Annotated in this window: 52 protein-coding genes and 1 tRNA gene (2 of these 53 running past the window's edge); 31 read left to right on the forward strand and 22 right to left on the reverse strand. The window is 61.3% G+C overall.

Features of this window, described 5'->3' with window-relative positions; translation table 11 throughout:
- Both hutH and QKD99_RS03805 read left to right on the forward strand, forming a co-directional pair.
- Positions 1–1,445: the 3' portion of a histidine ammonia-lyase gene (gene hutH / locus QKD99_RS03800; RefSeq protein ID WP_347950750.1), read on the forward strand. Its footprint begins 109 nt before the window's first position; only the last 1,445 of its 1,554 coding nucleotides appear in the window; its start codon lies beyond the left edge, outside the window; the stop codon is at positions 1,443–1,445.
- Between the two features lies 1 nt (position 1,446).
- Positions 1,447–2,109, forward strand: a complete 663-nt coding sequence (locus tag QKD99_RS03805) for a flavin reductase family protein (RefSeq protein WP_239277922.1) — start codon at positions 1,447–1,449, stop codon at positions 2,107–2,109.
- Here QKD99_RS03805 and QKD99_RS03810 read toward each other — a convergent pair.
- Positions 2,092–2,877: an SGNH/GDSL hydrolase family protein gene (locus QKD99_RS03810; RefSeq protein WP_347950751.1), complete on the reverse strand. Its 786-nt coding sequence runs from the start codon at positions 2,875–2,877 to the stop codon at positions 2,092–2,094. The genes QKD99_RS03805 and QKD99_RS03810 overlap by 18 nt on opposite strands.
- 189 nt (positions 2,878–3,066) lie before the next feature.
- On the opposite strand from QKD99_RS03810, the gene hutU reads away from it, so the two are divergent.
- Together hutU and hutI are read left to right on the forward strand one after the other, a co-directional pair.
- Positions 3,067–4,743 (forward strand): urocanate hydratase, encoded by a 1,677-nt coding sequence (gene hutU / locus QKD99_RS03815; protein ID WP_284596961.1) that lies wholly within the window; start codon positions 3,067–3,069, stop codon positions 4,741–4,743.
- Positions 4,744–5,913 carry an imidazolonepropionase gene (hutI, locus tag QKD99_RS03820; RefSeq protein WP_347950752.1) on the forward strand — a complete coding sequence of 390 codons (1,170 nt, stop codon included), beginning with the start codon at positions 4,744–4,746 and terminating at the stop codon, positions 5,911–5,913. It begins immediately after the preceding gene.
- Here the strand turns inward: hutI and QKD99_RS03825 are convergent.
- Positions 5,910–6,524 (reverse strand): hypothetical protein, encoded by a 615-nt coding sequence (locus QKD99_RS03825; protein WP_284844038.1) that lies wholly within the window; start codon positions 6,522–6,524, stop codon positions 5,910–5,912. The genes hutI and QKD99_RS03825 overlap by 4 nt on opposite strands.
- Before the next feature lie 373 nt (positions 6,525–6,897).
- Here QKD99_RS03825 and QKD99_RS03830 point away from each other — a divergent pair, with 373 nt between their 5' ends.
- Entirely contained in the window at positions 6,898–8,757 is a 1,860-nt protein-coding gene (locus QKD99_RS03830; RefSeq protein ID WP_347950753.1) for a DEAD/DEAH box helicase, read from the forward strand.
- A 148-nt stretch (positions 8,758–8,905) separates the two neighbouring features.
- Positions 8,906–10,132 carry an HNH endonuclease signature motif containing protein gene (locus QKD99_RS03835; protein WP_347950754.1) on the forward strand — a complete coding sequence of 409 codons (1,227 nt, stop codon included), beginning with the start codon at positions 8,906–8,908 and terminating at the stop codon, positions 10,130–10,132.
- A gap of 20 nt (positions 10,133–10,152) precedes the next feature.
- Here the strand turns inward: QKD99_RS03835 and QKD99_RS03840 are convergent, their stop codons facing one another.
- Genes QKD99_RS03840 through putP form a run of 3 tightly spaced genes read right to left on the reverse strand, consistent with a single transcriptional unit; the run spans position 10,153 to position 12,828 of the window.
- The gene (locus QKD99_RS03840) at positions 10,153–10,602 is read right to left on the reverse strand and encodes a DUF2269 domain-containing protein (protein WP_347950755.1); all 450 of its coding nucleotides are present in this window, start codon (positions 10,600–10,602) and stop codon (positions 10,153–10,155) included.
- A 44-nt stretch (positions 10,603–10,646) separates the two neighbouring features.
- Positions 10,647–11,225, reverse strand: a complete 579-nt coding sequence (locus QKD99_RS03845; protein ID WP_347950756.1) for an HNH endonuclease family protein — start codon at positions 11,223–11,225, stop codon at positions 10,647–10,649.
- A gap of 37 nt (positions 11,226–11,262) precedes the next feature.
- Complete coding sequence (gene putP / locus QKD99_RS03850; protein ID WP_347950757.1) at positions 11,263–12,828, reverse strand: sodium/proline symporter PutP; 1,566 nt, start codon at positions 12,826–12,828, stop codon at positions 11,263–11,265.
- A gap of 167 nt (positions 12,829–12,995) precedes the next feature.
- On the opposite strand from putP, the gene QKD99_RS03855 reads away from it, so the two are divergent.
- The 7 genes from QKD99_RS03855 to QKD99_RS03885 all read left to right on the forward strand — a co-directional run bounded on the left by QKD99_RS03855 (position 12,996) and on the right by QKD99_RS03885 (position 21,687).
- Entirely contained in the window at positions 12,996–16,031 is a 3,036-nt protein-coding gene (locus tag QKD99_RS03855) for a DEAD/DEAH box helicase (protein ID WP_347950758.1), read from the forward strand.
- Between the two features lie 3 nt (positions 16,032–16,034).
- Positions 16,035–16,856 (forward strand): SWIM zinc finger family protein, encoded by an 822-nt coding sequence (locus tag QKD99_RS03860; RefSeq protein WP_294165052.1) that lies wholly within the window; start codon positions 16,035–16,037, stop codon positions 16,854–16,856.
- The gene (locus QKD99_RS03865; protein WP_347950759.1) at positions 16,856–17,974 is read left to right on the forward strand and encodes an exonuclease SbcCD subunit D; all 1,119 of its coding nucleotides are present in this window, start codon (positions 16,856–16,858) and stop codon (positions 17,972–17,974) included. The genes QKD99_RS03860 and QKD99_RS03865 overlap by 1 nt, the downstream gene beginning before the upstream one ends.
- Positions 17,974–20,559: an AAA family ATPase gene (locus QKD99_RS03870; protein ID WP_347950760.1), complete on the forward strand. Its 2,586-nt coding sequence runs from the start codon at positions 17,974–17,976 to the stop codon at positions 20,557–20,559. The genes QKD99_RS03865 and QKD99_RS03870 overlap by 1 nt, the downstream gene beginning before the upstream one ends.
- Before the next feature lie 4 nt (positions 20,560–20,563).
- Positions 20,564–21,070 (forward strand): MarR family transcriptional regulator, encoded by a 507-nt coding sequence (locus tag QKD99_RS03875; protein WP_284766304.1) that lies wholly within the window; start codon positions 20,564–20,566, stop codon positions 21,068–21,070.
- Between the two features lie 5 nt (positions 21,071–21,075).
- Complete coding sequence (locus tag QKD99_RS03880; protein WP_179386355.1) at positions 21,076–21,375, forward strand: molecular chaperone GrpE; 300 nt, start codon at positions 21,076–21,078, stop codon at positions 21,373–21,375.
- Positions 21,376–21,483: 108 nt separating this feature from the next.
- On the forward strand, positions 21,484–21,687 hold the full coding sequence (locus tag QKD99_RS03885) for a hypothetical protein (protein ID WP_239272888.1): 204 nt from the start codon (positions 21,484–21,486) through the stop codon (positions 21,685–21,687).
- Positions 21,688–21,745: 58 nt separating this feature from the next.
- Here the strand turns inward: QKD99_RS03885 and QKD99_RS03890 are convergent, their stop codons facing one another.
- From QKD99_RS03890 to QKD99_RS03900, 3 genes are read right to left on the reverse strand one after another with little or no spacing between them, the layout of a single operon-like run.
- Positions 21,746–22,912 (reverse strand): ABC transporter permease, encoded by a 1,167-nt coding sequence (locus QKD99_RS03890; protein ID WP_347950761.1) that lies wholly within the window; start codon positions 22,910–22,912, stop codon positions 21,746–21,748.
- Positions 22,913–22,915: 3 nt separating this feature from the next.
- Positions 22,916–23,815 carry an ATP-binding cassette domain-containing protein gene (locus QKD99_RS03895; RefSeq protein ID WP_347950762.1) on the reverse strand — a complete coding sequence of 300 codons (900 nt, stop codon included), beginning with the start codon at positions 23,813–23,815 and terminating at the stop codon, positions 22,916–22,918.
- A gap of 2 nt (positions 23,816–23,817) precedes the next feature.
- Complete coding sequence (locus tag QKD99_RS03900; protein WP_347950763.1) at positions 23,818–24,324, reverse strand: hypothetical protein; 507 nt, start codon at positions 24,322–24,324, stop codon at positions 23,818–23,820.
- 98 nt (positions 24,325–24,422) lie between these two features.
- Here QKD99_RS03900 and QKD99_RS03905 point away from each other — a divergent pair, with 98 nt between their 5' ends.
- A complete protein-coding gene (locus QKD99_RS03905) occupies positions 24,423–25,220 on the forward strand; it encodes a MerR family transcriptional regulator (RefSeq protein WP_347950764.1) in 798 nt (265 codons plus the stop codon).
- A gap of 98 nt (positions 25,221–25,318) precedes the next feature.
- On the opposite strand, the gene QKD99_RS03910 is transcribed toward QKD99_RS03905, so the two are convergent.
- From QKD99_RS03910 to QKD99_RS03930, 5 genes are all read right to left on the reverse strand, one after another.
- Positions 25,319–25,392, reverse strand: a tRNA-Arg gene (locus QKD99_RS03910).
- A gap of 53 nt (positions 25,393–25,445) precedes the next feature.
- Entirely contained in the window at positions 25,446–27,017 is a 1,572-nt protein-coding gene (locus tag QKD99_RS03915) for an alpha/beta fold hydrolase (RefSeq protein WP_347950765.1), read from the reverse strand.
- A gap of 117 nt (positions 27,018–27,134) precedes the next feature.
- Positions 27,135–27,755 carry an LUD domain-containing protein gene (locus QKD99_RS03920; RefSeq protein WP_239272894.1) on the reverse strand — a complete coding sequence of 207 codons (621 nt, stop codon included), beginning with the start codon at positions 27,753–27,755 and terminating at the stop codon, positions 27,135–27,137.
- Positions 27,752–29,257 carry a lactate utilization protein B gene (locus QKD99_RS03925; protein ID WP_049378357.1) on the reverse strand — a complete coding sequence of 502 codons (1,506 nt, stop codon included), beginning with the start codon at positions 29,255–29,257 and terminating at the stop codon, positions 27,752–27,754. Before QKD99_RS03925 ends, QKD99_RS03920 begins: the two co-directional genes overlap by 4 nt.
- Positions 29,257–30,042, reverse strand: a complete 786-nt coding sequence (locus QKD99_RS03930; protein WP_198493254.1) for a (Fe-S)-binding protein — start codon at positions 30,040–30,042, stop codon at positions 29,257–29,259. Before QKD99_RS03930 ends, QKD99_RS03925 begins: the two co-directional genes overlap by 1 nt.
- A gap of 211 nt (positions 30,043–30,253) precedes the next feature.
- On the opposite strand from QKD99_RS03930, the gene argS reads away from it, so the two are divergent.
- From argS to thrB, 4 genes are all read left to right on the forward strand, one after another.
- Entirely contained in the window at positions 30,254–31,906 is a 1,653-nt protein-coding gene (gene argS / locus QKD99_RS03935; RefSeq protein WP_347950766.1) for an arginine--tRNA ligase, read from the forward strand.
- Positions 31,907–33,244 carry a diaminopimelate decarboxylase gene (lysA, locus tag QKD99_RS03940; RefSeq protein ID WP_284836457.1) on the forward strand — a complete coding sequence of 446 codons (1,338 nt, stop codon included), beginning with the start codon at positions 31,907–31,909 and terminating at the stop codon, positions 33,242–33,244.
- A gap of 174 nt (positions 33,245–33,418) precedes the next feature.
- Positions 33,419–34,762: a homoserine dehydrogenase gene (locus tag QKD99_RS03945; RefSeq protein ID WP_347950767.1), complete on the forward strand. Its 1,344-nt coding sequence runs from the start codon at positions 33,419–33,421 to the stop codon at positions 34,760–34,762.
- Positions 34,763–34,787: 25 nt separating this feature from the next.
- Positions 34,788–35,717, forward strand: coding sequence for a homoserine kinase (gene thrB, locus QKD99_RS03950; protein ID WP_347950768.1), 930 nt, complete (start codon positions 34,788–34,790; stop codon positions 35,715–35,717).
- On the opposite strand, the gene QKD99_RS03955 is transcribed toward thrB, so the two are convergent.
- The 4 genes from QKD99_RS03955 to QKD99_RS03970 form a co-directional block, all read right to left on the reverse strand.
- Positions 35,704–36,363 carry a helix-turn-helix domain-containing protein gene (locus QKD99_RS03955; protein WP_294165078.1) on the reverse strand — a complete coding sequence of 220 codons (660 nt, stop codon included), beginning with the start codon at positions 36,361–36,363 and terminating at the stop codon, positions 35,704–35,706. The genes thrB and QKD99_RS03955 overlap by 14 nt on opposite strands.
- A gap of 39 nt (positions 36,364–36,402) precedes the next feature.
- Positions 36,403–38,235, reverse strand: a complete 1,833-nt coding sequence (locus QKD99_RS03960) for an ATP-binding cassette domain-containing protein (RefSeq protein ID WP_347950769.1) — start codon at positions 38,233–38,235, stop codon at positions 36,403–36,405.
- A 4-nt stretch (positions 38,236–38,239) separates the two neighbouring features.
- The gene (modA, locus tag QKD99_RS03965; RefSeq protein WP_347950770.1) at positions 38,240–39,004 is read right to left on the reverse strand and encodes a molybdate ABC transporter substrate-binding protein; all 765 of its coding nucleotides are present in this window, start codon (positions 39,002–39,004) and stop codon (positions 38,240–38,242) included.
- Positions 39,005–39,072: 68 nt separating this feature from the next.
- On the reverse strand, positions 39,073–39,333 hold the full coding sequence (locus QKD99_RS03970) for a DUF2249 domain-containing protein (protein ID WP_239235769.1): 261 nt from the start codon (positions 39,331–39,333) through the stop codon (positions 39,073–39,075).
- 66 nt (positions 39,334–39,399) lie between these two features.
- Here QKD99_RS03970 and QKD99_RS03975 point away from each other — a divergent pair, with 66 nt between their 5' ends.
- Genes QKD99_RS03975 through QKD99_RS03985 form a run of 3 tightly spaced genes read left to right on the forward strand, consistent with a single transcriptional unit; the run spans position 39,400 to position 43,012 of the window.
- On the forward strand, positions 39,400–40,479 hold the full coding sequence (locus tag QKD99_RS03975; RefSeq protein WP_347950771.1) for a hypothetical protein: 1,080 nt from the start codon (positions 39,400–39,402) through the stop codon (positions 40,477–40,479).
- Positions 40,466–41,644 (forward strand): beta-carotene 15,15'-monooxygenase, encoded by a 1,179-nt coding sequence (locus tag QKD99_RS03980; RefSeq protein ID WP_347950772.1) that lies wholly within the window; start codon positions 40,466–40,468, stop codon positions 41,642–41,644. Before QKD99_RS03975 ends, QKD99_RS03980 begins: the two co-directional genes overlap by 14 nt.
- Positions 41,645–43,012: a multicopper oxidase domain-containing protein gene (locus QKD99_RS03985; protein ID WP_347950773.1), complete on the forward strand. Its 1,368-nt coding sequence runs from the start codon at positions 41,645–41,647 to the stop codon at positions 43,010–43,012.
- Between the two features lie 212 nt (positions 43,013–43,224).
- Here the strand turns inward: QKD99_RS03985 and QKD99_RS03990 are convergent, their stop codons facing one another.
- The 5 genes from QKD99_RS03990 to QKD99_RS04010 all read right to left on the reverse strand — a co-directional run bounded on the left by QKD99_RS03990 (position 43,225) and on the right by QKD99_RS04010 (position 48,480).
- Positions 43,225–43,821, reverse strand: a complete 597-nt coding sequence (locus QKD99_RS03990; RefSeq protein WP_347950774.1) for an NTP transferase domain-containing protein — start codon at positions 43,819–43,821, stop codon at positions 43,225–43,227.
- A complete protein-coding gene (gene moaC / locus QKD99_RS03995; RefSeq protein WP_284786657.1) occupies positions 43,821–44,300 on the reverse strand; it encodes a cyclic pyranopterin monophosphate synthase MoaC in 480 nt (159 codons plus the stop codon). The genes QKD99_RS03990 and moaC overlap by 1 nt, the downstream gene beginning before the upstream one ends.
- A 9-nt stretch (positions 44,301–44,309) precedes the next feature.
- Complete coding sequence (locus QKD99_RS04000; protein ID WP_347950775.1) at positions 44,310–45,509, reverse strand: molybdopterin molybdotransferase MoeA; 1,200 nt, start codon at positions 45,507–45,509, stop codon at positions 44,310–44,312.
- A 10-nt stretch (positions 45,510–45,519) separates the two neighbouring features.
- A complete protein-coding gene (moaA, locus tag QKD99_RS04005; RefSeq protein WP_347950776.1) occupies positions 45,520–46,632 on the reverse strand; it encodes a GTP 3',8-cyclase MoaA in 1,113 nt (370 codons plus the stop codon).
- Between the two features lie 66 nt (positions 46,633–46,698).
- On the reverse strand, positions 46,699–48,480 hold the full coding sequence (locus QKD99_RS04010; RefSeq protein WP_284867771.1) for a long-chain fatty-acid--CoA ligase: 1,782 nt from the start codon (positions 48,478–48,480) through the stop codon (positions 46,699–46,701).
- Between the two features lie 355 nt (positions 48,481–48,835).
- On the opposite strand from QKD99_RS04010, the gene rho reads away from it, so the two are divergent.
- The 10 genes from rho to QKD99_RS04060 form a co-directional block, all read left to right on the forward strand.
- Entirely contained in the window at positions 48,836–50,674 is a 1,839-nt protein-coding gene (gene rho / locus QKD99_RS04015; RefSeq protein WP_347950777.1) for a transcription termination factor Rho, read from the forward strand.
- Positions 50,667–51,743 carry a peptide chain release factor 1 gene (prfA, locus tag QKD99_RS04020; RefSeq protein WP_239228092.1) on the forward strand — a complete coding sequence of 359 codons (1,077 nt, stop codon included), beginning with the start codon at positions 50,667–50,669 and terminating at the stop codon, positions 51,741–51,743. Before rho ends, prfA begins: the two co-directional genes overlap by 8 nt.
- A gap of 6 nt (positions 51,744–51,749) precedes the next feature.
- Positions 51,750–52,586, forward strand: a complete 837-nt coding sequence (gene prmC / locus QKD99_RS04025; protein WP_347950778.1) for a peptide chain release factor N(5)-glutamine methyltransferase — start codon at positions 51,750–51,752, stop codon at positions 52,584–52,586.
- Positions 52,587–52,618: 32 nt separating this feature from the next.
- On the forward strand, positions 52,619–53,287 hold the full coding sequence (locus QKD99_RS04030) for an L-threonylcarbamoyladenylate synthase (RefSeq protein WP_005327639.1): 669 nt from the start codon (positions 52,619–52,621) through the stop codon (positions 53,285–53,287).
- A 13-nt stretch (positions 53,288–53,300) separates the two neighbouring features.
- Positions 53,301–54,476: an MraY family glycosyltransferase gene (locus tag QKD99_RS04035; protein ID WP_284867774.1), complete on the forward strand. Its 1,176-nt coding sequence runs from the start codon at positions 53,301–53,303 to the stop codon at positions 54,474–54,476.
- A 73-nt stretch (positions 54,477–54,549) separates the two neighbouring features.
- The gene (locus QKD99_RS04040; protein ID WP_284814003.1) at positions 54,550–54,927 is read left to right on the forward strand and encodes a hypothetical protein; all 378 of its coding nucleotides are present in this window, start codon (positions 54,550–54,552) and stop codon (positions 54,925–54,927) included.
- Positions 54,928–55,385: 458 nt separating this feature from the next.
- Positions 55,386–56,198, forward strand: a complete 813-nt coding sequence (gene atpB / locus QKD99_RS04045; protein ID WP_049361382.1) for a F0F1 ATP synthase subunit A — start codon at positions 55,386–55,388, stop codon at positions 56,196–56,198.
- A 103-nt stretch (positions 56,199–56,301) separates the two neighbouring features.
- Entirely contained in the window at positions 56,302–56,544 is a 243-nt protein-coding gene (locus tag QKD99_RS04050) for an ATP synthase F0 subunit C (protein ID WP_049361381.1), read from the forward strand.
- 44 nt (positions 56,545–56,588) lie between these two features.
- On the forward strand, positions 56,589–57,161 hold the full coding sequence (locus QKD99_RS04055) for a F0F1 ATP synthase subunit B (RefSeq protein WP_049361380.1): 573 nt from the start codon (positions 56,589–56,591) through the stop codon (positions 57,159–57,161).
- A gap of 6 nt (positions 57,162–57,167) precedes the next feature.
- On the forward strand, positions 57,168–57,455 hold the beginning of the coding sequence (locus QKD99_RS04060) for a F0F1 ATP synthase subunit delta (protein ID WP_347950779.1). 528 nt of this gene lie beyond the right edge of the window; the window shows 288 of its 816 coding nt (coding positions 1–288); the start codon lies at positions 57,168–57,170; the stop codon falls past the right edge of the window.

A 57,455-nucleotide genomic window follows, 5' to 3' on the forward strand; every position in this document is an offset into this window, starting at 1 on the left:
CTCTCGAAGAGGTAGCCGCGACCCGTGAGCGCGTGGAAGAACTGGCACAGGATCCCACCCCGGTCTATGGCATCTCCACCGGCTTTGGTGCACTTGCCCGCCGCCACATTCCAGAGGAAATGCGCGCCCAGCTGCAGCTTTCCCTGGTGTGCTCGCATGCTGCGGGCACGGGACCGGAGGTGGAAGAAGAAGTTATCCGTGCACTGATGCTGCTGCGCCTGTCCACCTTGTGTACCGGTCGTACCGGCGTGCGCCCTGTGGTGGTAGAAACCTATGCCAAGGCGCTGAACGCTGGCATCGTTCCGGTGGTGCGCGAGTATGGCTCGCTCGGCTGCTCTGGCGACTTGGCGCCGCTGGCACATTGCGCGCTGGCCCTGCTGGGCGAGGGCGAGGTGCGTGTCAACGGCGAGCTCAAGGATGCGGGCGACGCCCTGGCCGCGGCCGGCATTGAACCGCTGCAGCTGCGCGAGAAGGAAGGCCTCGCGCTTATTAACGGCACCGATGGCATGCTCGGCCAGCTCTGCCTGGCCATTACTGACCTGCGCGCGGCCGCAAAGACGGCCGATATTGCTACTGCTATGACTGTGGAAGGGTTGCTTGGCACCCTCGTGGTCTTTGCTGATGACCTGCAGCAGCTGCGCCCGCACCCAGGCCAGGCCGATGCCGCGGCGAATATCCTTCAGGTGGCAGGAGGTTCGCAGATTTTGGAGGCCGCGCTCGAGGAGTTCAAGAAGAATCAGGTGCAGGATGCCTACTCCGTGCGCTGTGCCCCGCAGGTTGCCGGTGGGTTCCGCGATACCTTGGCCCACACCGCCCAGGTGGCCGAGCGCGAGCTGGCCGCTGCTGTGGATAACCCGGTGGTGACCAAGGATGGCCGCGTGGTCTCTAATGGCAATTTCCACGGTGCACCGGTGGCCTATGCGCTCGATTTCCTCGCTATCGTCACCGCGGACTTGGCGTCCATTTCCGAGCGCCGCACCGACCGCTTCTTGGACCCAGCGCGCAACCGCGGGTTGAATGCTTTCCTTGCTGATGACCCCGGTGTGGACTCCGGCCACATGATCGCGCAGTACGCCCAGGCTGGCATCGTCAGTGAGATGAAGCACCTGGCTAACCCCTCCTCGGCTGATTCCATTCCGTCTTCGGCCATGCAGGAAGACCACGTGTCCATGGGCTGGTCCGCTGCCCGCAAGCTGCGCAAGGCTGTCGATGGCCTGCAGCGGGTGCTCGCCGTAGAGATCCTCACTGCCGCCCGCGCCATCGACATGCGCGAGGGCACCCCGGCCAAGGGCACCGGCGCGGTGATTGAGAAGCTGCGCGAGACTGTCGAAGGCCCCGGCGTAGACCGATACCTGTCCCCGGAAATCGAGGAGACTGTACGCCTAGTCAAGGAGGGCGCTCTTATCGACGCCGTCGAGGACGCTACTGGAAAGCTGCGTGGTTAATATGTCGACCATTTCTTGGCATCCACAGACCGAACCTAACCCCTTGCCATTTTCGCCCTTTAAGGCGAGCACGGTTCCAAGGCCCATTGGTTGGCTCTCTAGCGTCGACGGCCAAGGGCGCGAAAATATCGCCCCCTACAGCCAGTGGCAAAACCTCACCTTCGATCCACCTATGGTGATGTTCTCGGCTAACCAGTACCCGGATGGCCGCCGCAAGGACACGGTCCTCAATGCCGAGGAAACCGGCTGGTTCGTATGGAATATGGCTACCTATGACCTGCGTGAAGAGGTCAATAAATCCGCCCAAGTACTGGATTACGGCGAAAGCGAATGGGATCGCCTTTCCGTGACCAAGGAATACGCGGACAACCACCGCATTCCCATGGTGAAGGAATCGCCAGTGAAGTTCGAGTGTCAGTACAAGACCTCCTTGCGGGTGCCCGGCAATTCCAAGGTGGGCACCATCGACCTTGTGGTGGCGGATGTCAAGACCATTCACATCGATGAATCCGTCATCGATGAGGACGGCAAGCTCGATATCCTCAAGATTAAGCCCATTGCGCGCATGGGTTACTTTGACTACACCGTGGTCACAGAGCGGTTCGAGATGCGCGTTCCCGGTTCCGATGACGCCGCGCGCGCCGGGCTAGAGGGCAGCGCGTAGCTCCTTGTCCATGGCCTGCTGGCCCGCGTGGGTGGGGTGCATGGGGAAGGAATTGGTGTCCTTGCCCGTAAAATCCACCCACGGCGAGGGGGAGCAGGCGGTGTGGTCTAGGGCGGCGTCGGCAAGCACGTAAGTAGCCCCATTGCGCTCGGCGGCCTCGCGCACCGCCTGGTTGATGCGCTCGATGGAGCCTGCCAACCATTCCCGGTCACTGGCCGGGATTTTTTCTATGTAGGGGCAGGTCTCCCCGCGCTTTATCAGCGGAAGGTAGCCGGTGGCGAGGATCTTCGCATTAGGGGAGCGGCGGCGAATCTCCTCGTAAACCTTGTCCAGCCGGCGGGGCAGATCGCGGATTTCCAGGTCAATCTGCGCGCCGGATTGCGCCTGGCAGATATCGTCCGTGGCGCACTGGGTAAGGCGCACGAAGCTGGCGTCATTGCCGCCGATGGATAGGCTCACCAGGTCGGTGTCCTCGCGTAGGGCGTCCACCTGGGCGGGGTGCTCGCCGGCCGAGGAAAGCACGTCGAGGGTGCTAGCGCCCTGGCAGGCGACATTGGTGAGCTCTGCGCCCATCTCCTTGGCCGCGAGCTCGGGGTAGGAATCCTGTGCGCGCACGCAGGTATTGGGCGGATCCAGTGGCAGCGTGGTCGAGCCCATGGCGGCATAGGAATCTCCTAGCGCCACATAGTGGGGCGGCTGCGGTTCCTCGGCGGGGGTGGAACAAGCGGCGAGGAGGGCCACGGAAAGGAGGGGGATGAACCGACGCATGCAGGCCATCGTAGATCACTCCGCGGGTGTCTCATATACGAGACAGTTCGGGTTCGTGTGGCATGGTACACAGAGCTAGGTCACAGTACCTTGTGACATGTGACGCTGAACAAGTCCTCGGGGACAGCCCCGGGACACCGGCCTAGGGGGCTTGGGAAGGCGTCGAACAAGCACGACGAAAGGAAGCCCATGTCTCAACCACGCGAAGTACGCGCGCCGCGCGGAACCGAACTGTCCGCCAAGTCCTGGCAGACCGAAGCGCCCCTGCGCATGCTCATGAATAACCTCGACCCCGAGGTTGCCGAGCGCCCCGAGGACCTCGTGGTCTATGGCGGCACCGGCCGCGCAGCACGCAGCTGGGAAGCCTTCGACGCCATCGTTGAATCCCTCAAGGACCTCGAGTCCGATGAGACCCTGCTGGTGCAGTCCGGCAAGCCGGTAGGCATTTGGAAGACCAACGAGTGGGCACCGCGCGTGCTCATCGCTAACTCCAACCTCGTGGGAGACTGGGCTAACTGGGAGCACTTCCGCAAGCTCGAGGACGAGGGCCTCATGATGTACGGCCAGATGACGGCCGGATCCTGGATCTACATCGCCACCCAGGGCATCCTGCAGGGCACCTTCGAGACCTTCGCGGCTGTGGCGAAGAAGCGTTTTGGCGGCAGCTTGGCCGGCACCTTCACCCTGACCGGTGGCTGCGGCGGCATGGGTGGCGCACAGCCGCTGTCCGTCACCCTCAACGGCGGCGCCTGCCTCATCGTGGACGTGGACGAGACCCGCCTGAAGCGTCGTCAGCACAAGCGCTACCTAGATGAGGTTGTCACCGACCTCGACGAGGCCCTGAAGCTGGTCCTGGATGCCAAGGAAAACAAGAAGGCCCTGTCCGTCGGCCTCGTGGGCAACGCCGCTGAAGTCTTTCCGGAGATCCTGCGCCGCCAGCGCGCCGGGGAATTTACCGTAGATATCGTCACGGACCAGACCTCCGCACATGACCCGCTGTCCTACCTGCCTTCTGAAATCACCATGGAAGACTGGCACAACGAGGCCAAGGCGGATCCGACCACCTTTACCAAGAAGGCTCGCGAGTCCATGGCCGCCCAGGTCCAGGCCATGGTCGAGTTCCAGGATGAGGGTGCCGAGGTCTTCGACTACGGCAACTCGATCCGCGATGAGGCCCGCAAGGCCGGCTACCAGCGCGCCTTCGAGTTCCCGGGCTTCGTTCCGGCCTATATCCGCCCGCTCTTCTGCGAGGGCCTGGGCCCCTTCCGCTGGGCCGCGCTTTCCGGCGACCCGGAGGACATCAAGGTCACCGACCAAGCGCTCAAGGAGCTCTTCCCGGACAACGAGCACCTGCACAACTGGCTCGACGCCGCCGAAGAATACGTCGAATTCGAGGGCCTGCCGGCTCGCATTTGCTGGCTGGGCTACAACGAGCGCCACAAGGCCGGCCTGCTCTTTAATGACCTGGTCCGCGAGGGCAAGATCAAGGCGCCGATCGTCATCGGCCGTGACCACCTGGATTCTGGTTCCGTGGCATCCCCATACCGCGAAACCGAGGCCATGCTCGATGGCACCGATGCCGTGGCTGACTGGCCGCTGCTCAACGCCATGACCGCCGTATCTTCCGGCGCTACCTGGGTTTCCCTCCACCACGGCGGTGGCGTGGGCATGGGCCGCTCCATCCACGCCGGCCAGGTCACCGTTGCAGATGGCACCGAGCTCGCCGCGGCCAAGCTGCGCGCGGTGCTCACCAATGACCCGGGCATGGGCGTTATCCGCCACGTCGATTCCGGCTACACTCGCGCGAAGGAGGTCGCCGACGAGCGCGGCGTCCGCATTCCGATGGAATTCAAGGCAAGGGACTAGATGAGCACACTTTTTACCGGCATTTCAGAACTCCGTACAGTCAGCGAGCGTGGCACGCTTAACGACGCCGCCATTATCGCCCAATCCGGCACCATCGCCTGGGTCGGCCCAGCCTCCGAGGCACCGGCGGCTGACGAGAAGGTGGACCTGGGCGGCCGCGCCGTTCTGCCCGGCTGGGTAGATTCGCACACCCACATGGTCTTTGACGGTGACCGCTCCGCCGAATTCGAGGCCCGCATCTCCGGCGGCTCCTACGAGGCGGGCGGCATCGCGGTGACCATGGATGCCACCCGCCAGGCTGGCACCGACCGCCTGGACAAGCTGGTGACGGAGCGCGTGGCCGCCGGCCGCCGCGGTGGCACCACCACCTTCGAGACCAAGACGGGCTACGGACTCAATACTGAGTCCGAGGTGGAGGCCGCCAAGGTAGCCTCCCGCCACGTCGATGACGTGACCTTCTTGGGCGCGCACCTGGTCCCGCCAGGAGCGGACGCGGAGGAGTACCTTGACGAGGTCGTTGGCCCCATGCTCGAGGGCGTTGCTCCCTACGTGCAGTGGATCGACGTCTTCTGCGAGCGCGGCGCCTTCAACGAGGAACAATCCCGCCGCGTGCTGGAGGCCGGTAAGAAGTTGGGCCTGGGCCTGCGCGTGCACGGCAACCAGCTGGGCGAGGGGCCAGGCGTTGCCCTCGCCGTCGAACTGGGCGCGGCCTCGGTAGACCACGTCAATCACCTAACCGACGAGGACGTCGAGCTGCTGGCCAATTCCGATACCGTGGCCACCATGCTGCCGGCGTGCGACCTGTCCACCCGCGAGCCGCTCGCCCCGGGCCGCACGCTTCTCGACGCCGGCGCTACCCTCGCCATCGCCTCCAACCTCAACCCCGGCACGTCCTATACCTCCTCGATGAATTACTGCGTGACCACCGCGGTCCTGCAGCAACACCTCTCCGTCGATGAGGCCATCCACGCCGCCACCACCGGCGGAGCGACCGCCCTGCGCCGCCACAACGTTGGCAACGGCCTCGACCCGCAGGGCCGCCCCGCTAAGGGCACCATTGTGGAGGGCGCCGCCGCGGACCTGCACGTGCTCGACGCCCCCAGCGCCGTGCACTTGGCCTACCGCCCAGGCATGCCACTGAGCTATCGCACCTTTATCGCCGGAGCCTAGCGCTCCTCTAGAAAGGTCGCCGCTATCTGATATAGTCGGCGGCCTTTTTCTTTTGTCATATGCAGCCACGCGTCTTTTTTGCCGATAAAGACCGCCCGCGATCCATCCGGATCTTCTACCATAAAGAGGGTTTCTTCGTCTTGTGCACCATGAACAGTCCATGACTCTGGGTCGTAGAGGCGACGGAAGCGCCCTAGCTCTATCTCTACGTCCGTGCGGGTGATAGCCGGTGGCCGGTAGGGGAGGTTATCGGGGCCGTAGTCCTTTCGCGGTCCTTTTCTTTCTCCGCGCTCAAAGTCGCTATAGAGCTCGCTCACCTGGGCGCGCACCAGCCCATTGTTGTCCTCCGTGGATTCTATGCGCAGGCATAAAGGGTGCCGAGGCCGTGAAGTAAAGCAGGAGTATAGGCGGCCTACCTTAGGCTTATCAACAGCACTAAAAGTCACAAACTTGGCACGAGATGCGAAATCAAACTCCACCGGAAAGTAAGTAGTTTTCTCGTTGTCCACCACGCTGCCAAGGCTAAGAAGCTTAGGACGTGCGGCGTATTCAGTGCGGTGAAAGCGCACTGGATCTAGCTCCACCACATAAAACTCAAAATTGTCCTCCACCTTAGTTATGCGAAAAACGGGGTTTAGGTGAAAGCGGCGGTCTGTAATGTGTACAAACTCGCCATGCTGTGGCCGACGGCTGCGCCTAGTGGGGTAGATCAGGCCCGTAGACAGCGAGGACAGATAAAGATCTACCGGAGGGTCCAGTTCCGTGCTGAACCCTGGATACGAACTTAGCTTGGCACGGATACGTGCTTGGTCGTAAAGGAACCGTGGGCGTGGATGAGACATGAACTGCACCTTAGAAGAAGGACGCGACGCCACGCTTCGGTGTTTTCGAACTGCTTCGAACATTGCAGGAAATCTGGGCTAGGAAAGCCGAGGAGCTGCGCAATGGAGTTTGTGGCTGCAATCGCGTAGGGTTGGTGAAGCAATGAGCATTACCGATAACGCCACCGGCGGCGTCAACGAGCCGGAAGATTTTAATAAGTCGGAATCTCAGGACAACTCGCAAGGTGTCACCAAGGACACCAGGGCTGCGAATACTTCTGAGGACACCGGCGCTGAGTCCGAAGATTCAGCCAACGACAACTCCCAGGGGTTCGCGCATCTTGGCCTGCCAGAGAAAATTCTGGAGGCCGTTGCGAAAGTAGGCTTCACCAAGCCTTCCCCCATTCAGGAAGAAACCATCCCGATCTTGATGGAAGGCCGCGACGTTGTCGGCCTCGCCCAGACCGGTACCGGCAAGACCGCAGCCTTTGCGCTGCCGGTTTTGTCGCAGATTGACACCAAAGCCCGCCATCCGCAGGCCCTCGTGCTCGCTCCAACCCGCGAGCTGGCCCTGCAGGTGGCGGACTCCTTCCAATCCTTCGCCGAGTCCCTCAAGGGCGTCGAGGTGCTGCCTATTTACGGCGGCCAAGCTTATGGCATTCAGCTTTCCGGTCTGCGCCGCGGTGCGCAGGTCATTGTGGGTACCCCGGGTCGCGTCATCGACCACCTGGAGAAGGGCTCGCTGGACCTGTCGCAGCTGCAGTTCCTCGTCCTCGATGAGGCCGATGAGATGCTGAACATGGGCTTCCAGGAAGACGTCGAGCGCATCCTGGAAGACACCCCGGACCGCAAGCAGGTGGCGCTTTTCTCGGCTACCATGCCGAACGCTATTCGGCGCCTGTCTAAGCAGTACCTCGACAACCCCGCCGAGGTCACGGTGAAGTCCGAGCGCCGCACCAATGACAACATCACGCAGCGCTTCCTCCTCATCCCGCACCGCGCAAAGATGGATGCCTTCACCCGCATCCTCGAGGTCATCAATTACGACGCCATCATCGTCTTCTGCCGCACCAAGCACGAGACCGAAGAAGTGGCTGAGACCCTGCGTGACTGTGGTTTCAGCGCCGCCGCCATCAACGGCGATATTGCGCAGGCGCAGCGTGAGCGCACCGTCGATCAGCTTAAGGATGGCCGCCTAGACATCCTCGTGGCTACCGACGTCGCCGCCCGTGGCCTTGACGTTGAGCGCATCACCCACGTGGTCAACTTCGATATCCCGAACGATACCGAGTCCTACGTGCACCGCATCGGCCGCACCGGCCGCGCGGGCCGTTCCGGCGAAGCCATCCTGTTCGTCACCCCGCGCGAGCGCCGCATGTTGCGCTCCATCGAGCGCGTGACCAACGCCCGCCTGGAAGAGATGGACCTGCCGTCCGTCGATGAGGTCAATGAAAAGCGCAAGGAAAAGTTTGCGCAGTCCATTACCAACTCCATGGACAATAAGCAGGCGGATTTCTTCCGCACCTTGGTGCGCAAATACTCCGAGGACAATAACGCGGCCATGGATGACATTGCCGCAGCCCTCGCCGTCATGCTGCAGGGCGGCAAGAACTTCCTGATGGAAGACAAGCCGCTTCCCAAGCCGAAGCGCGACCGCGAACGCCGCGACGATCGCAAGCGTGATTTCAAGGGCGGCGGCAAGGGCCGCGGCCCCAAGCGGCCGGACGGAGACTTTGAGACGTACCGACTGGACGTCGGCAAGCGGCAAAATGTGCGCCCGGGAGCTATCGTGGGTGCCATCGCCAATGAAGGCGGATTGTCGGCCAAGGACTTCGGCCGCATCACCATCGCGGTGGGCCATACCCTGGTTGACCTGCCAAAGAACCTTGACCCGGCAGTGCTGGACCGCCTGAAGGATACCCGTATTTCCGGCCAGCTGATCAAGATTCAAAAGGACACCGGCCGCCCGCCACGCCGTGACCACGGCGGCGGACGCAAGCGCGGTGGACGCTGGCGAGACTAGCATTTTCGACTGAATGGGCCTTTTCGGAGGCCCATTTTTTCGTGCCTTTTGACCTGCGGTTTTACTATAAACGGGGGTAGTGTGTCGGAGGGGTTTTGTATACTGAAAGCGCAAACATGTTCTAGAGAAACTTCTGCGGGGGAAGTCCATGAATGCGCCCTACTTTGCCAATACCAATCCAGCAAATTCCACCTCACAAGCAGCAACAGACATCCGCAAGGCCGAATACCTCCTCTGGAAGCGCCTGCATCCAGACCCGGATGATGATATCGAAATAATTAGCCAATCACTGTCAGATCTCACCGGAACGCGGCAGTCCCGAATTAGAAATATCATTTTCGCCTTTGAGCGATTACAGGAGCTGCCGCGCCTTAAAGCCCGGCAGGAAGAGCACTACCACTTAGATTTAGACCGCTTAATTACCATCGACCAGACGCTGTCCAAGTTGGGCGAGATTGGCACCGAACAATGCCTGCTTATCGACGCCGAATTAACCACCTACCTCACCCCCAAACGTCCCAACCAAAAATTACCGTCCCATCGCAACCTGCGGCGAAAGCTGCGGGAGCTCATTGTCCGCCTTGATCCGACCATTGCCGCACGCGACCCGCGCCGCAAAGAGACTTATCACCTTGAGCCCACGGGCGGGGAGTGGGCCGCAGTGTGCCTAGACGTGGGCTTAGAGACTGCCGAAATCATCGACCGAAATATTCGCGGTGTGGCCACGGAGAAGGACATTTCCTTGGCTCAGGCTGCGGTCGAGTTGCTCACCGGCGAGGCCGAAGCCAAGGCGAAGGTGGTGCTCAATATGTACCGCTGCGATCTGCCGGATGCTCCGGCCTTCGTCCAAAGCTTGGGGTGGGTTTCACCGGAGGTTGCCGATGACATGCAATCGCGGGCCACGACCGTCCGCGACATGGATGCAGCAGCGGAGGATGAAAGCAGAAACTATGTAACGCCGCCGCATATCCGCGCCTTTGTGGAGGGGCTCGATGGAACCTGCCGGTGGCCCGGCTGCACGAGGCCGGCGATGGCCTCCCAGATGGACCACCGGCACGATTTCGCCGAAGGGGGTCCTACCTCTGCAGCAAATTTGACCTGCCTTTGTCAACACCACCACAACATAAAGACCGATGGCCGAGCCTTCTATATTAAGGACCCGGTTAGCGGGGACATCGTCTGGCTCTTTGAGGATTCCACTTGGGTCTATGACGAGGCTAGCGGTCCGCTTACACCGAAGAATCGGCGGTGGGCACAGACGGTGGCGCAGGCGACGCGGCGGCATCGAGAAAATGCGCACGAAGATGCACAAAAGTTGAAGGAGGAGCTCAAAAACGAGAAAAGGGACAGTGAAGACACTGTCCCAGAAGAATAAATGGCCTCTTAGAAGGCCACTTAGAAGTTGACGTACATCAGGATAAGGCAGACAATCCACAGCAGGTTGAACACGCCGCCGAATGCGGACAGCGGCTTCTTTGCTGCCGCGTAGTCGAAGGATTCAGTGGACTCGAGGGCGGCCATTGCCTTCTTCTGCTTTGGCAGAATGACGAAGAAGAGCAGGCACCATGCGACGATGGCAACCAAGATGGCGATGTGGAAATTGACCGCGGACTTGTAAGCGTCAATATCGGACAGGAATACGCCGAGGCCGAGGATAGGCACGATGGCAGAGATGTAGCCGTAGGTATTGGTGATGTTATGCAGGACGCGAGCGGAGCCGAGCGCCGCGTGGTCGCCTTGTGCTGCTTTGGCCATTTGGGTCTGGAAGCTGGAGGTGGATACGCATACTGGGCCGATCAAGAGAATGGCTGCGGCCACGTGGAGAAATACAAGGAAAGAAGTCATTGAAAGAACCCTTCAATCGCGGAAAGTTGCCACGTCAACCCTAATCAATTTCCGGTGAGTACGGCTAACCGACATTGCCTTTGCATCGCCCGCACGTCCTTGGAAGGGAGGGGAAGGGCGTACTTGCGGGCGATGTCGGCGAGGCGGCGCGAATAGTCGCAACGATTGGCCGGAGGAAGCCAATCCGCAGGGAGGGAGTCTGACTTTTCTTGGTTGAGCTCACGGCTGGTGGCCACGAGATTGAGCGGGTCGTTGCCAAAGCGGACCTTGGTTTCGCGGTCCCACTCGGAAGCGCCCATGTCATAGGCCGCGGAGAGGGGAAAGATATGGTCGATCTCAATGGGAGAGGCAGCGGGAATGGTGGTGCCACTATAGGGGTCATAAACAGTCCCGCTGCGGGCGTGGCAGGCGTGGAGGGGTTCGCTGGATTGGCTTTCTAGAATGACCTCGCGGGTGGTGCAGGCGCCGTGGGGCTGCCAGATGCCGAAGTCTTCACGGTTGTAGCCGGCGGCTTCGGGGCGGGAGGGGAGCGTGGTGACGTCAAAACGCGGAAAAGGCCACGCATACCATGCACCGATGAGGACGGTGATGCATGATAGCGCGGCCAGGTAATAGGACTTCATGTCCTATTGGACTGCGAGGGGCCCGCGTTGGTTCCGATTACTTATCAGTGACCTTTTCTGCGGCTTCCTCAAAGTCGAGATTGGAGTTATTTTCCACGAGCTTGGCCAGCTTGGTGGCCTCTTCGAACTCAGCAACAACCTCCGGCTGTGGTTCCTTGGTGAGCTTGGTGACTACGACGGCCACGAGGAGGGCCAGGAAGAAGCCTGGGACCATCTCATAGAGGACGTCGGAAAGCGGGGACATGCCCCAGCCAATGGCCACGACGGCACCGGTTAGCATGCCGGCAATCGCGCCGGTGGAATTGAAGCGCTTCCAGTACAGGGACAGCAGAACGATGGGGCCGAAGGCGGAACCGAAGCCTGCCCAGGCGAAGCCAACTAGGCCGAGGATGGAATCGGACGGGTTGATAGCCAGCAGAGCGGCGATGACCGCGATGGCCACGATGGCGGTGCGGGAGAGGTTGATGAGGACCTGCTCGCTGGGCTTCTTCTTAGCAAAGATGAGGAAGAGGTCCTCGATGAGGGAAGTAGAGACGACGAGCATCTGGGACGACATGGTGGACATGATGGCGGCCAGAACTGCGGTCAGGACGAAGCCGGCGGGCAGTGGGTGCATCATGGCCTGCGCCATATCCAGGAAGATGGTTTCGAAGTTGTCCTGGTCGGTGATGCTGTGGCCGGTCTGGGTGAAGTAAACGGTGCCAGAGAGAGCGACGAAGATGGCGCCGATGACGGACAGGCCCATCCAGGTAACGCCGTAGAAGCGGCCCTGGCGGGCGTCGGAAGGCTTACGCAGCGCCATGAAGCGGACCACGATGTGTGGCTGGCCAAAGTAGCCCAGGCCCCAGGCCAGGTTGCCGATGATGACGCCAGCGGAAACGCCCGCGAACATGGAGAAGTAGTTGTCATTTTCCACTACGCCATCGGTGCCGTAGGCATTATTGCTGGCGAAAGAGAAGATGGAGGCAGGATCGCTGAGAGAGACGATTGCCATAATTGGCACGATCATCAGGGCGACGAACATAAGCACGCCCTGGACGACGTCCGTGTAGGACACCGCCAAGAAGCCACCGACGAAGGTGTAGAAGATGGTCACCGCGGCGATAACGAGCATGCCGGTGAGGTAGTCGCCACCGAAGGTGGACTCAAAGTAGCGGCCGCCGGAGACCATGCCGGAGGAGACGTAGAAGGTAAAGAAGAAGATGATGATAGCTGCAGAGATGATGCGCAGCAGACGGGACTTATCGTGCAGGCGGTTTTCAAAGAAGGACGGCACGGTAATCGAGTTGGCCGCGATCTCCGAGTAGGAGCGCAGGCGCGGTGCGACCCACTTCCAGTTTGCCCAGCAGCCGACGAGCAGGCCGATGGCCATCCATAGCTCGGACATGCCGGAGAGGAAGAGCGCGCCAGGCAGGCCCATGAGGAGCCAGCCGGACATGTCGGAAGCGCCTGCGGAGAGAGCCGCTACGAATGGGTGCAGACCACGGCCGCCCAAAACATAATCGTCATATTGATCGGTTTGCTTGTAGCTCCAATAGCCAATGGCTGCCATTGCGAGGAGATACACGATCATCGCAATGACGTACCAAGTTGAATCTTGCACGATTTACTCCTTGTAGATGTGTGATGACATTCTCACGTTAACGGGGTCACAAGGTTAACCCAAGCGAAAATACAGGTGTGGCGCAGATCTCCGTTTCGATTTTCTGTCGTTCAACTGGGAAAAGGGTGGAACATAACGAGCCTGTAACAAAACCAAAAGGGGCTGCTATGCTGGCGGCTATGGCTTCTTACCTCGTGCATGGACTGTGGCTCCCCGTTACGGGACTAGGTCTATGGATTGAACAGGTAGAAGGACACAAGATCGTCATGCCCAACGCCGTCCCCGAGGGCACCTTCCCGCCAGCGGTGGAGTCCATCTTGGCGCAGAAATCCTTCCGCAACCGAGCGCGGGTATCGCTGCGTACGCCAAAGGGCAAGGATGTCTCCCTGATGGTGCCCATGGCGATGTTCGGACCCGAAGAGGCCGTGGCGGCGCTTGCCCAAATGGAGCACCTGAACCACAAGCCGCCCGCCACCATCGCGCCAGACCTCCAGTGGCTCATCCACGCCTACAGCGGCCTGTGCAAGTTTGTGCGCGCCGGGCGGGTGACCTTCCGGCTGGCTTACCAGGCCAATGAGTGGTTCCCCATGTGGCAGCTGGCCTCCGGCTTGGGCGAGCGCGGCTGGCTCGCGGAGATGATGGCGGCCGCGCCAGGAATCTTGCACGTTAATAACCGTGCGCTGTCGGATGATATGGCCGATGAGCTTACCCACTGGATTGCCTTCCGCGAGCTGCGGCCCGTGGCGGAGGCGCCGCGGCCGATGCCATGGCACGAGTTTGCTCGCGCCCTGCTCGATACGCGGCCGATCCGACGGGGGCGATCGCAGCTGCTGCGCGGGCTCAATGAGTGGAAGAACTCCATTTACGAGGTAGAGCTCCAGCTGGTCTACATCGTGGAGGAGCCGCTTGACGATGACCCGGATACGGCCAAGTGGCCAGTGCGCGTGCGGGTTCGCTCGGGCACGGATTCTCCGCGGCCGGTGTCGGCGCAGAGTTTGGATAGGGCGAGTGTGGAAAAGCTGCGCGAGGCTCACCGCAAAGCAGTGCGCATCGCACCCACACTGAGGGAGACCGCGCAACTGCCGCAGCCTGGCGACGGCGACTGGGACGTCTACCTTGAAACCCACCAGCTCACCCACTTTATTACCCACGAGGTGGATAAGCTCAAGGCCAGCGGCGTGACCGTCATGCTTCCCAAAGCCTGGGCGCAGATGGAGACTAAGGCCAAGTTGGAAACCCACGAGGCCCGCGATCCGGCTGAAGCCGCCACGAAGAAGCACATCGGCATGAATAAGCTGGTGGACTATAACTGGCGCATGTCCGTGGGCGATGTGGAGCTGACCGAGGAAGAGATGGAGGACCTGGTCAATTCCAAGTCCGGCCTCATCCAGCTGCGCGGCAAGTGGGTCATGGCCGATAAGCAGGTCGTCTCCCAAGTCTCCGGCTACATGGACGCGCTGCGGGAGAAGGCCATCGCGCGCAAGAAGAAGGAGCTCGAGCAGCTAGCAGCCTCCGCAGAGATGGCTAAGCAGCTCGACCAGCCAGGGTGGGAAGCTCTGATGGCGGACGTGGAGCGCCGCCGCCAAGAATTCAACGAGGGCGGCGAGGAGCACGAGCAGGTCACCGTGGCCGAGCTGCGCGAGCTGGCGCTGGAGTCCATGACCCAAGAGCCCATCGAGTTCACCGGCAGCACTTGGCACACGGCGCTGCTCGGCGGGGTGGATAAGGTCGCCCCGGAGCGCGTGGAGATTCCTACGACTGTGCATGCGGAGCTGCGCGAGTACCAGCGCCGCGGCGTCGACTGGCTGTACTGGATGTCGCGCAGTGGCATTGGAGCAGTGCTTGCCGACGACATGGGGCTCGGCAAAACCCTCCAACTACTGTCCCTCCTCGCGGTAGAAAAGGACCGCGGTGAGCAGACCGGTCCCACGCTCGTGGTGGCACCAACGTCCGTGGTGGGCAACTGGGCCCGCGAGGCCCAGCGCTTCGTCCCAGACTTCAAGGTTATGGTGCAGCATGGCTCGAGCCGTCCGCGTGGCGAGGACTTTTTAAAGGAGGCCAGCGAGTGTGACCTCGTCATCACCACCTACGGCACCGTGGGCCGCGATTTTAAGGACATGGGCGAAGTGGGCTGGCAGCGCGTTGTCCTCGATGAGGCCCAGGCCATCAAGAATTCCGCGACGCGCTCTTCCAAGGCCGTGCGCTCGCTGCCCTCGGAACACCGCGTGGCGCTGACCGGCACTCCCGTGGAAAATCGCCTCTCTGAGATGCGCTCCATCCTGGATTTCTGCAATCCCGGCGTGCTGGGCACCGCTTCGTTCTTCCGCAATCACTTTGCTAAGGCCATCGAGCGCAATAATGACGAGGAAATGTCCGAGCGCCTGCGCCAGCTCACCGCGCCGTTTATCCTCCGCCGCGTCAAGACGGATCCGAATATCATCGATGACCTGCCGGAAAAGTCCGAGCAGATCCTCACCGTATCCATGACCACCGAACAGGCTGCCCTGTATAAGGCGCTGGTCAACCAGGTGAAAAAGGACCTGCAGGAAGCGACGGGCATCAATAAGCGCGGTTTGGTGCTGGCCTCACTCACCCGCATTAAGCAGATTTGTAATCACCCCGCGCACTACCTAGGCGATAACTCGCCGGTGGTGCTCAAGGGAAAGCACCGCTCCGGCAAGGTCAAAGAGCTCATGCGCATCGTGGATGAGGCCACCGAATCCGGCGAGCGTCTCCTGGTGTTTACCCAGTACAAGGCCTTTGGTGATATCTTGCAGCCTTACCTAAGCGACCAGCTCGGCCGCGAGATCCCCTTCCTGCACGGCGGGGTAAGCAAGAATAAGCGCGACCAGATGGTGGAGGACTTCCAGTCCGAGGACGGCCCGCCGGCGATGATCCTATCGCTCAAGGCGGGCGGCACCGGCCTGAACCTCACGGCCGCCTCTATCGTCGTGCACATGGACCGCTGGTGGAACCCGGCGGTGGAAAACCAGGCGACGGACCGTGCCTTCCGCATTGGCCAGCGCCGCAATGTGCAGGTGTATAAGATGATCACCGCAGGTACGCTGGAGGAATCCATCCAGGATATCTTGGACGGTAAGACGCAGCTGGCCGGCGCCGTGGTGGGCGAAGGCGAGGGCTGGCTTACCGAGCTAGACCCCGATCAGCTGGCCGCACTCATGAGCTACCGGGGGAGGGAGTAATCCATGGCTGTTAAAGGCGACGACAACGTCATCTATGCCAATTTTGGTACCCGAAAACGAGTAAGCACCCCGGCCGAGGTCAATCACGTAGACCGCAGCGGGCGCATACTGTCCACCACGGCTGCGCGGATTGCGGCCTTTACCTCGCATGGCGCGGATCGCGGCCGAATTACTCGCGGCCGTCAGTATGCCGAGGGCGGCCACGTCGTAGGCCTCGAGGTGCGCAATGGCGCCATCCATGGCCGCGTGGCCGGCTCCCAGAACGAGCCCTTTGCGGTGCTCATCCAGCTGCCGTACCGCAATAACGATGATATTGCCCAGCTAGCCACCGAGTTCGCCCGCACCCCCAATTCCGTGGCCAATGCGCGCAAGGGCTTGCTTGCCGACGCCGCCCTAGACACCCTCTTCGCCCACGAGGCCGAAGACTTGCGCCTGACCTGTGACTGCCCCGACGGCGAGTACGTATGCAAGCACATCGTGGCGGTGGGCGATAAGCTCGCCACCCGCGCCGATGCGGATCCAGCCGTCATCTTTAATATGCGCGGGCTGGACTTTGCTCGGCTGGAGCGCATGGTCTTAGAGCAGGCCAAGGCGGTCAGCCGCGAAAGCTTCACCCCGAGCGACCTGTCCGAGGAAGAAAAGAATGACATCTTCTGGAACGGGCGCGAGCTGCCGAAGCTGCCGCAGCCCAAGGTCGCCCCGGCCATAGATGACTCCGATCCGGACCTCTTGCGCAAGGCCATGCGCTCGGTTTCGCATACCAACCTGGACCTCCTGCGCGCGGTATCCGATATTGAAGACCTCTACTACCACCTCACGCACTAATGACTGCTATCACGTTTATCCATACCTCCGATTTTCAGCTGGGCATGACCCGGTGGTTTCTGAAGGGTGAAGCCCAAGGCCGTTTTAACGATGACCGCGAGGCCGCCATCGTGCGGCTAGGCGAGCTGGCCGAGGAGACCGGCGCGGAGTTCATCGTCGTGGCCGGCGACGTCTTTGAGCACAATGCCCTCTCGCGCGACATCCTTGCCCGCGCCACGGAGATGTTCAAGCGCCTGCCGGTGCCGGTCTATGTCCTGCCGGGAAATCACGATCCGCTGGTGGCGGATTCGGTCTTTTATAAGACCAGCGCGGAGAATGTCCACGTCATCGCAGACTCAGAGCCCATCGAGGTCGCACCCGGCGTGGAGCTGGTCGGTGCGCCGTATCTGTCCAAGCGTGCGAATCACGACTTGGTCCGCCAAGCGCTCGAAGCGTTGGAGCCGGCCGTGGGCATTCGCATCGCCGTCGGGCACGGTCAGGTGGATTCCCGCTCCGGCGAGGATGATGCCGATACCATCGACCTTGCCTTCGTCGAGGACTGCCTGGACCGCGGGGTGATCGACTACCTAGCGCTGGGCGATACCCACTCCACCGCCAGCCTCGGCACCACCGGCCGGGTGTGGTTTTCCGGCAGCCCGGAGACCACGGACTATAAGGAAACCAGCACCGGTGGCGGTGAGGCCGATTCCGGCAATGCGCTGGTGGTGCGCGTGGGGGATAAGGTGGACGTCGAGAAGCGCCGCATCGGCCGCTGGACCTTTGAAGCCCTCGATGCCGCCGTGGATTCCGCCGAAGACGTGGAACGCTTCCTCGCGCGCCTAGGCGAGTACCCCGATAAGGTGCGCACGGCCGTGAAATATAGCCTGCGTGGCACGCTCGGCGTTGAGGCCCACGCCCGCCTGCAGCGCGGCCTGGACGAGTACGAAGCCGTATTTGCCTCCCTGCGCCCGCGCGAGCGCACCATGGACCTTTACCTGGAACCCAGCGAGGAGGAATTGGCCAGCCTCGATATCTCCGGCTACGCGGCCGAAGCGCTGCATGAACTATTGGATAACCGCGAGGATCCCGTCGCCCGCGACGCCGCCAACCTGCTATTCCGCCTGGAGGGACAGTCCTGATGCGCATCCACCGCCTAGAACTTACCAACGTCCGCGGCATTGAGCACTTGGTCCTCGATGAGCTGCCCGAGACCGGCGTCGTGGTCATCCATGGCGAGAACGAGGCCGGCAAGTCCACCATCGTGGAGGCACTCGACGTGGTGCTCACCGAAAAGCACAGCGGCCGCTCCAAGCGAATTCGCTCCCTGCAGCCGGTGGGCAAGGACGTTGCCCCGGAAGTTACGGCCGAGCTAAGCGTAGGCGAGTACCGCTTCCGCATTGCCAAACGCTGGCTATCCAAGAAGTCCTGCGAGCTGAATATCACCGCACCCCGGCCGGCGCAGTTTACCGGCAGCCAAGCCGACGATGAGCTGGATCGCATCCTTTCGGAGCACTTGGATCGCTCGCTTGTCGACGCCCTCTTTATGCGCCAAGACGACACCGGCGAGGCCATTTCTGCCGTCGGCATCCCTAGCCTAACCCGGGCGCTAGAGCGCGAATCCGGCCTGGCTGAGGAAGAAGTCTCTGGCGATGACTCCGCGTTGTTGGCCCGAGTGGATAAGGAATATCAGCGCTACTTCACTGCAGCGAAGGGTAATCCGGCAGGCGAGTACAAGGAATCCGCCGCAGCCCTAGCTCGCGCCGAAGAGGAATACACAGAAGCCACCCGCGTACTGCGCGAGCTCGATTCCGTGGTCGAGCGTTACGAGCAACTCGAGCGCGACCAAGTCGCCGCTGAAGCAGAGCTCCCCGCCGCCCGCGCCGATCTCACCGACAAACAGGCGCAGGCCAAGGAAGCCGCCACCGCGCAGGCCAAGCTGGACTCCCATAAAGCCACGCTTGAGCGCGCCTCGGACGATCTCGCTCGTGCGCAATCCGCAGTCACCGAGCGCGGCGAGCTCGTTACCGCCGCCGAGGAATCTGCCAGGGCTACCGAGGCTGCCCAGTACAAGCTCACCGCCGCGCAGGACAAGGCTAAAGAGGAGGCCGAGGAGAAGGAAAGATTAGAAAAGCGCCTGGCGGAGGCCAAAGAGGACTATGCCGCGGCCCGCAGCACTCTGAAACAGGCGCGCCGCCTGCAAGATAAGCAGAAGTTTGAGCAGCTCAGCGCCCGGCTGGAATCGCTTGACGGCCTAGCCGCCGAGGTAGACCAGGCACGTGCGACCATCGCCCAACGCGGCCGCGAGGTCACCGCGACCGATATCACCAGCCTGCACAAGGCGGACTCAGCGCTGTCGGTGGCCGAGCGCCTGCACGAGGCCGCGGCCGCCAAGGTGCATTTCTCCGGACCTGCTGGTTCCTCCATCCGCGTCGATGGCGAGGACATCGAGGTGGGGGAGGACACCGCCGTTGAGCTTGTCGATTCCCGCGTTATCACCATCGGTGATTTCACCGCCCGCTTCTCGGCCGGTTCCTATTCCGCGGAGGACACCCAACGCGATGTGGAACAGGCCCGCACCCGGCTGCACGAGCTGCTCGATACCCTGGGCGTAGGCTCAGTGGCTGCGGCCGAGGAAGCCCATGAGACGCACCGTGCGCAGAACGACGCCCTCGCTGCCGCCACCCGTGCCCTTGCCGCGGAACTGGGACCGGATGATTTGGGCGAGCTGCGCGCCCAGCATGCCGCACTGGCTGAGAAAGTCGCGGACCTTGCAGACGCGGAAGAGATAGATCTCGCCGCCGCCGAAGCCGCGGAGGAAGCAGCCAGCGAAAAGGTCGATGCGCTCGACCGCGAACTCGTGCCGTACCGCGAAAGCAGGCTGGCCCATGAGGCTGTGCGCCTCGATGCCGAACTTGCCGCGGCCCGCGAAAACGCGCAGCGCGTGACTCGAGACCTTGCCTCCGCGCGCGAACGCGCCGCCGACAAGGACCTGCGTGCCGAGGTCACCCGCCTAGAAGGTGTCGTGGGAGACCTGCGCGGGCAGCTCGAAGAAATGGAAGCCGTTGACCTTGCTACCGCGCAGTCCCTGGTAGAAGGCGCGCAGTCCCACCTGGATTACCTCACCGACCGCATCCAACGCTGCGAGGTGGATCTTGGCCGGCTTTCTAGCGAGGTGAATTTCCATTCCGGTGCCGCCGAGCGCGCCCAACAGGCCACCGCGGCGGTGGAGATGGCGCGGGCGGTATATGAAAGCGTGGACAAACGTGCGCAAGCCGCCCGCTATCTGCGAGAACTTTTGCTCAAGCATCGCGATGCCGCCCGGCAGCGCTACGCCGCGCCCTTCGTGGCTGCACTGTCGCGGCTGGCCCGCACTGTGTACGGCGGTGACATCACTTTCGATCTCGATGACGACCTCCGCGTGACCACCCGTACCCAGGACAATGAGACGGTGAGCCTAGCCAGCCTCTCCGGTGGTGCCCGCGAGCAATTGGCCATCCTCACCCGCTTTGCCATTGCGCAATTAGTGGGGGCGGAGTCGGTTCCCGTCATTGTGGATGACGCGTTGGGCTCTACTGATGCACACCGCCTGCAACTTATGGCCACGCTGTTTTCCCATGTGGGCCGGGACAATCAGGTATTGGTCTTTACCTGCATGCCGGAACGCTATTCCCGCGTACCGGGACGCAGTGAGCGCGACATTGCCGCGCTCAAAGGGGTAACCTAGTGCCATGCCTTATCAAACTCGCTGGTTAGACGACGAAGAGCAGGAGCTATGGCGCCTGCTCCTTGGCGCCGTGCGCAAGATCGATAGGGGAATGGATGAGACGCTTAAGGCCGGCGGTGAGGTATCTGCCTCCGAGTTCGCCGTGCTCGTAGCCCTGTCCGAGGCACCGGAACAACGCCTGCGCCTGCACGAGCTATGCACGCAGTTGGAGTGGGATCGCTCCCGCGCCTCCCACCAAGTAACCAGGATGGAAAAGCGCGGCCTGCTCACTAAAGAACCGGACGAGGAAGATGCTCGCGGCATCAACGTGTGCGTGACCCACGTTGGCCTAGAACACCTGCGGCGTGCCGCTCCGGAGCACGTGGAATCCGTGCGCCGTATGGTCTTTGACCATCTGCAACCCGAAGACGTACCGGCGCTGCGGCGCTTTTTCACCGGAGTTCTTCAGGTCAAAAACATCCCGGGCTATGAGGGGTACGTGCCCGATTCGCTACTACACGGAAAGGATTAAGCTCCATGATGGGACAAGAGCTCTTTGAGCACCCGAAGAAGCAATATAAGACCTACGGGATCACCGCGTTGGAGGAGCTTAGCCCGCGCATCGGCGATCCAGAGGTGCACTTGGACGACGCAGCTAGCGAGGACCAGGTTGCCGCCATGGAGGAGGCACTAGAGGCCTACCCAGATTCCGCTCTCACCTATGACCAAGACACTGAGCTGTGGATCGTCGGCGCGGAAAAGGACATTGAGCGCATGCTTGGTGACCGCGAGTCCTTCGTAGAGGCGCTGCTCAATGATGAGGACCCAGGAATTTAATCGCCGATTTTCGGTGTCAATCAAAAGTGCGAGGAATGCGGCCTTGTAAGCACTTAACTGTTAAGATATCCGTAGTTAATCCTCGGTGGATCGAAAGGTTTTATCATTATGAACGAGCGTGAGGCTCAGGAACAGCGCGAAGCGGCAGCTCGCGATAAGGGCAATGGCTGGGTTCCAGTATTCCTTCAGTGGATTCCTTCCATGCTGCTATCCGTAGTGATGCTGGCAGCCATGTTCCTCGGCATGTACTACATCGAGCACGGCACCTTGGACATCACCCAGCCGATCACCAACGAGTTCATTACTCAGTAGCTTCGGCACATAGAAGAATCCGGCTCCCCCCTGCACAAGGCGGGGAGCCGGATTGTTTTTATTTGCCCAAGGCTTGGCGCCAGGTCATCTTGCGTCCATTATTCAAAATGGCGCGGCGGTAGATACGGCCGACTAGCACGATAATCAGTGCGGTCACCACAGCCATGAGCACATAGCTAGCTAGCAAGCCCAACCAGCTGAGGTTGCCCCCGGCCACCTGCAGCGGAGCGACCAGCATGGACACCGGCGGCAACCAGGTCATGACTTGCATCCACGTGGCATCCAGGTGCATCCAGCCGAACATCGGTACATACATGGTGGCAAAGACGAGGAACAGAATCGGTGTCTGCGTGGACTGGAGATCCTCGGTGCGCTGCACCATCGAGCCGGCTGCAGCGTAGAGGCTGCCAAAGAAAAGCAGGCCTAGAATCTCGCCAACAAGGAGGACCGCTACCAAGCCATAGTCCAGCTCGATATCACTAGCCAGACCGGACGCAGCAAGAGAGATTGCACCGCCGCCCAGGATGAGGAGGGTGGCCAAGAAGCCGATGATGGTATTGCCCAAAATCTTGCCGGCCAGGAAGTCCGCTGGGCGCACGGACGATAGGATAATTTCCACCACGCGGGAGGACTTTTCCTCGGTGACGCGGCCGCCAATCAGACCAGCGAAAGTCATAACGGAAAAGACTACGACCATGGCTCCGATCATGACGGTGGCAACGCCGGCCAACTTTTGTTCAGTGCCGTCCTCTTCTTCTAGGTTCACCTGGTTGACCGTGGTGGACGGGGTAGCCTTTTCTAACTCTTGTGGGTCGATATTGAGCTTATCCAGCGCCGTTGCTTGTGCTTGAGAAGCAACGATTTGGTTGACCGTGGTAGTTACCGCGGCAGGTGTATCGCCCTTGCTGAGGAGATCCCAGCCGTCGTTCTCTGCCGGTACTAGGGCGGCATCGGCCTCGTCATTTTCCACCAATTGCTGGGCTTCCGCGCGGTCTTTTGCCTCTGTGGCATCGATACCGGAATCATCAAAGGCAGACGCTTCCATCCCCACGATGGCTACGGAATCCGGTTCGTCATCGCCGCTGAAGAAATTGATAGCAATGGGGGCGATAATGGCACCGAGGATGAGCAGCAGCATGGTGCCCACCACCATTTTCGACTTCAGTGCGACTGCCATTTCACGCTTGGCTACAACCCCGATGGTCTTCATTGCGGAATACTGCATGGCCTAGGCCTCCTCGTTCTGGTTGCTGGTGACGACGTCCTGGAATAGTTCGGTGAGATCCGGAATCTTGCGGCCGAAGGAATGCACCGGGCCTGCGGCTAGTGCTGCTTGCAGGATTGCCTGGTCATCGATGGTTTCATCGGCCTCGAGCACGACGGCGTCGGCAGTTTCTGCCACCAGCTCCGTGCTTTCCGGATACCAGCCGCGCGCTGAGGTAGCGACCTCGAAGCGAGGCGGGCCTTGGCTGCGCAGCTTATCGACGCCTCCTTCAGCCACCATATGCCCCTTCGTCACAATGCCCACGCGGTCACACAAGCGCTGCACCAGGTCCAACTGGTGCGAGGAGAAAATGACGGGCACGCCGCGATTGGCGCGCTCGCGCAGCATGTCCGACATGACGTTGACCGCAACCGGGTCTAGGCCGGAGAAAGGCTCGTCCAGAATCAGCATGTCAGGATCATGGATAAGGGAGGCTGCCAGCTGCACCCTCTGCTGGTTGCCCAAAGACAGGTCATCGAGCTTATCGTCCATGCGCTCACCCAGCCCTAACTGTTCAAGGAGCTCAGTGCCGGCGCGCTTGGCGGCGGGTTTATCCATGCCGTGCAGCGTGCCGAGGAAGACCAGCTGGCTAAGCAGCGGCTCTTTGCCATAGAGCCCGCGCTCTTCTGGCATATAACCAATGCGGCGGCGATTATCGTCATTAATTGGGGCGTTATCGAAGTAGACTTCGCCGGAGTCTTTCGCCAGCACACCAAGTGCAATGCGCATGGTGGTGGACTTTCCGGCGCCGTTGGAGCCGACGAAGCCGAAGATTTCGCCTTCGCCAACGCTAAAGGTCATATCCCGCAGGGCTTGAGTCTCCCCGAAGGACTTATTGAGGTGGTCGATGGTCAAGGTGGGCATGTTTAGTCCTCCGAGTTCTGGTTGAAGGTCAGTGCGTAGCCGACAGCGGGCAGGGTGGCAGAGATGAAGTAACTAAAGAGCAGGTAGTAGCCAGCTCCAAGCAAATATTTGGTGCCAATAGTGCCGGTAATGCCTCCGCCTAGGAACCAATTTCCTACGAGGAGGGTGACCAGGCCGCCGGTAAAAAGTAGGGCGGTAGACAGCGTGAACGCCTTTTGTCTCCAGTGATCCAGCACTTTGGCCTCATATTCATCGAGGGTGGCTAGGGGCTTCGTGTCCTTGGAATCTATGGAAATTCGCAGAATGGTCCACGGGATGCACGAGAGCGCGATGGTTATCGACATGGCAATGAGGGCCCAGTGGGCGGAAAATGACAGTGCAATGATGAGGAAAATCGCGGATACAGCTACGCAGCCATACATTGACACGATTAATCCACGGGTGGGGCCGGGACGGCGGAACCGTTTGGCGCGGATCGTTGTTGAAACTGGGTCGTCGTTTGCTGTCATGCACCCAAGTGTTGCATAAACCCAACACTCTGGCAAGAGCTTCTGCAGATTTTCTCTGAAATTGACCCTGACGCAGCGTAAGGCGCGACAATGAAATCATGGACGACATCGATGAAGTTCTTTATACCGTTGGCGAGGTAGCAGCGCTCTTCCGCATTACGGTGCGCACTCTGCATCACTGGGAGGCGCAAGGCTTGCTGTCTCCCACGTGGCGCAGTTGGTCCAACTACCGGCTGTACACCGAGGAAGACTGTGCCCGGGTGCAGAAGATTCTGATCTATCGCGCCACCGGTATGAAATTGACCGATATTAAACAGCTGCTAGATGGCGGTGCCTCCGACTTAGAACATTTGCGGAGGCAAAAGGAGAGCCTGCTTGCGCAGCGCGACAGCCTTACTGACATGCTGGCAGCAATTGACACCTTGATGGAGGATGCAATGAATAACCAAAAGCTCACCACCGAAGAAATCGGACAGATTGTCGGCGATGCCAACTTCGCCGCGCATCAACAAGAAGCCGAGGAGGCCTACGGATCGAGTGAGGATTGGGCTGTGTATCAGCAGCGCACTGCCGGCTGGTCGAAGGAAAACTGGAGCGATGCGCAAGCCGGAGTCGCTGAGGTCGAAAAAGAGCTGGCCCAGGCCGTAGCGAGCGGTGTAGCTGCGGGGTCGGAGGAGGCCCAGGGGATCGTCGAAAAGCACCGCGAAGCATTAAGCGCCTTCTTTCCCGTCACGCCAGCGAAGCACTTCCTAATCTCGCGCGGCTACGTAGCTGACGAACGCTTCCGTGCCCACTATGAGACTCAGCAGGAGGGGTTGGCGCAGTGGCTGGCAGACGCGATTGAGCATGCAGCTAAGGCACAAGGGGTGGATACCGGCAACCCGGAGTGGGGATAGGCGGCTCGTGCACCGTTAGAGAAAGCCGAGACTGCGCGGTCCGATAAAAACAAATAAACCGCTGGTCACCAGAAAATTCTAGTGGCCAGCGGTAACCGTGTCCCCGACAGGGATCGAACCTGCGACCTTCGGTACCGGAAACCGATGCTCTAATCCGCTGAGCTACGGAGACATCGCTGGGAAAATTCCCAACGAGGTGATTTTAGCGCATGTGCAAGCGGGGGACTAAATCAACCCTGGAGCGTCGGTGGTAGTGACTTCACCCGTGCGCAAGTAGTGCACGCCGATGTCATCGACAACCTTATTCCCAGAGGCAAAGTGCGCATGGCCGGGGCCATGGACGGTGACCACGCGGGACTGCATCGGCTGGGAAAGGCTCGTGTGGTACTGGTACGGCGTTTGCGGGTCGCCCGTAGCCTGAATCTGGAGCGGCTTAGTGGCCAGCTTAGAGCCGTCGAGAGGCGCCTGGCCCGTCACTGGCGCACGTCCACCGCAGCCCGCGCCGGAGCCGTAGAGAGAGTTGATGAGGGTGAAGGGATCAACGCTGACGAAGTTGGTCCACAGGTAGCTCGGGTACAGCAGCGGATTTCCAGGCACGGTGTTTTCATTGCAGACGATGAGGTTTTGCATATTCATCGCTTGAGCGACGGACTCTTGATGTTTGCGCAGCGCCTCCGGGTCGGGCTGCTCAGCATCCATGGGCTCGCTGCCGTTTAGGTGCTTGGCAAAGGCATCCCACTGCGCAGGAATCGGGACGAGGTCGCGCGTCATGACCAAAAGCGGGGAGGCTACCTGCACAGCGTTGGGATTTTGAATTTTTTGGCTGAGGAACTCCGCCTGCACGCGCAGTGGGCCGGTGGCGGTCATAATGTCCGCGCCAGGCTGGCCGGCAAACTCGAGGCCTGGAGGCAGGTCACCAATCTTGGCGTTCGGTGGCAAGACAGTAGGGCGTACACCTGCCTCGCGGGCAACCTTCTGCGACCATTTTTCATAGACCTGCAATGGGGTGGTGCCGAGGTGGTACTTGGCGTCATTTTTAGCAATGAACCCAAAGAGATCGTGCAGTGCCTTTTCGTAGCCACGCTGTTGCGAAGCGAAGATGCCGTTCCACGCCAGCTTGGGGCTCATACCCGAATCTAGCAAGACCTTGCCAGTGTGCTCTGGATACTTGGTGGCGTAGGCGGAGCCGAGATAGGTGCCATAGGAGGTGCCGGCGATGTCAATCTTGTCTTCGCCCAAGGCGCGGCGCACCATTTCCCAATCCTGCAGGGTATTCGCAGTGGTCAGTGAGTTGGTATAGCCCGGAGTGTTCTTTTCACAGGCATCGCGGGTGAGCTTTCCTACTTGGAGGCTGCCTTGGATCGGATCGCTGGTGGCCGTGGCATCACACTTGACCGGGGTAGAGCCGGGCAGGCCACGCGGTTGTACGCCGATGGTGTCCCACTCATCGCGCACGGCCTGCGGCCACGGAACAGCGGTATTTCCAGCCCACATATAGGCATCACCACTTGGGCCACCAGGGTTGGTAAACAACGCGCCACGGCGGGCGCCTGGGTTGGCGGCGGGAACGCGCACGAAGCCGACGCTAATGGTGCCGGCATCAGGGTTGTCGTAGTACGTAGGGACCTCGATGCGGCCACACTCGGCGCTGTCGATGTCCACCTGCTCTGGGCAGTCTTCCCAGGAAATGGCGGGCTTGGTGTCTTGTGGCGCGGCCGTGGCAATCGGTGCAGTAACACCAATGGCGACCGCAGCAGCACCGAGCGTGGCCGCAAGTTTAGAAGAAAAAGAAAGCATAGGTTAGGTCTCCAGAATAAAAATAATTGGTAGACCTAGCCTATGCTTTCTTGATGCCTTTGGCATCATATTCACAGTAGGTGGGTGCCCTCACCGGCCGGGGGAGGGCTATGCAACCTACTTGACGATGAGGACGATGAGATCACGCGGGCCGTGTACCCCCTCGACGCGAGCGAGCTCGATATCAGAGGTAGCGGACGGGCCAGAGATCCACGTTGCCGGCTTCTCCGGGTTCATACGGGAGATGACCTCGGGGATGCCGTAGACGATCTCATCCTGGTAGACGATGCACAGGTGGCGATCCGGAACCAGGGTGAGCGCGCGACGGCCGCAACGCTCATCAGACTGGAGCACGATGGTGCCGGTCTGGGCGGAGGTGACGTGGGAATAAGTGACCACAGCGTCGGTCTCATTCAGCGTGCGCGGATCGACGGACCTATCGTCCGGCTTGGCGTCGAAGCCCTCGAAGAGGGTGGCATCCATGCCTTCGGCGTAACGAATGTCGTTGCACTCGCGGTCCTTGAGGATCGTGGCGATGGCCTGCTTGAGCTCGCCTTCCTCGGTGACGTGCACCTCGGCCTTGTAATCCTCGAGTCGGTCAATGAGCATATCGCGCAGCTCGTCCGCGTTCAGGGTGCCCTCGTGGTGGTAGTCGCGCGGGGCATCAACGTGGTCGGGGAGACCAGCCTGCTTCTGAGCGGAGCGGATGCGGCTTAGGATTTCCTGCTTTGCGTTCACTTTTGGGACTCCTCACGGGCCTCGGCAAGAAGCTCCTTGCCTTCTTCGGACTCGAACCACTGGCGGAAGGACTTCTTTGGCGGAACCGCAGTATCGCGGCCTTCGGACCAACCGGACATAAACAGTGGCAGGGATTCGATGGTCTTGTTGGTGCCACCCAAGATGCGGCCCAAGGCGACCATGTGGGTTGCCTTGTTCCACAGCTTCGGGTTGCTCCACAGCAGCTGAATGGTCTTGAAGAGCTTCGGCTCGATTGGTGGGGTGGCGTGGGTGACCTTCTGGTGGCGGTTTTCCAAAATGACGTCAGAAAGCGGAATCTTCACCGGGCACACCTCGTCGCAGCGGCCGCACAAGGAGCATGCATAAGGCAGGCTGGCGGAAGGATCGTTGTGGTCCTTCATGCCGGTCAGCTGCGGCGTCAGGGAAATGCCGATCGGGCCAGGGTAGACGGAGCCGTAGGCGTGGCCGCCGGCGCGCTCGTAGACCGGGCAAACATTCAGGCAAGCCGAGCAACGGATGCACTTAAGGGCCTGGTGGCCAATCGGGGAGGACAGGGCCGCGGTACGGCCGTTATCCAGCAGGACCAAGTGGAAGTTCTGCGGGCCATCGCCCTCAGTAACACCGGACCACATGGAGGTGTATGGGTTCATGCGCTCCGCGGTGGAAGAACGCGGCAGCAGCTGGAGGAAGACCTCCAAGTCCTGGAAGGTTGGGACCAGCTTCTCAATGCCCATGACGGTAATGAGGGTCTCTGGCAGGGTCAGGCACATGCGGCCATTGCCCTCGGACTCCACGATGTTGATGGTGCCGGTTTCTGCCACGCCGAAGTTGGCGCCGGAAATGGCAACCTTGGCCTTCATGAACTGCTCGCGCAGGAACTGGCGGGAAGCCTCGGCCAACTCTGCCGGCTCTGCCTGCAGGGAGTCATCGGTATTCGGCATCTTGTTGACGAAGATATCGCGAATCTCCGCGCGGTTGCGGTGGATTGCCGGAACCAGAATGTGGGACGGCTTATCTTCGCCCAACTGCACGATGAGCTCTGCCAAGTCGGTCTCGCGAGCGTTAATGCCTGCTGCCTCCAAGTGCTCGTTCATGCCGATTTCCTGGGTGGCCATGGACTTAACCTTGACCACATCAGTCTCGCCGGTGGCGCGAATCAGACCCTCAATGATCTGGTTAGCTTCCTTGGCATCGCGTGCCCAGTGGACGATGCCGCCGCGAGCTTTAACTGCCTCTTCGAACTGCTCGAGCAGTTCGGGCATGCGGGCTGCAACATCTTCCTTGATGGCGGAACCAGCAGCGCGCAGCTCCTGCCAATCATCCAGCTCTTCTACAGCGTTGGAGCGCTTCTCCCGAATAGTGGTGGTAGCGTGCTGCAGGTTGTGGCGCTGGGTGGCGTTATTCAGGCCAACGTGTGCCAGGGGAACAAAGGCCTTGCTGCCGCGCAGGTTGCCGTAGCCTTCCGGCGCGCGCGGTGGGGTGGTATCGAGGAAAGAGGTCATTAGAGCATCGTCTCCTTGGAGTAAGCGGCGGAGGTAGGAGTCCATGGGTGCTCCTTGGTAGAAGCCAAGATCTCAGCCATGTGAACGGCGCGGATACCGGAACGCTGGCGGCTCAGGGCACCACCGATGTTCATCAGGCAGGAAGAGTCACCGCCGGTGACGTATTCAGCCTCGGTTTCCTTAACGTGGCGGGTCTTATCGGTGACCATCGCACGGGATACCTCTGCATTCTTGATGGCGAAGGTACCGCCGAAGCCACAGCATTCTTCCTTATTGGGAAGTGTGACTAGGTCAATTCCTTCTACTTCTTGGAGAAGCTGCAGTGGGCGGTCTCCCAGCTTCAAAAAGCGCAGGCCGTGGCAGGAGGGGTGGTACGTTACGCGGTGCGGGAAGAATGCGCCGACGTTGGTCACACCGGCGATATCCACTAGGAATTCTGGGAGATCCAGGGTCTTCTGAGTGGTCTTGCGTGCACCGTCGACGTCGGCGGAGTTGCCAAATCGGTCAGCGATGCGCTCGTGCTGCTCGCGAACGGCGCCGACGCAGGAGCCGGAGGCCGCGACGACATAATCAATGGAGGGATCGGCAAAGGCATCCGCATAAGAGCGGATCATTCCCAGGGTTTCCTTCTGGTAGCCGGTATTGATGTGCATCTGGCCGCAGCAGGTCTGCTCCTCCGGGAAGACCACCTCGTGGCCCAAGCGGGAGAGAACCAATGCCGTTGCTTTTTGTACGTCCGGGAAAAGGGCGTCACCAATGCAAGTGGAAAATAGCGCAATGCGCATACGGTGCTCCTCGTTGATTTTTTACATGGGGGTAGTCATAACTCTACTCCTTTTAACCAGTACGTGCGTAATGCGTCCCCCGCTTGACCAGCAATTATTTCGCAATATTAGTGTTGCAGAAAACTGCTATCAACCGTTTGCGCTGCAAAGGTGAACTTTTTGCTACAGCTCTTTTCACACTCGTCTTTTCAGTGAACTAGAATCGTGCGACATGACTCCAGCTGATTTGGCCACACTAATCAAAGAAACCGCCACCAAGGTTATGGTGGACCACGACCTTGATTCCTCCGTTTTGCCTGAAACGGTCACTGTAGAGCGACCTCGTAACCCTGAGCACGGTGACTATGCCACCAACGTGGCGCTGCAGGTAGCTAAGAAGGCCGGTGCTCACCCACGCGAGCTAGGCGGCTGGCTGGCAGCGGCACTCGCGGATGATGAGGCCATTTCTGAAGCAGATATTGCCGGCCCAGGCTTTATTAATATTCGTCTTGCTGCCGATGCACAGGGAGAGATCGTTGCCCAAATCCTGCGGGCGGGCCAGGATTATGGCTCTAATGACTCCTTTACCGGCAAGAAAGTAAATCTGGAGTTTGTTTCCGCTAACCCGACTGGGCCGATTCACTTGGGCGGTACTCGCTGGGCGGCTGTGGGCGATTCTCTCGGCCGCGTATTGGAAGCATCCGGCGCGCAGGTTACCCGCGAGTATTACTTCAACGACCACGGCGGCCAGATTGATCGTTTTGCCCGATCCTTGGTTGCCGCAGCCAAAGGGGAGCCGACCCCAGAGGACGGCTATGGTGGTGCCTATATTCAAGACATTGCTGCCGCCGTGGTGGAAAAGAATCCTTCCGCGCTCGAGGGCACTGCCGATGAGGTTCAAGAGGCCTTCCGTGCGGATGGCGTGGAAATGATGTTCGCGCAAATCAAGCAATCCCTGCACGAGTTTGGCGTGGACTTTGATGTCTACTTCCACGAGAACTCTCTCTTCGAATTCGGTGCAGTCGATGCCGCGCTGGAAAAGCTCAAGGCTGAAGGCCATATGTACGAGGCCGACAATGCGTGGTGGCTCAAGTCCACCGATTATGGTGATTCCAAGGACCGCGTGGTGGTTAAGTCCGATGGCAATGCAGCTTATATTGCAGGTGACATTGCCTACGTGGCCGATAAGTTCGACCGCGGCCACGATTTGAATATTTACATGCTGGGTGCTGACCACCACGGCTATGTGCCGCGCTTGAAGGCTGCCGCAGCCGCCTTGGGCTACAACGCCGACGCCGTCGAGGTGCTCATTGGCCAGCTGGTCAACCTGCTGCGCGATGGCCAGCCAGTGCGCATGTCCAAGCGTGCGGGCACAGTCATCACCATGGAAGACCTTGTTTCGGCTATTGGCGTAGATGCCGCGCGTTACTCGTTGGTGCGCTCTTCTGTGGACCAGAGCATCGATATTGACTTAGGCCTGTGGGAATCCCAGTCCTCCGATAACCCCGTCTACTACGTGCAATACGGCCACGCCCGCCTGTGCTCCATCGGCCGCAAGGCAGCCGAGCTGGGCATCGATTCGGACGGTGCAGACCTCTCCTTGCTCACCCATGATCGCGAGGGCGACCTCATCCGCACCCTGGGCGAGTTCCCGGCCGTGGTGGAAGAAGCCGCGCAGCTGCGCGAGCCGCACCGCATCGCCCGCTATGCCGAGGACCTCGCTGCGGTATTCCACCGTTTCTATGACTCCTGCCAGGTCCTTCCCAAGGCTGGCGAGGACGAAGCTCCTATCCACGGCGCCCGCCTCGCGTTGGCGCAAGCCTCCCGCGTGGTCTTGGCCAATGCCTTGACCATGGTGGGAGTAAGCACCCCGGAGAAGATGTAAATGGCGGATTTCAATGAGCTGCCGGCCCACGTCTGGCCGCGCAATGCAAAGCGCGAGGAAGACGGCGTAGTAACCATTGCTGGTGTTCCGCTGCCGGATTTGGCGGAGGAATTCCAGACCCCACTTTATGTCTTCGATGAAGATGACTTCCGGTCCCGCTGCCAGGACATGGCCCGCGCGTTCGGTGGGCCCGAGCATGTGCACTATGCCTCCAAGGCCTTCATCTCAAAGAAGATCGTGAACTGGGTCAATGAGGAAGGCCTGTGCTTGGACGCGGCCTCGCTCAATGAGCTCAAAATTGCCTTGGCCGCAGAGTTTCCGGCCAAGCGCATCACCACGCACGGCAACAATAAGGACGATGAATACCTACGTTTGTGTGTAGACGCCGGCGTGGGCCACGTGGTTATTGACAACGAGCTCGAGCTGGAAGAACTTAACCGAATTGCCGCCGAGGCCGGCAAGGTCCAGCCGGTGATGATCCGCGTCAAGCCGGGTGTTGATGCGCATACGCACGAATTCATCGCCACGGCGCATGAGGACCAAAAGTTCGGCATTTCGCTCGCCACGGGCGCGGCTTTTGCTGCGGCCAAGCGTTGCTTGGAAGCGGACAACCTGCACCTAAGCGGCCTGCACTGCCACGTGGGATCCCAGGTCTTTAATGCGGAGGGCTTCAAACTTGCCGCGGAGCGCGTCATGGGGCTGTACCGCCAGATTTATACCGAGCTCGGCGTGACACTGGAAGAGCTCGATCTGGGCGGCGGCTTTGGTATTCCCTACATGCCTTATGAGGAGGCGCTGGATATCGAGCGCGTGGCCGGCGATATGCTCGGCGCGGTCAAGCACACCGCAGAGGAGTTGGGCATTGAGGCGCCCTTCCTCTTGGTTGAGCCCGGTCGCTCCTTGGTTGCCGGCTCGGCGGTGACCGTCTACCGCGTGGGTACCGTCAAGGATGTAGAAACTGGCAAGTCGGATCTGCCGCTGCGTCGCTATATCTCCGTCGATGGTGGAATGTCAGATAATATCCGGCCAGCGCTCTACGGTTCGGCCTATGACGTGCGGGTGGTCAACCGCTTTAGCGATGGGGAAGAGGTGCCCTCCCGCGTGGTGGGCTTCCATTGCGAGTCCGGCGATATTCTCCTTGAGGACGGCGAGCTGCCTAATGATATCCAGTCGGGGGACTTGATCGCCTTTGCGGCGACTGGGGGCTACCAGTACATGATGTCTTCGCGCTATAACGGTGCGGTGCGTCCGGCGGTCGTCGCCACCCGCGTAGGCGAGACCAAGCCTATGCTGCGCCGAGAGACCATCGAGGATCTTCTTTCCCTCGAAGTGGACTAGCCTAGGCACTCGGTCCCCGTCACAGCGCCTAATTTAATTCAGGCCCTGTGACGGGGGATTTTCTATTTATAGACCCATTTACGGCGAAAGTAGACAGCTTGTTCTGTATAGTGTCCTGTATCCGCAATTAGCGGGCACTAAACCTTTACCCCAACCGCACAATGGAGACGGATTATGGCTGCATCGACTAGCGAGCTTCAGGCACACGAGCATTCCGGCAAGGGCGAGGGCGAGACCGTTGGTATCGCGCTGCTGGGCTTCGGCACCGTTGGTGCTGAGGTCTTTCGCTTGCTGGGGGAGAATGCTCATGCCTTTGCTCACCGCATCGGTGGTCCAGCCGAGATTCGCGGCATAGCCATCCACAATAAGAATAAGCTGCGCCCGGGCGTGCCCCAGGAGCTTTTGACCGATGACGCCAAGGCGCTCGTCGCCCGCGATGATATCGACCTCGTGGTTGAGGTCATCGGCGGTATCGACTTCCCACGCGAGCTGGTCCTCGCCGCACTCAATTCCGGAAAGTCCGTGGTAACCGCCAATAAGGCCCTAGTTGCCGCGCACGCAGACGAGCTGGCGGAGGCCGCCGACCGCGCCGGTGTAGATCTCTACTTTGAGGCTGCCGTAGCCGCCGCGATTCCGGTGGTAGGCATGCTGCGGCGCTCCTTGGCCGGCGATCAGGTAGAGCGCATCTCCGGCATCGTCAATGGCACTACTAACTTCATCTTGGACGCGATGGAGTCCACGGGCGCTTCCTATGATGAAGCGCTGGCGGAGGCTACCCGTTTGGGCTATGCCGAGGCCGATCCCACTGCGGATGTAGAGGGCCATGACGCAGCCTCCAAGGCCGCCATCATGGCGTCTTTGGGCTTCCACACTCGCGTGAAGTTCGAGGACGTCCACTGCGAGGGCATTACCAAGGTCACCGCCGCGGATATCGCCGCGGCCAATGATGCCGGCTATTCCATCAAGCTGCTGGCCATTTGCGAGCGCCTTAAGCGTGAGGACGGCTCCGAGGCGGTCAATGCCCGCGTGCACCCCACGTTGGTGCCCAAGGAGCACCCATTGGCTTCCGTGAGCGAGTCTTATAATGCCATCTTCGTCGAGGCCGAGGCCGCAGGTTCCCTGATGTTCTACGGCAATGGTGCGGGCGGCAATCCTACGGCTTCTGCCGTGCTTGGCGACGTCGTCGGGGCAGCCCGCAATATCGTCCACGGCGGCCGCGCACCGGGCGAGAATACCTATGCCAACCTGCCTATCGCAGACTTCGGTGAGGTAGAAACCCGCTACCACATCGATATGGAAGTCCAAGACCGCACCGGCGTCCTAGCCGCCATCTCCGCAGTGTTTGCTGACAACGGCGTTTCCCTGCGCACCGTGCGCCAGGAAGACGGCGAGGACACCGCCCGCCTCATCGTGGTCACCCATGCCGCGAAGGAGGCCACCTTGGACACCATTGTGGCTGCCTTGGGCGAGCTCGAAGAGGTCAAGGCCGTTCATTCCGTAATCCGCCTCGGCAGCTAGCCCGGGCCCCATAGACTGGATAGCTATGAGTATCGAAGTTGAAGTCGGCACTAAAGCCATTGTGACCGTTCCTGCCTCCACGGCGAACCTGGGCCCAGGATATGACACCTTGGGCATGGCGTTGAGCCTGTATGACACCGTCGAGGTAGAGGTCACCACCTCGGGCCTTACGGTGGAAATTTTCGGCGAGGGCACAGAAGACCTTCCGCGCGATGGCTCCCACTTGGTGGTCAAGGCGATTCGCTCCGCACTCTCGGCGGCCGACGCCACGGTGCCCGGCCTGCGCGTGGTCTCGCATAATAATATCCCGCAGTCTCGTGGCCTGGGCTCTTCCGCCTCCGCCGCAGTCGCGGGCGTGGCCGCCGGCAATGCGCTGGCGGGAAGCCCCCTGACCCAAGAGCAAGTGGTGCAGCTTTCTTCCGCCTTTGAGGGCCACCCCGATAATGCGGCCGCCTCCGTGTTGGGTGACGCCGTGGTGTCGTGGACCAATGTCCCTGTCGACGGCCATTCTTTGCCGGACTACCGCGCCGCGTCCATCAAGGTGCACGAAGATATCCGCGCCACCGCGCTCGTGCCTGATTTCCACGCCTCCACCCAGGCGGTGCGCCGCGTCCTGCCCTCGCACGTGACGCATTCGGATGCGGCGTTCAACGTCTCGCGCACCGCGGTCCAGGTGGCGGCATTGCAGAACTACCCGGATCTCCTGTGGGAGGGAACCCGCGATCGCTTGCACCAGCCGTACCGCGCGGATGTGCTTCCCGTGACCGCGGAGTGGGTCAACCGCCTGCGCAACCGCGGCTATGCGGCCTACCTATCCGGCGCCGGCCCCACCGTCATGGTGTTGCACACCGAGGAAATTGAGGAAAGCATTCTTGCCGACGCCCGCGAGCAGAACCTCCGCGTCATCGACCTCACCGTGGCCGGCCCCGTCCGCGTGGAGCTTACGCAGGCTTAATTTTTAGACGGCACACGTTGGGGTGCTGGCGCGGCACCAAGGTGATCGAGGTGTCATCATCGCTGGTTTCTTGCAGGAAGCCAGCGTGTACCGCGCACAGGAACGGCGAAGGCTCGAGACCCGAAGAGACAAACGGGCAAGCATGAAGCTCGATGTCGGTTGAATCGGGTTTGGTGGCAGGATCAAAGCCCATATCGCGCAGGGTGGCAAAGAGCGTATCGAGCGCGCCATCGGAGGCATCCGTGCCCGCGGCGCGCGCCCAGCGTCGCCCGATCTCGAGGGCCTTGGCCGAGGCGGCGTCATCAAGCTCTTCCGTATCCGCCAGCATCGTGGTCAGCACTTCCACCAAGGTGATGTATTCCTCTGCCACCGCTTTATTATCTGGAATGCGGGCTTGGAAGATGAGGGAGGGACGCCCGCGGCCCTTACTCGGCGCGGATACTACGTTGACGGCCCCAGCGTTGACCAGTTCATCGATGTGTCCGCGGGCGGTGTTGACGTGCATGCCTAGTTCGTCGGCCACGGTGCCGGCCTTGGCGCCTTCGGGGTGGCGTTGCACAGCGGTGAGGACCTCGCGCTGCTTGGGCGAGAGGTTGAGGGCCTCGGGAAAAAGTTCGGTGGTGGGCCGGGGAAGTGAATCAGGCATGGTAGAAATCCGCCTTGGGGGTCTGCGAATACAGAAAAACTAGTTGGGGTGGGCAAAAACGTGTGCTGTAGATATCGCTAAGGATACGATGTTACCCACCGCGACGCCTAAAGCGAACTCGCGGTCTACCGGTACTGTAGCCTCTTGGCCGCCCAGATCAACGCGCAGCTGCGCCGCTGCGAGGCTGGTGGCCTCGACGGCCAAGACGCGCGCTGCCCATTGATTGCAGGCCTCTGGCGCTGCGCCAATTGTGGCCGCCTGCGGGTCAAAGGTCACCGCCACCTTCTGCCCGGGCTCAAAAGACGTATGCTCCGTGGTCGCCAGAACGGAAATATCGCCGCACGCGACCTCGACGGCGGAGGCGCCGATCGCGGTCACGGTTCCTTCGAGGCGGTTGAGACCCGCTAGCGCCGCAACGAAGCCCGTCGGCGGTGCCTCAAGCAGCTGCACGGTTGCGCCGTGGGCCCGCACTTGGCCGGATTCCATGACCAGCATGTCCTGCGCCAGGTGCGCGATATCGAGCGCATCATGGGTAACAAGCAGCGTGGTACGGTCTGCGCGGGCCGCGTGTAAGAAGCGGCGCCACCTCTCGGCCGATGTCACATCGACTGCGGCAAGGGGCTCGTCCACAATCAAGACCGCCGGCCGTGCGGCTAGCGCGCGCACCAGCGCCACGTGGGCGGCCTGGCCGCCGGACAGGGCGGGCACGGGGACGTCGGCAAGCTCGTGCAATCCCGCCGCCGCAAGGAGCTCCTGCGCACGGGTTTTATCGCGGGTGACCATGGCTACCGCCTGCACGGCCGTCGACCTTGGCGGCAAGCCCGGACGCTGGGTGAGAAAGACGATGTCGGCGTGCTCCGGGGAGATCTCCCCGCCGCTCAGGCGCCCGGCAATGCGCCCCATCAAGGTCGTCTTGCCGGAACCATTCGGGCCCACCACGGCCGTTATGGCACGCGGGGAAAAATCCGTGCGCACACCGTCGACGGTCACGGACAGCACCGGCGTATCAGTGGGACGGGTAAGGGCGCGGAGCTTATCGACGTCCATCCCATGCAACCTCCTGGCCTGCGGCTGGTAGCTTCGCCGCCGCAGGGCAGGCAAGCCCGCCAGCGCCAGACAGGCCAAGGCCAACCCTATAAGCAGCGCGGAGAGCACGTACGCGCCATCCGCATCGACCTCGCGCTCCAGATAAATACCCAGCGGCATGGTGCGGGTAACCCCCGGCTGCGAGCCGGCAAAGGTCAGGGTCGTGCCAAATTCGCCCAGCGAGCGCGCGAAGGCCAATCCCGCGCCCGTAGCCAAGGCCGGGGCGATGGAGGGAAGGGTAATTTTGCCCAGGACCTCCCACCGGCCCAAGCCCACGCCGCGCGCAGAGGCGAGGATTTCCTGGTCCAGCTGGCGCAATGCCGAATCAACCGCGACCACCACAAAGGGCAGCGCCACAAAGGTCTGCGCCATAACGACCCCGGGGAAGGCGAAGGCGAGGTGGATGCCTAGGGCGTCGAGAAGCGGGGCCAGGTACCCCTTGCGGCCAAAGGCTGCGGTAAGGGCCAAGCCGCCCACCACCGGTGGCATGGCCAAGGGCAGGTAGACCAAGAGGCGCACTACGGAGCTGCCGCGGCCGAGCTGCTGCACCCACAGGGCCAGCCCCAAACCCAGAACGAGCGCAAGGATCATGGATTGGAAAGCGGCTGCCACTGAGATGAGCAGCATATCCCGGATCTCGTCGCGCGCGAGGTAGTCGCTAATGCGCGCCCATGGCACGCGCAGCCCAAGAGCGGCAACGGGGACGATGATGGTCGCCACCGCGATGAGGCCAATAAGGCCGATAAGAAGCGGGGCTTTGGGGCGAATGGGCTGGGGTGCGGACACAGAACTACTCCGCCGGGTTAAAGCCGCGGTCGCGCCAGGTGGATGCAAAGTCGCCGCTCAGGATATCGAGCACCGCGCGAGCCTGGTCGGGGTGGGATGCTTCTGCGGTAACGGCGCCCAGAATCTGGTTAGTAAATTTCTCTGCCCCAGGAATGTCAATCACCTCGACATCGTCGCCGGCCGCGGCGGCATCGGTGGAGTAGACCCACCCAGCATCCGCCTCGCCCGAGGCAACCTTTCCTAAAACGTCGGCCACCTGGCGCTCCTGGGAGGAAGGATGGACGTCAAGGCGCTTATCGTCGATGATCCGGGAGGAGATATCGCCACAGGGAACTTGGGGATCGCAAAGCACGAAGTGGTGGGAGTGGCGGAGATCCTCCACTGACTGGATTCCCGCCGGGTTGCCCTTGGGTACAACCATGACCATGACATTGGTGGCAAGCACCTCGGGCGTGGCAACCGTGCCATCCTGCACCGCCTTATCCATGGTCTTTTTCGATGCCGTGAGGAGAAGATCGGCCGGGGCGCCCTCGCGCAGCTTGCTCACCAGGTCGGAGGAGCCGCCATTTTCAAAGTTTAGATTTACCGGCGGCGCGAGCTGGCTTGCGCGGCGGGTAAGTTCGTCATTGATGACGCGGGTGGAAGACGCAGCCAGGACATTAAGCGTGGGAGCATCCGCGTCCTGGGCGGAGGTCGTTGATGTTGGGGGAGCGCAGGCCGCTAGGGCGAATGCCATGGCGGCGAGGAATGCGGCGGCGCGCTTCTTCATCTGCGGAGGGCTCCTTCTACGGCGGAGAGTGTGACCTATCCAGGATAGCCCTCCGCTCCGCGAAGGGTTTAGCTCACGCGGGTGAACTTGATGTGGAAGTCGTTTTCTTCTTCCTTGAGGTAGTCCAGCTCGAAGTTCTCCTCGCGAGCCTCGACCTCCTTGAGCAGGGGAACCGGATTATGCGGGGCGATGAGGATCATTGCTTCGCCCACGTTGAGGGTGCCGAGTGCGCCGTGGATGGCGCCGTGGCGAACGGCGTGCGGAATTTCGGAGGCATTCAGAGTTGGGATGGAGTGTGGCTTATTGGCATCGGAGATGGGCAGTTGCATAGCGGGTGGTCCTTTCTTAAGGGGTGCGAGTTTCGCTCTGCTACCAATATTAGTACGATAAAACCCGTGCAAAATAATAGCGTGGCGCATCGCCTCATTTTCCTCGCTTTCGCAGGCCTATCGCTGCTGGTAGGCCTGGCTGCGGGCGCCACCCTATTGGGGTTGACCGCCACACCTGGCGCGTCTTTCGCCGCCGACCACGGACCGCTCATGGTCTTCGGTTTCGTGGGCGGAGCCATTGGCCTTGAGCGCACCGTTGCCGTGCGCACCTCCTGGGCATGGGCCGGGCCCGTGTGCCACGTTGCCGGCGTGTTGGGTATTCTCGCCGGCCTGCCGCGGGCGGTTCCCGCAGTGGGTTTTGCCGCCAGCTTCCTTGTCCTTGGCTTCATTTACGCCACCATCTATCGCCGTCAGGCGAGCCTTGCGATCTTGGTGCAGGCAGCTGGTGTAATCGGGGGAGTAGCAGCCGCCGCCCTATGGGCCATGGGTCCGGGGTTCACCGCGGCGATGCCGTTGTGCGTCCTCTACGCCGTGGCCACCATCATCGGCGAGCGCATGGAACTAGCGCGCGTCACCATGGTCGGAACCCGCGCCGAGAATCACCTCACCCTCCTGGTCCTAGGGCTGGCGGCGGTCAGCGTCATCTACGTGCTTGCCCCTGCGGTGGGCTATCGCGCCATGGGCTTGGCGCTCATCGCCATCGCTGCGGCCACCGCGCGGGTAGACGTGGCCAAGAATCTGGTGCGCTCGCACGGCCTGCCGCGCTACTCGGCGGCGTGCATGTTGGCCGGCTACGGCTGGCTCGCCCTCGGCGGTTACCTCTGGCTGCTATACGGACAGTCCACCGGCTTTGCCTATGATGCCTCCGTGCACGCCATCTTCTTGGGCTTTGTCATGTCCATGATTTTTGCGCACGCTCCAATCATCTTTACCTCCGTTATCCGCCGCCGATTGCCGTATCACCCGGTGCTCTATGTGCCGGTGGCGCTCTTACATGGCGGCCTCGCGTTGCGCATCCTTGCCGATTGCGCCGAGCACACCACTGTCCTCCACACCGGCGGGGTGGTTACGATATTCGCAGTGTTAATTTTTCTCGCCTGCGGCATTGCCTTGACTGCGAAGGAGGCGCGACGTGCGCATTCATGACGTATCCCTGGCCGCGCGCGGCCGCTGGCATACCCTGAGCGCCGCCATTATCGGCTTGTGGATTTTTACCGGTCTCGGCCTGCTCATTGCCGCATCCTTGGGCGCTCCTGTGGTGTGGTGGGATATCATCCATCCCTTCACCATTGGTGCGCTGACCACGGCAATCATCGTCTTTTCCACTCACTTCACCGAGGCCTTGACCCGGACTGCGGGCGGGGACTATCGGGGCGTCGGCAGTCGCGTGGGCCTAGTGCAGCTCGGGCTTATCTTGCTGCTCATTGATAGGGCGGGGTATGACTGGGGCCCGCTTGCCGACGCCGCCTCTGCCCTCATCATCGCCGCCCTCACCTGGCACCTGTGGTTCGTTGCGCGGCGCCTTCGCGGCTCACTGTCTGGTTCTTTTGCCGTGACCGTGCCCTTTTATATCGCGGCGGCTGTGTTCATGATTGCCTCCGTGGTGCTTGTCATCCTCAGCGGTAATGGGGTAGGCGAGTACTCCCTCCTCGTCGGTGCCCACTCGCGCGGCATGGTCTGGGGCTTCGCGTGGCTTACCGTCATCGGCACGGTGGTTACGTTGCTCCCCACGCTATCGGCCACGGCGATTTCGCCCACCGCTCGCGCGCGGTGTACTCGCGCGCTCATCGTGCACTGCGTTGGCTTGTCCTTGGCGATGGCGCTGTACGCGGTGGGCCTTACCCGCGCCGCAGGCGTGGCCCAACTGCTCGTGGTCCTGGCGGCGGTGCTCATCATCCAGCCGGTGCTTGCCACCGTCATGGGGCGTTCGCCGCGGCTGACCACCGCCACCGTTGCCGTCATCGCCGGCCTGCTGTGGATGCTGGCGCTGTGCGGAGGCGATGCCATTTCCGCAGCGGTAGGCGCCTACCCGCGCACCATTACCCTGATTTTGCTACCCGCCTTTCTCGGTGCCGGCCTCTTGCAGTTGGTCACCGGTGTCCTTCACCACTTGCTTCCTATTCTTACCGGCGCACGCCCTGATACCACCGAGCGCACCGGCTACGCCCGCCTGCTGCTCATCAACGTGGGCGGACTGCTGACATTGCTGGGCGCTACCGTGGCCGGGCTTATCATGATGGGGATAGGCCTTGCCGCCAACGTTATCGCCGTCGGCCGAGCCATCTACCTTAAGAAAAGACTGGAGAGTTAAATGCTGAGCGTTTCTTCCTCACAACCTGCGGACAAACCCGCACCCAAAGATTCCTCCTGGGCCTCATGGCTGCTCATCGGCATCGCGCTGGCGGCGGTCATCGCGCTCGCGGTGGTTAATTCAACCGGCAAGGGTACGGAGTCTGCGGCACCTGTAGCTTCCGGTGAAACGCAGACCATTGACGTCAGCGTAGACGGCATGGCATTTTCTCCCTCTTCCGTGGACATCGACCCCGGCACGCATCTAGTAGTCAATTTCACCAACTCCGGCGACCAAGTCCATGACTTAAAGATTGGCGACGCCGAAACCGGCCGCGTCGACCCCGGCGAGACCGTCCAACTCGACGCCGGAGTCATCGACTCCTCCGAGGAAGGCTATTGCACCATCGCTGGCCACAAGATGCAGGGCATGACCTTCCAGGTCAACGTGGGAGACGGCGCCGCTGCAGGACATGACCATGCGGTGTCTTCTGCTAGCAACCCGCACGTAGACGTGCCAACCGCCGCCGAACTCGGCGCACAACGCGACGATTTTTCCGCCTTCGACGCCTCTTTGCAGCCGGCCGCTGAGACGAAGACGCACAAAGAGACCTGGACGATGACCGAGGAAGTCGTGGAGGTCGCCCCTGGCATCAAGCAGATGCGTTGGCTCTTCAACGGCCAAGCCCCGGGGCCCACCCTGCGTGGCAAGGTGGGCGATAAGTTCGAAATCACCATCAAGAACGAGGGCTCCATGGCCCACTCCATTGACTTCCACGCCGGCGAGGTCAACCCAGATAAGACCATGAAATCCATCCAGCCGGGCGAAGAATTGACCTACAAGTTCACCGCGAACCGCTCCGGCATCTGGATGTATCACTGCTCCACGATGCCCATGTCCCTTCACATCGCCAACGGCATGGCCGGCAATGTCATCATCGATCCGCCGAACCTCAAGCCCGTTGACGCGGAGTATAACTTCATGGCTACCGATGTCTTCCTGGGCGAGGAATCCACCGGCGCCGACGCCCAGCGCGTTGCCGACGGTCGTTTCGACCTGATGGCCTTCAATTACTACCCTGGCCAATATGACGCAGAGCCCATCAAAGCCAAGGTAGGCGATACCGTCCGCCTGTGGTTGACCAATTTAGGCCCCGACCAGCCGCTGAGCTTCCACGTTGTGGGCGAGCAATTCGATACCGCCTACAAGGAAGGCGCCTACCTCATCAAGAATGAGGACTCGACCGGCTCGCAAGCTCTGGACCTCCTCCCGGCGCAAGGAGGATTCGTCGAGATGACCTTCAACGAGCCCGGTACTTATTCCTTTGTCAATCACATCATGACTAACGCGGAGAAGGGCCAGCACGGCAAGTTCATCGTCACCGAGTAGTCCTCCCGCGGTTCGGCTCCTCTCGCCGCTCGACCCCGCCCTTCGCGCTCACCAGCGACCGTTCGTGGTCACATTTGGTGCCCACCGTGAGCGCGAAGGGCGGGTTTGTGCATTCGTCCACCCCTCGCGCTCACGGAGGCGGCGATTTCGAGCTTGCTGCGGCTCTCAGTGAGCGCGAAGGGAGGGGAGGCCGAGACTTCTTCCCTTGGCGCTCAGGTGGGGTAGGTCAGCGGCTGCCGGTGAGCGCGAAGGGCGGTGTGGGGAGTGAACGCAGGAAGCTCGCGCAGCTCCGAACGGGTGTCGTAGTCGCGTTCGGCGCCGGTGCCGGGAATCTCGATGAAGTCGGCGCCATGGATGAGGCGACGGACGGAGACGTTCCGAGCCGTAGGAAGGGAATCGAGCTGAGCTTGGAGCGCGGGAGCGCGCCAGAGGGAACACAGCGGCTGGAGGTAGCCGTCGGCGGCGCGGGTGAGTACGGCATCGGCCGTGGAGGAGGCGAGGGTCGAGCGCAGACGGGGAAGCAGTAGCGGCGAATCGGGGGCATCCACGGCGAACAGGGCGAGCTCGGAGCAGTGGGATAACGCCTGGGCACCGGCCGCGATGCCGGCGACAGGACCACCGTAGAGCGGTGACTCGCACACCTGGGGCACGCCGAGGCGATGCGGGGAGACAACCACGGTCGGGGTGCCGTAGGGAAGCTGGGCGAGCAGACGGTCGATAAAGCGCGTGCCGTGGACAAAAAGGGAGGCCTTATCGGCGCCGCCCATGCGCCTGCCGTGGCCGCCGGCGAGGATGACCGCGCCGAGCATTAGGACTCCGGGAGGGTGCGGGACCAGTCCCCGGAGCGGCCGCCGGATTTCGCCACGATTGCGCAGCGGCGGATATACGCGGAGCGGTCCACGCCCTTGACCATGTCGATGATGGCGAGTGCGGAAACGTTCACGGCCGTCAGAGCCTCCATTTCCACGCCGGTGCGGTCGGCGGTGCGGACGGTGGCGGAGATGGACACGTGGTCGTCGGCAAGCGTGAGCTCGACTGCGCAGCCGTGTACGCCGATGGTGTGTGCCAAGGGAAGTAGCTCGGGGACCTTCTTGGCAGCCGAAATGCCGGCGATGCGGGCAACTGCGAGGACATCGCCCTTGGGCACGGTGCCATCGCGCAAGGCGGTCATGACTTCCGGGGAACAGGCTACCTCGCCCTCAGCGGTGGCGGTGCGCACCGTGGGCTGCTTCTCGGTGACGTCGACCATGTAGGCGGCGCCGTCAGAGTTCAGGTGGGTAAATTCCATGGTTACTCCTTAATACAGATAAACGGTGATGTCCTCGCCCATGGCCGGCGGCGCGGAGTCAATGAGGCAATAGCCATTGGTGCCGGCCAGCGACACGATGCGGTGACTGCCGTGGGGCAGGTGCGAGGTGATGGCGGGCCCTGCCTGAAAGTCTACGGTGACGGGAACAATGGTCGGCCGTCCGCGGGAGGCGGGAAGGCGCGAATCCACCCGGGCGCGCAGGTTGACCCGTTGGCGTGGCGCGGGGTGTCCGGACAGTGCGGCGATAAGTGGCCGGGCATACAGCTGAAAATCGACGAAGGCCGCTACGGGGTTGCCGGGCAAGCATAGCACCGGGGTGTCATTCCACAGCGAGTAGCCCTGCGGGGCACCCGGGCGCTGATCGACGTGCCCGAACCACGCGGAATCCGTGCGCCCGAGTACGGTGTGGACGACGTCGAAGGCGCCGGCGGATACTCCACCTGAAGTGATGATGAGGTCGTGGGAGGGGGCTAGCTCATCTAGCGCAGAGGCGAGGTCCGCAGGGGCATCACCCACGTGGACGTGTGCGTCTGCACCTGCAAGGGCAGCGAGCATCGGGCCATTGGAATCCGGCAGCTGGCCGGGGGCGAGCTGCGCTGGGGAAGAGACGAGTTCTTCGCCGGAAGAAACGACCGCGATGCGCGGGCGGCGGAAGATCGAGACGGAATACACGCCGGCGGAGGTGAGCGCGGCAATGCCGGCGGCATCGATAAGCGTGCCGGCGGTGGCGACTGGCGCGCCAGGCTGGATGTCCTCGCCGGGGGGACGGATATGCGACTTGGCGGGGGCCTCCGTGATGGTGACCTCGTCCGGAAGTGCTACGGGGCCGGCCGGGGTGGTGGTGTTTTCGACTGGGACGACGAGCATCCCTGCGGTATCGGCCACGGGGGCGCCGGTCATGATGCGGACGGCGTGGCCGGTGGGTACATCGATGGGAGCCGCGCCGGCTGGTACATCGCCGGCGACGCGGAGGGTCCATGGTGCGGAGGAGGAAAGATCCGCGGCATGGACGAGGAAGCCATCCATCGCCGAATTGGCATGGGGCGGCACGGGGAAGCGCGCGGTGGCGTCGGCGGCGAGGACGTGGCCGCTGAGGGAGGCGTCGACGGGCGCGGACTCGGCCGGTGGGGTGGAAGCCAGCGCGAGTACGGCGTCGAGGTGCGCGGAGATGCTGCGGGGCGTGGACATAAGACTCAGGTTAGCCGCCAATGGCGGACATCGGACGGTCTGGTTGGAGAAAGCCCTCGTCATCAATGCCGTGACCGGGCTTTTTGGTCCACATTTCCCCCGCCCAAGCCTCCATGATCTCTGCATCGCTCGCGCCGGAGCGCAGCAGGTCTCGCAGTGGGGTTTCGGAATTGCCAAAGAGGCAATTGCGAATGGCGCCGTCGGTAGTAAGGCGGGTGCGGTCGCAATCGCCGCAGAAGGGGTGGGTGACCGAGGCAATGATACCCAGCGTGCCGTGCGTGCCATCCGGGGCGCTGACCTCCCATAAGGCGGCGGGGGCGGAACCGCGTGGTTCGCGTGCCGGCGTCATGGAAAAGTGGGTGCGCAGTCGGGCGAGGATATCCTCGGCCGTGATCATGTCCTCGCGGCGCCACTGTTCGCGGGGCCCGAGCGGCATCTGCTCGATGAAGCGGAGCTGGGCGCCGTGGTGGACGGCATAGTCCGCCAGTGGAACGATGTCTTCTTCGTTGACCCCGGGCATGACCACGGCGTTGATCTTGATGGGATGCAGGCCCGCGGCATCCGCGGCGGCGATGGCCTGCAACACGTGGTCGAGCCGGTCGCGGCGGGTGAGCGCGGCGTAGCGCTTGCGGTCGATGGTGTCGAGCGAGATATTGATGCGGTCGAGCCCGGCCGTGGCGAGGGCGCCGGCGCGCTTTTCCAGGCCAAGCCCGTTGGTGGTCAGCGCGGTGGATGGGGAGCGGCCTTGGTCGGTGCGCAGCTGTTTGGTCGCGGCAATAATCTTCTCCAGCGACTTGCGCAGCAGGGGCTCGCCGCCGGTAAAGCGCACTTGGCGGATGCCCAGCTTGCCGACGCCTATCCGGATCAGCCGGATGGTTTCCTCATCGCTCAAGGTTTGCTCTGTGGGCATCCACTCCAAACCTTCGGCCGGCATGCAATAGGTGCAGCGCAGGTTGCAGCGATCCGTCAGCGAGACGCGCAGGTCGCGGGCTTGGCGTCCATAGCGATCCAGCAGTGCGCGCGTGCCATCAGCGGCCGGTGCAGGCAGATCCGCCGGCGGTTTCGCACGGCCCACGGTAGGCAGGGGCAGGGAAACCACGGGCTGCTGGGAGGAAGAGGTCATTGGTGCCAGTCTAAGAGAGGGGACGAGGTACACCAAGCTGCAACGGCGACTGACGCGAATTTATTCCTAGTTTTCCCGGCTTAAATCGGCGGCGTTGGTGGCATCGAGGCGCTGGGATTCGCCTGGGCCCTTGAGCCGGATGATGTTGTACTCGCCCTCTGCCAGGTGGGCGCGCAAATCTTTCTTATCGAACTTGCCCACGGAGGTCTTATCGATGGACTTTACAAAGGTCCAATACTCTGGCAGCATCCAGCTCGGCAGTTCCTTGCGCATGCTGGCGCGCAGGCGTTCTGCGGTCTCGATGGTGGGCGAGGCGCCCTCGGCCAATACTGTGACGGCGAGTGGGCGCTCGACCCATTGCTTATCGGGGTAGCCAATCACGGCGGCCTCGACGACAAGCTCGTCAGACATGATGAGGTTTTCTAGTTGGACGGAATAGATCCATTCGCCGCCGGAGCGAATGACATCGCGGGCGCGGTCCTCCACGGTAAGGAAGCCGTCCTTGGTAACAGAGCCGACGTCGCCAGTGCGCAGCCAGCCATCGGCGGTGAACTTATCCTCCGCGGCCTCGACTTGCTTGCCGCGGAATTCGGAGGCGATTTCGCCCGGCTCAGCGGTGGGCGAGTGGTAGTAGGAACCGGTGACCAGGTTGCCGCGTACCTGCAGCTCGCCGGCATTGCGGTCGGTGCGAGCGACGACTTGGCCGTCGTTGACCACGCGGTATTCCAGTGAGGCGGGGATGCGGCCTTGGGATACGCGGTAGGCCCAGCGGGTATCGCCGGAGGCGCCCTGGGGCGGGCGGGCAACGCTGCCCACGGTGGAGGTTTCCACCATGCCCCACACGTGGACCACATCGACGCCGTAGCGCTCCTCCCACATCTTGATCAGCATCGGCGGGACGGGGGAGCCGCCGGCGTAAATCTCGGTGAGCGTCATGCGCTCTGGTGGATGGTGCATGTAGTGGACAAAGAGCTGAATCCAGATGGTGGGCACGCCGTGAGCCACGCGCGGAGAGGTAGCGGCGATGGCTTTGGCTAGGGTGGGGGCGGACACATCGGCGTCGGGAAGCACCAGCGGGGTGCCCGTCATGAAACAGGTGAAGGGAACGCCCCAGCTGAGCACGTGGCAGATAGGAATGCAGCACAGGAAGGTCTCGCCGTGGGTAATGCACAGCGAGTCTGAGGAACGCAGCTGCATGGCCTCCAAATAGAGAGACCGGTGTGAATACAGCACTCCCTTGGGCGCGCCCGTGGTGCCCGTGGAATAGCACAGCGCCGCGGCCGTGCGCTCATCTAGTTCGGGCCAGTCATAGACGGTAGAGCGGCCGTCGATAAGCGCCTCATAGGAATACACCTCAACCCCGCGGGGGAAAAGGTGAGCAAACTGCTGCGCTGGTTGGGCGCCGGTGATGATGACGCTTCCCACGGAGTCGGTGCCCACGAGCACTTTGCCCAGCTGCTGCGCCAAGCGGGGATCGCACACGATGGCGGAGATTTCCGCATGGTTAATAATGTGGCGGATCTGGTCATTCATCAGCTGCTTATTCAGCGGGGCAAAAATCGCGCCCTTGCAGGCGGTGCCGAACATTACCTCCAAGTGCTCGGCGCAATTCCACATAAAGCTGCCCACGCGCTCATCGCTGGTGATGCCCAATTCATCGTGAATGGCGTGGGCGAACGCGGCGGCGCGGGCAGCGATATCGCGGAAGGTAACTTCCTCGGCCGGATCGAATTCTGAGCCGGTGCCCTCACCGTGCCAGGTGGTAACCGTGGTGTCCCCGTGTACCGAGGCACCGTATTCCAAAATGCGGGTCAGGGAGAGGGGGATATCCATCATCGTGGAAAGCATGCCTCTACTGTAGCGGTGTCATGGTGCGGGCGTTGCTCCCTATGCGTTATACTTGTTCGCGACTGGTAGGAAACCGGAAAATTTTAGCTCCCCTTTCCTATGCATTCGGGCCCAGAGAAGTAGTTTTGCCCGCAGTCGTTTCTTGATTTCTTCCGGTTCGTGCACTCGCTGTGCGAAGTCTCCACAAGGACACGGAAGAGGCCTCATACTTATTGCCCGGCAGGACGCGCATGCGCCTTGGCACGAGGGCGAGAAGTCCTAGAAAAATACACATTGGCTTCCAGTGCAACGCCGCGAGCATAGGCTGCGGCGGCTCCCGCATAATCGGACCTGGTCAAGCAACGAAAGGATATCCGTGAGCGAAACGGACAACACCGCAGCACAGGATCTTGCATCCCTGAAGCTGCCGGAATTGCGCAAAATGGCCGCAGAGCGCGGCCTACGTGGTGTCTCTGCCCTGCGCAAGGGGGATCTCATCACCGCCATCAAGACCGGACAGGTTCCGCCTAAGGCCAAGGCCAAGGTGGAAAAGGCCGTTCAGGTAGAAAAGGCGGAGAAGCCTGAGAAAGCAGATAAGCCGCGCAAAAAGGCGCAGGAAGATGCGCCGCAGAAGGCGGAAAAGCAGGAAGAATCCGGCGAGAAGCAGGATAACCGCCAGCAGGGCTCTGGCGAGGAGCAGCGCTATGAGTCGCGCTCCCAGGCCCGCCGCGCTCGCCGCAACCGCGCCCGCCGCCAAGAGCGTCAGGAGCGTCAGGAACGGCAAGAGCGTGAGGAGCGTAACCGCAACGAGGAGCAGGGCGGCACTAAGGACAACCGCGACAATAACTCCCAGGACGGCTCCGATAATCAGGGCGAGAAGAATGACCGTGGCGATAATAAGCAGCGCGGCAACCGCCACGAGGACAACAATAACCACGAGCGCGGCAATCGCCGTGGGCGCCGCAACCGCCGCAACCGCCGCGGCCGCGGAAATAATAATGACAATAATGGCGGCAATGATTTGCAGGTCCGCGAGGGCGATGAGCTGCAGGCCGTCGGCGGCATCTTGGACGTCGTAGACAATAATGTCGCCTTCCTGCGCACCACCGGTTATCGCGCCGCGGCTTCCGACGTCTTTGTGAACAACGGCATCGTCCGCCGCCTAGGCCTGCGCTCTGGTGACGCCATTACCGGTCAGGTCAAGGTCTCCGGCCCGACGCATACGCACGGCAATGGCCGCAACCGCCGCAAGTACAACCAGCTGGTACAGGTCGATACCGTCAACGGCATCGATCCGGAAGGCGCAAAGCAGCGCCCGCACTTTAATAAGCTGACCCCGCTGTACCCGAATAAGCGCCTGCGTTTGGAAACGGATCCGAAGATCCTCACCACCCGCGTCATTGACCTCATCATGCCGATTGGTAAAGGCCAGCGCGCGCTTATCGTCTCCCCGCCAAAGGCCGGCAAGACGACGATTCTGCAGAATATCGCCAACGCGATTTCTACCAATAACCCGGAGTGCTACCTCATGGTCGTTCTCGTAGACGAGCGCCCTGAGGAAGTTACGGACATGCAGCGCTCCGTTAACGGTGAGGTTATTGCCTCCACCTTTGACCGCCCGCCATCAGAGCACACTTCCGTGGCGGAGCTGGCTATCGAGCGCGCCAAGCGCCTAGTGGAGCAGGGCAAGGACGTCGTGGTCCTGCTGGATTCCATTACCCGCTTGGGCCGCGCCTATAACAATTCCTCCCCGGCTTCTGGCCGCATTCTCTCCGGCGGTGTGGACTCCAATGCGCTCTACCCGCCAAAGCGCTTCCTGGGTGCCGCCCGCAATATCGAAGAGGGCGGTTCGCTGACGATTATCGCCACCGCCATGGTGGAGACCGGCTCTACCGGCGATACCGTCATCTTCGAGGAATTCAAGGGCACGGGCAACGCCGAGCTGAAGCTGGACCGTGGCATCTCTGAGCGCCGCGTCTTCCCAGCCGTGGACGTTAACCCGTCCGGTACTCGTAAGGATGAGCTGCTGCTCGTACCAGAGGAAGCACGCATCATGACCAAGCTGCGTCGCATCCTCTCCGCCCTGGATTCCCACCAGGCCATTGACCTGCTCATTAAGCAGCTGAAGAAGACCCGCTCCAATGGCGAGTTCTTGATGCAGGTGGCCTCCTCGGCCCCGATGGCTGCGGATAAGGATGAAGAAGATTATGTCTAATCAGGTTTCGCTCGTTGATGACATCGTGTCCGAGTACCAGGGCATTGAGATGCAGATGGCCGATCCGGAAGTTGCCGGCGACCAGAAGCAATTCCGCAAGCTTTCCAAGCGCTACGCGGAGTTGCGCCCCATCATCATGGTCAATGATGAGCTGACCCAGGCGCGCGAGGATCTCGCTGATGCCAAGGAGATGGCCTACGAGGACCATGACTTCCAGGAGGAAGCAGACCGCCTAGAAAAGTCCGTGGAGAACTTGGAAGAAAAGCTCGCTGACCTGCTCGCGCCGCGCGATGAGCAGGATTCCGAGGACATCATTATGGAAATCAAGGCCGGCGCGGGCGGCGAAGAAGCAGCTCTCTTTGCCGGCGACTTGGCCCGCATGTATGAGCGCTATGCGGATAAGACGGGCTTTAATTGGGAGGTCTTGGGCCTCAATGAGTCCGATCTCGGCGGCGTGAAGGATATGACCATTTCCTTCCGCTCCAAGTCCCCGTCGCGCGATGGTGCATGGTCCGTATTCAAATTTGAAGGCGGCGTGCACCGTGTGCAGCGCGTTCCGGTTACCGAATCCCAGGGCCGCATTCAGACCTCTGCCGCCGGCGTGCTGGTCTACCCGGAGCCGGAAGAGGTCGAGTCTGTCAATATCGATGACAAGGATATTCGCGTTGATGTTTACCGTTCCTCCGGTAAGGGCGGTCAGGGCGTGAACACCACCGACTCCGCGGTGCGTATTACCCACCTGCCCACCGGGCTTATCGTGACCTGCCAGAAGGAGCGTTCCCAGATTCAAAACAAGGCGCGTGCGCTGCAGGTTCTGCAGGCCCGCCTGGATCAGATGGAGCGCGAGGCCCGCGAGGCCGAGGCCGGCGAGCAGCGCGCCTCCCAGGTGCGCACCATGGACCGCTCCGAGCGCATCCGCACCTATAACTGGCCGGAAAACCGCATCACGGATCACCGCATTGGTTATAAGGCCAATAACTTGGACTCTGTGTTGAATGGCGACATGCATGACCTTATTAAGGCCCTGCAGGACCAAGAGCGTGCCGAGCGCCTCGAGGCCGAGGGTTAAACCAGCGTGGATAACACGTATGGGCAGGCGCTGCGCCGCGGGGTGCAGCGCCTTCGTGCTGCCGGGGTGGCCAGCCCTGAATGGGATGCACGCATCATGGCCGCGCACCTCATCCACTGCGGCCACATGGATATCCCGCTCGATCAGGCTCCTATGCCCGGCTTCGACGTGGCCTTTGATGCGCTGCTTCGCCGCCGGGAGGACCGCGAGCCTTTGCAGTACGTACTAGGCAGCGCCTGGTTCGGCCCGCTGGAGCTCAAGGTGGGCCCGGGCGTGTTCATCCCGCGGCCGGAAACCGAGGTTATGGCGGACTGGGCGGTGCGCAATGCGGAAGGCCCGCGGCTGGTTGATCTGTGCACCGGCACAGGCGCGTTGGCGCTCTACCTACACCACTATCTGCCTGACGCCCAGGTGAAGGCAGTGGAGCTTGCCGACGCCGCCCTGGCCTACACCCAAGCCAATACCCGTAACACCGGGGTAGAGGTCACCCAAGCCGACGCCACGGCCGACGATACTTTGGCGGAATGGAACGGGACCGTGGACCTCCTCGTGACCAACCCGCCCTATGTGCCAGAGACCTCGGATCTTGAACCGGAGGTCTATCATGACCCGCATAACGCGGTCTTTGCCGGTACGGATGGGATGGGGGTCATCACCGGCCTTATCCCGACCATTGCGCGCCTTGTGCGCCCAGGCGGCAAGTTAGCCATCGAACACGACGATTCCACGAGCGAGGCCGTACAAGCCGCATTGGTCCGCCACGGCGGCTTTGAACAGATCGCCCCGCTGCAGGATCTGACGGGAACGCCCCGCTTTGTCACTGCGGTACGCGGAGTAGACTAAGACACCAGTGAGGGCAAGAAGGGGAAAAGAATATGCAAGGAAAGATTTTTAACTGCGCCGATGATGCCGAGCGCGAAGAGGGCATGAACATTGCGGTCAAGGCTGCGCAATCCGGCCGCCTTGTGGTGATGCCCACCGATACGCTCTACGGCCTCGGTTGCGATGCCTTTGATAATGATGCCGTAGCCAACCTCCTGGCCACCAAGCAGCGCGGCCCGGATATGCCGGTGCCAGTTTTGGTGGGGTCCTGGGATACCGTTCGCGGTCTGGTTGCTTCCTATACCGATACCGCGCGCGACTTGGTTGAGGCCTTCTGGCCCGGTGGCCTGTCCATCGTCGTTCCGCAAGCGCCGTCTCTGCCGTGGAACCTCGGCGATACCCGCGGCACCGTGATGCTGCGCATGCCTTTGCATCCCATCGCCATTGAGCTGCTGCGCGAGGTCGGCCCCATGGCTGTCTCCTCCGCCAATATTTCTGGTCACCAGCCGCCGACCACGGCGCTCATGGCCAAGCAGCAGCTTGGTAAAGCCGTGACGGTTTACTTGGATGGGGGAGAGACGGCCGTCGGCAAGCCCTCGACCATCATTGATCTCTCCGGCGAGCGCCCGTATCTGCTGCGAGAAGGGGCACTCTCGGCCGAGGAAATCGGCGAGGTCATTGGCGTCGACGCGCAGACCCTGCGTACCCGCCCACAGGCTTAAGGGAGGAATGCGCGTGAGCGGCAGTGGTGTACCGCTGCGCGAGCTGGCCCTCGTCATCCTCGTCGCAGCAGCATTTACGTATCTCACCACCGGCGTGGTGCGCTCCTTTTTGGTGCGCACCGGCCGCGTGGCGGAGATTCGCCTGCGCGACGCCCACACGCAGCCCACCCCGCGCATGGGTGGGGTGGCCATGTTTATCGGCTTCGCGGCGGCGATATTCCTCGCAGCCCAGCTTCCAGCCTTGACTCGGGGTTTTATGCCCGTCACTCCGGAGATGAATGCGGTGCTCTGGGCGGCCCTGGCGCTAGTGCTTGTCGGAGTGGTCGATGACTTGGTGGAGCTGAGTGCCATAGTGAAGCTGTTTGGACAGCTCTTTGCGGCCACCTTGATGAGCGGGCTGGGCCTTACCTGGACCCTGCTTTTCATCCCTTTTGGCGGCGGCACCACGGTCGTCCTCGACCAATTGCAAAGCACCCTGCTCACCGCTTTCTTTACCGTTCTGCTCATCAATGCCATCAACTTTGTCGACGGCCTCGATGGCCTAGCGGCAGGCCTTGGCATGATTGCGGGCGGGGCAATTCTGGTGTTTTCTTTGACCGTTCTCCATGACCAAGGCGGTGCGGTCTCGGCATACCCACCGGCCATCATCAGCGCAGCCCTGGTGGGAATGTGCGCTGGATTCTTGCCGCATAACTTTGAACCGTCTCGCATCTTCATGGGGGATTCAGGCTCGATGCTTATCGGTCTCTTGCTTGCTGCGGCCTCGACTTCCGCGTCTGGCAAGATCAACATGTCGCTTTACGGCACGGTGGACATTGTCGCCCTGATGTCGCCGATCATCGTTGTGGTCGCAGCGGTGTTCATTCCAGTCCTGGACCTTGTCTGGGCCGTTATTCGTCGACTATCCCAAGGGCGTTCGCCGTTTTCTGCAGATAAGGCGCACATCCATCACCGCCTACTCTCGCTCGGCCATACCCACCGCCGGACCGTGCTGGTCCTTTACCTGTGGGTCTCCGCCGTAGCCTTCGGCGCGGTGTCCTTTTCTATCGTGCCCGCACCCGTGGCCATTGGTGTTACCGTTGTTGCCTTGCTCTTGGCATTCGCGGCAACCCTCGTACCTTTGCGGCAAGGAAAGATTGGCCCAGCTGCGCGAGAGACCGTCGTGGTGAAGGAATCCGAGCCCTCGTGAGGTAGGGTGTGTAGCCGTGAGTGAAGCACAAGCGACTACGCAACCCTCGGAATTTGATGACCACCGCCGTCCCATGCAAAGGGCGGTCAGACTGGGCGGCCTAGCCCTGCTGGTTATCACTGTGGTCTCCTTAGCCGTCTGGGGCGGTATCAGTGGTCTTCCCGGTATTTGGGGAGTCCTGGTGGGCGCCGCTATCGGTGGCGGCTTCGTCTTATTTACCGCCTTGTCGGTTTTGCTGACTGCCAATACCACTCCTGCCAACACCATGGCGGTGGTGCTGGGTGGTTGGCTGCTCAAGGTCATCGTTTTGGTCATGGTGCTTCTCGTAATCCGAGATATGGATTTCTATGACACTTTGGCGCTATTCGTGACCGTCATGCTGGCCCTTTTCGCCACTTTGGGCACAGAGGTATGGGCCGTCGTCACCTCGCGGGTCACGTACGTCTCGTAGCAGGGAAGTGGCCTTTGTTAGGGCCCACCGCTCTTCTGGAAGGAATGGTGGTGGGCCCTTTTGCTCTGTGTGCATGCAATCGTTTCTGTTGTGGTTACCCCCGTCAAGGTGGGGAAATAGGCAGGTGTGATGAACTCCACGTAGCAGGATTTAGGCAGAATGTGGCCTTTTTGTTGTGAATTTGTGGCGGAATTGGGCCCACAGTGGCGAAACTAGGCTTGTTAGTGGCCCCCCACGTGCGAAAACTCTTGATCTAACTGATACGCTTTTCTTCGGGTTACCGCGGGCTAGCACAAAAGCTGGCTTTCGCAGCGGTGAATCCCTGTCTTACGCACGCTGATGTGCGACGGAGTCCGTGTGTGAGGCAGAGAGTTTGAGACGTCCATCGCACCACACGGCCTTCGACAAGCTGTGTGGCCCGAACACGGGAGAGAACGCTGAGCGTTACAACATTGGCCATGAAGGGTAGCTTCCACGCACCCGAACTGGACCCAGAATTTTTCCCGGGGCACGTAACCGATGATGGCGGAGTCGTTGACCTCTGGTTGAGCGATTTTGCCAACGGTTGGTTCGCTTTGGATCGCATCATGCTCGTTCGCCTTCTGATGGCGGCCGTGCTGGTGCTCCTATTTGTTGTCGCCTTCAGGAACCCCAAGTTGGTTCCTAAAGGAATTCAAAACGTAGGCGAGCATGCGATTGACTTCGTGCGAGTTCAGATCGCAGAAGACATCTTGGGCAAGAAGGAAGGGCGTCGCTTCCTTCCACTTTTGGCCTCTATCTTCTTTGCAGTTTTGTTCTGGAACCTCACAACTATTGTGCCGGGTCTGAACATTTCTCCGAACGCCCGTATCGGTATGCCAATCGTCTTGGCAGCTGTTGCGTATATCGCCATGATTTACGCCGGCGCTAAGCGCTATGGCTTTGGCAAGTTCATCAAGTCCTCGGTGGTTATTCCTAACCTGCCGCCGGCCTTGCACATTCTTGTCGTGCCGATTGAGGCTTTCTCTACGTTTGTTATGCGCCCAGTCACCCTGGCTCTTCGTCTTATGGCGAACTTCCTGGCTGGCCACCTCATTTTGGTCCTGTTGTACTCGGCTACGAACTTCTTCTTCTTCCAGTTCAACGCCTGGACCGCAGTGGGTGGCTTGACCCTGGTCGCAGCGGTTCTGTTCACGCTTTACGAGCTTATCGTCATCTTCTTGCAGGCATACATCTTTGCCCTGCTGACGGCGGTATACATCGAATTGTCGTTGCATGCAGATTCGCACTAACAACAACGCGAACCTCGCGGTTAACTAAATACCCCAAAATCAAACCAACACCGCCCCGCAGGACACTCCCGCGGGATATACATTGAAAGGGAACGACTTTCACATGAACGAGATCATCCTGGCTCAGGACGCAGCAACCACCTCCTTCGACGGCCTTCAGTCCCTCGGCTACGGCCTGGCCACCATCGGCCCGGGCCTGGGCATCGGCATCCTCGTTGGCAAGACCGTTGAGGGCATGGCACGCCAGCCTGAGATGGCCGGCCAGCTGCGTACCACCATGTTCCTGGGTATCGCCTTCGTTGAGGCACTTGCCCTCATCGGCCTCGTTGCAGGCTTCCTGTTCTAAAGAACGCTTTACACAAGTAAATCGAACTTTAAGAACGGAGACCCATGAACAACGTCATTTACTACCTTGCAGCAGAAGGAAGTGAGCACCTGCCGCTGGAGAGCGGCAACTCCATCCTCCTGCCCAAGATGTACGACTTAGTCTGGTCAATCATTCCGTTCGCCATCATCTTGCTGATTTTCGCGAAGTTTGTTCTTCCGAAGTACAGCCAGATGCTGCAGGAGCGTGAAGACCGGATCGAGGGCGGCTTGAAGCGTGCCAAGGCCCAGCAGGCCGAGGCTAAGGCTGCTCTGGAAAAGTACAATGCTCAGCTGGCCGATGCCCGTGCAGAGGCAGCCGAGATCCGCGAGCAGGCGCGCGAGCGCGGTAAGCAGATTGAGGCCGAGGCTAAGACCAACGCGGAAGAAGAGTCCCGCCGCATCGTCGCCAATGGCGAGAAGCAGCTGGAGGCCTCCCGCTCGCAGGTTGTTACTGAGCTGCGTTCCGAAATGGGCCAGAACTCCATCAACCTGGCGGAGAAGATTCTGGGCGGCGAGCTTTCCGACGCCTCTAAGAAGTCCTCCACCATTGATGGCTTCTTGTCCGAGCTCGACTCTGTGGCACCGGCCGGAAAGTAGGCAACTATGAAGGCAGCTAGCCGCGAAGCACTCGCAACCTCACAAACCCGCTTGGATGAAATCCTGGCAGGCGATAACAATGTCGCCACCGCCGCGCACGCGGGCCTGGATATCTTCGAGGTTGTCGATGTCTTGGATGCTGACCGCGAATTGCGCGTCGCATTCACCGATATCGCCGCCCCGAGCGAGGCACGCAAGTCCCTGGCGGAGAACCTGTTCGGCTCCAAGATTTCCGATGGCGCATTGCGCATCATCCAGGAAGCTGCGGCCGCACAGTGGTCCACCCCGAAGGAC

Origin of the sequence: Corynebacterium sp. c3Ub_189, from assembly GCF_039907195.1 — a bacterium.
GTDB lineage: Bacteria > Actinomycetota > Actinomycetes > Mycobacteriales > Mycobacteriaceae > Corynebacterium.

Coding starts and splice junctions, on each gene's coding strand:
- QKD99_RS03805 (WP_239277922.1), top strand. CDS start 1,447: ATGTCGACCATTTCTTGGCATCCACAGACCGAACCTAACCCCTTGCCA.
- QKD99_RS03810 (WP_347950751.1), bottom strand. CDS start 2,877: ATGCGTCGGTTCATCCCCCTCCTTTCCGTGGCCCTCCTCGCCGCTTGT.
- hutU (WP_284596961.1), top strand. CDS start 3,067: ATGTCTCAACCACGCGAAGTACGCGCGCCGCGCGGAACCGAACTGTCC.
- hutI (WP_347950752.1), top strand. CDS start 4,744: ATGAGCACACTTTTTACCGGCATTTCAGAACTCCGTACAGTCAGCGAG.
- QKD99_RS03830 (WP_347950753.1), top strand. CDS start 6,898: ATGAGCATTACCGATAACGCCACCGGCGGCGTCAACGAGCCGGAAGAT.
- QKD99_RS03835 (WP_347950754.1), top strand. CDS start 8,906: ATGAATGCGCCCTACTTTGCCAATACCAATCCAGCAAATTCCACCTCA.
- QKD99_RS03840 (WP_347950755.1), bottom strand. CDS start 10,602: ATGACTTCTTTCCTTGTATTTCTCCACGTGGCCGCAGCCATTCTCTTG.
- QKD99_RS03845 (WP_347950756.1), bottom strand. CDS start 11,225: ATGAAGTCCTATTACCTGGCCGCGCTATCATGCATCACCGTCCTCATC.
- QKD99_RS03855 (WP_347950758.1), top strand. CDS start 12,996: ATGCTGGCGGCTATGGCTTCTTACCTCGTGCATGGACTGTGGCTCCCC.
- QKD99_RS03860 (WP_294165052.1), top strand. CDS start 16,035: ATGGCTGTTAAAGGCGACGACAACGTCATCTATGCCAATTTTGGTACC.
- QKD99_RS03865 (WP_347950759.1), top strand. CDS start 16,856: ATGACTGCTATCACGTTTATCCATACCTCCGATTTTCAGCTGGGCATG.
- QKD99_RS03870 (WP_347950760.1), top strand. CDS start 17,974: ATGCGCATCCACCGCCTAGAACTTACCAACGTCCGCGGCATTGAGCAC.
- QKD99_RS03875 (WP_284766304.1), top strand. CDS start 20,564: ATGCCTTATCAAACTCGCTGGTTAGACGACGAAGAGCAGGAGCTATGG.
- QKD99_RS03880 (WP_179386355.1), top strand. CDS start 21,076: ATGATGGGACAAGAGCTCTTTGAGCACCCGAAGAAGCAATATAAGACC.
- QKD99_RS03885 (WP_239272888.1), top strand. CDS start 21,484: ATGAACGAGCGTGAGGCTCAGGAACAGCGCGAAGCGGCAGCTCGCGAT.
- QKD99_RS03890 (WP_347950761.1), bottom strand. CDS start 22,912: ATGCAGTATTCCGCAATGAAGACCATCGGGGTTGTAGCCAAGCGTGAA.
- QKD99_RS03895 (WP_347950762.1), bottom strand. CDS start 23,815: ATGCCCACCTTGACCATCGACCACCTCAATAAGTCCTTCGGGGAGACT.
- QKD99_RS03900 (WP_347950763.1), bottom strand. CDS start 24,324: ATGACAGCAAACGACGACCCAGTTTCAACAACGATCCGCGCCAAACGG.
- QKD99_RS03905 (WP_347950764.1), top strand. CDS start 24,423: ATGGACGACATCGATGAAGTTCTTTATACCGTTGGCGAGGTAGCAGCG.
- QKD99_RS03915 (WP_347950765.1), bottom strand. CDS start 27,017: ATGCTTTCTTTTTCTTCTAAACTTGCGGCCACGCTCGGTGCTGCTGCG.
- QKD99_RS03925 (WP_049378357.1), bottom strand. CDS start 29,257: ATGACCTCTTTCCTCGATACCACCCCACCGCGCGCGCCGGAAGGCTAC.
- QKD99_RS03930 (WP_198493254.1), bottom strand. CDS start 30,042: ATGCGCATTGCGCTATTTTCCACTTGCATTGGTGACGCCCTTTTCCCG.
- argS (WP_347950766.1), top strand. CDS start 30,254: ATGACTCCAGCTGATTTGGCCACACTAATCAAAGAAACCGCCACCAAG.
- lysA (WP_284836457.1), top strand. CDS start 31,907: ATGGCGGATTTCAATGAGCTGCCGGCCCACGTCTGGCCGCGCAATGCA.
- QKD99_RS03945 (WP_347950767.1), top strand. CDS start 33,419: ATGGCTGCATCGACTAGCGAGCTTCAGGCACACGAGCATTCCGGCAAG.
- thrB (WP_347950768.1), top strand. CDS start 34,788: ATGAGTATCGAAGTTGAAGTCGGCACTAAAGCCATTGTGACCGTTCCT.
- QKD99_RS03955 (WP_294165078.1), bottom strand. CDS start 36,363: ATGCCTGATTCACTTCCCCGGCCCACCACCGAACTTTTTCCCGAGGCC.
- modA (WP_347950770.1), bottom strand. CDS start 39,004: ATGAAGAAGCGCGCCGCCGCATTCCTCGCCGCCATGGCATTCGCCCTA.
- QKD99_RS03970 (WP_239235769.1), bottom strand. CDS start 39,333: ATGCAACTGCCCATCTCCGATGCCAATAAGCCACACTCCATCCCAACT.
- QKD99_RS03985 (WP_347950773.1), top strand. CDS start 41,645: ATGCTGAGCGTTTCTTCCTCACAACCTGCGGACAAACCCGCACCCAAA.
- QKD99_RS03990 (WP_347950774.1), bottom strand. CDS start 43,821: ATGCTCGGCGCGGTCATCCTCGCCGGCGGCCACGGCAGGCGCATGGGC.
- moaC (WP_284786657.1), bottom strand. CDS start 44,300: ATGGAATTTACCCACCTGAACTCTGACGGCGCCGCCTACATGGTCGAC.
- QKD99_RS04000 (WP_347950775.1), bottom strand. CDS start 45,509: ATGTCCACGCCCCGCAGCATCTCCGCGCACCTCGACGCCGTACTCGCG.
- moaA (WP_347950776.1), bottom strand. CDS start 46,632: ATGACCTCTTCCTCCCAGCAGCCCGTGGTTTCCCTGCCCCTGCCTACC.
- QKD99_RS04010 (WP_284867771.1), bottom strand. CDS start 48,480: ATGCTTTCCACGATGATGGATATCCCCCTCTCCCTGACCCGCATTTTG.
- prfA (WP_239228092.1), top strand. CDS start 50,667: ATGTCTAATCAGGTTTCGCTCGTTGATGACATCGTGTCCGAGTACCAG.
- QKD99_RS04030 (WP_005327639.1), top strand. CDS start 52,619: ATGCAAGGAAAGATTTTTAACTGCGCCGATGATGCCGAGCGCGAAGAG.
- QKD99_RS04040 (WP_284814003.1), top strand. CDS start 54,550: ATGCAAAGGGCGGTCAGACTGGGCGGCCTAGCCCTGCTGGTTATCACT.
- atpB (WP_049361382.1), top strand. CDS start 55,386: ATGAAGGGTAGCTTCCACGCACCCGAACTGGACCCAGAATTTTTCCCG.
- QKD99_RS04050 (WP_049361381.1), top strand. CDS start 56,302: ATGAACGAGATCATCCTGGCTCAGGACGCAGCAACCACCTCCTTCGAC.
- QKD99_RS04055 (WP_049361380.1), top strand. CDS start 56,589: ATGAACAACGTCATTTACTACCTTGCAGCAGAAGGAAGTGAGCACCTG.